Source organism: Rhodococcus sp. RS1C4 (assembly GCF_002258225.1).
GTDB lineage: Bacteria > Actinomycetota > Actinomycetes > Mycobacteriales > Mycobacteriaceae > Rhodococcoides > Rhodococcoides fascians_E.
On the sequence record NZ_NOXZ01000039.1, the window covers coordinates 114,568 to 171,298 of the forward strand.

General features: G+C 65.5%; 57 protein-coding genes (2 of these 57 running past the window's edge). 38 read left to right on the forward strand and 19 right to left on the reverse strand.

What is annotated here, in order from left to right; translation table 11 throughout:
- The 4 genes from ileS to CH289_RS21025 form a co-directional block, all read left to right on the forward strand.
- A protein-coding gene (ileS, locus tag CH289_RS21010; protein WP_037180752.1) for an isoleucine--tRNA ligase crosses the window boundary here: on the forward strand, positions 1-360 show its final stretch. 2,826 nt of this gene lie to the left of the window's left edge; the window shows 360 of its 3,186 coding nt (coding positions 2,827-3,186); its start codon lies off the left edge, out of view; the stop codon is at positions 358-360.
- A complete protein-coding gene (locus tag CH289_RS21015) occupies positions 357-1,019 on the forward strand; it encodes a peptide deformylase (protein ID WP_094713695.1) in 663 nt (220 codons plus the stop codon). Before ileS ends, CH289_RS21015 begins: the two co-directional genes overlap by 4 nt.
- Before the next feature lie 118 nt (positions 1,020-1,137).
- Entirely contained in the window at positions 1,138-2,433 is a 1,296-nt protein-coding gene (locus CH289_RS21020) for a DNA polymerase IV (RefSeq protein WP_441347090.1), read from the forward strand.
- 154 nt (positions 2,434-2,587) lie between these two features.
- Entirely contained in the window at positions 2,588-3,103 is a 516-nt protein-coding gene (locus tag CH289_RS21025; protein WP_019665908.1) for a WKL family lipoprotein, read from the forward strand.
- Between the two features lie 86 nt (positions 3,104-3,189).
- Here CH289_RS21025 and CH289_RS21030 read toward each other — a convergent pair whose 3' ends face one another.
- Positions 3,190-3,972 carry a hypothetical protein gene (locus CH289_RS21030; protein WP_255183010.1) on the reverse strand — a complete coding sequence of 261 codons (783 nt, stop codon included), beginning with the start codon at positions 3,970-3,972 and terminating at the stop codon, positions 3,190-3,192.
- Positions 3,969-4,853, reverse strand: coding sequence for a hypothetical protein (locus CH289_RS21035; protein ID WP_094728482.1), 885 nt, complete (start codon positions 4,851-4,853; stop codon positions 3,969-3,971). Before CH289_RS21035 ends, CH289_RS21030 begins: the two co-directional genes overlap by 4 nt.
- Positions 4,854-5,175: 322 nt before the next feature.
- Here CH289_RS21035 and lspA point away from each other — a divergent pair, with 322 nt between their 5' ends.
- The 4 genes from lspA to dnaE all read left to right on the forward strand — a co-directional run bounded on the left by lspA (position 5,176) and on the right by dnaE (position 11,040).
- Positions 5,176-5,694: a signal peptidase II gene (gene lspA / locus CH289_RS21040; RefSeq protein ID WP_230594098.1), complete on the forward strand. Its 519-nt coding sequence runs from the start codon at positions 5,176-5,178 to the stop codon at positions 5,692-5,694.
- Complete coding sequence (locus CH289_RS21045; RefSeq protein WP_020111985.1) at positions 5,691-6,617, forward strand: RluA family pseudouridine synthase; 927 nt, start codon at positions 5,691-5,693, stop codon at positions 6,615-6,617. The genes lspA and CH289_RS21045 overlap by 4 nt, the downstream gene beginning before the upstream one ends.
- The gene (locus CH289_RS21050; protein ID WP_094728484.1) at positions 6,614-7,300 is read left to right on the forward strand and encodes a hypothetical protein; all 687 of its coding nucleotides are present in this window, start codon (positions 6,614-6,616) and stop codon (positions 7,298-7,300) included. Before CH289_RS21045 ends, CH289_RS21050 begins: the two co-directional genes overlap by 4 nt.
- Positions 7,301-7,503: 203 nt before the next feature.
- A complete protein-coding gene (gene dnaE, locus CH289_RS21055) occupies positions 7,504-11,040 on the forward strand; it encodes a DNA polymerase III subunit alpha (protein WP_019665901.1) in 3,537 nt (1,178 codons plus the stop codon).
- Between the two features lie 10 nt (positions 11,041-11,050).
- Here the strand turns inward: dnaE and CH289_RS21060 are convergent, their stop codons facing one another.
- Positions 11,051-11,293 (reverse strand): hypothetical protein, encoded by a 243-nt coding sequence (locus CH289_RS21060; RefSeq protein ID WP_019665900.1) that lies wholly within the window; start codon positions 11,291-11,293, stop codon positions 11,051-11,053.
- A 139-nt stretch (positions 11,294-11,432) separates the two neighbouring features.
- On the opposite strand from CH289_RS21060, the gene CH289_RS21065 reads away from it, so the two are divergent.
- From CH289_RS21065 to ilvA, 3 genes are read left to right on the forward strand one after another with little or no spacing between them, the layout of a single operon-like run.
- Positions 11,433-11,867: a nitroreductase family deazaflavin-dependent oxidoreductase gene (locus tag CH289_RS21065; RefSeq protein ID WP_019665899.1), complete on the forward strand. Its 435-nt coding sequence runs from the start codon at positions 11,433-11,435 to the stop codon at positions 11,865-11,867.
- Positions 11,868-11,883: 16 nt separating this feature from the next.
- Positions 11,884-13,659, forward strand: coding sequence for a pyruvate dehydrogenase (locus CH289_RS21070; protein ID WP_020111987.1), 1,776 nt, complete (start codon positions 11,884-11,886; stop codon positions 13,657-13,659).
- A 43-nt stretch (positions 13,660-13,702) separates the two neighbouring features.
- Positions 13,703-15,064, forward strand: coding sequence for a threonine ammonia-lyase IlvA (gene ilvA, locus CH289_RS21075; protein WP_020111988.1), 1,362 nt, complete (start codon positions 13,703-13,705; stop codon positions 15,062-15,064).
- On the opposite strand, the gene CH289_RS21080 is transcribed toward ilvA, so the two are convergent.
- On the reverse strand, positions 15,052-15,588 hold the full coding sequence (locus tag CH289_RS21080; RefSeq protein ID WP_019665896.1) for a TetR/AcrR family transcriptional regulator: 537 nt from the start codon (positions 15,586-15,588) through the stop codon (positions 15,052-15,054). The two genes, ilvA and CH289_RS21080, sit on opposite strands and share 13 nt — an antisense overlap.
- Before the next feature lie 112 nt (positions 15,589-15,700).
- Here CH289_RS21080 and CH289_RS21085 point away from each other — a divergent pair, with 112 nt between their 5' ends.
- Entirely contained in the window at positions 15,701-17,224 is a 1,524-nt protein-coding gene (locus CH289_RS21085; protein WP_094728486.1) for an MFS transporter, read from the forward strand.
- A 104-nt stretch (positions 17,225-17,328) separates the two neighbouring features.
- Here CH289_RS21085 and treZ read toward each other — a convergent pair whose 3' ends face one another.
- The 5 genes from treZ to CH289_RS21110 all read right to left on the reverse strand — a co-directional run bounded on the left by treZ (position 17,329) and on the right by CH289_RS21110 (position 26,451).
- Entirely contained in the window at positions 17,329-19,062 is a 1,734-nt protein-coding gene (gene treZ, locus CH289_RS21090; RefSeq protein ID WP_027498855.1) for a malto-oligosyltrehalose trehalohydrolase, read from the reverse strand.
- The gene (treY, locus tag CH289_RS21095) at positions 19,059-21,497 is read right to left on the reverse strand and encodes a malto-oligosyltrehalose synthase (RefSeq protein ID WP_019665893.1); all 2,439 of its coding nucleotides are present in this window, start codon (positions 21,495-21,497) and stop codon (positions 19,059-19,061) included. The genes treZ and treY overlap by 4 nt, the downstream gene beginning before the upstream one ends.
- Positions 21,498-21,502: 5 nt before the next feature.
- Positions 21,503-23,761 (reverse strand): glycogen debranching protein GlgX, encoded by a 2,259-nt coding sequence (gene glgX, locus CH289_RS21100; protein WP_019665892.1) that lies wholly within the window; start codon positions 23,759-23,761, stop codon positions 21,503-21,505.
- 34 nt (positions 23,762-23,795) lie between these two features.
- The gene (locus tag CH289_RS21105; RefSeq protein ID WP_033188575.1) at positions 23,796-25,907 is read right to left on the reverse strand and encodes an acyltransferase family protein; all 2,112 of its coding nucleotides are present in this window, start codon (positions 25,905-25,907) and stop codon (positions 23,796-23,798) included.
- A 91-nt stretch (positions 25,908-25,998) separates the two neighbouring features.
- Complete coding sequence (locus CH289_RS21110) at positions 25,999-26,451, reverse strand: MarR family winged helix-turn-helix transcriptional regulator (protein WP_019665890.1); 453 nt, start codon at positions 26,449-26,451, stop codon at positions 25,999-26,001.
- A 144-nt stretch (positions 26,452-26,595) separates the two neighbouring features.
- Between CH289_RS21110 and CH289_RS21115 the strand changes: the two genes are divergently transcribed.
- Positions 26,596-27,759, forward strand: a complete 1,164-nt coding sequence (locus tag CH289_RS21115; RefSeq protein WP_033188576.1) for an MFS transporter — start codon at positions 26,596-26,598, stop codon at positions 27,757-27,759.
- A 170-nt stretch (positions 27,760-27,929) separates the two neighbouring features.
- Here the strand turns inward: CH289_RS21115 and msrA are convergent, their stop codons facing one another.
- Positions 27,930-28,448, reverse strand: a complete 519-nt coding sequence (gene msrA, locus CH289_RS21120) for a peptide-methionine (S)-S-oxide reductase MsrA (RefSeq protein ID WP_033188577.1) — start codon at positions 28,446-28,448, stop codon at positions 27,930-27,932.
- Positions 28,445-28,969: a peptide-methionine (R)-S-oxide reductase MsrB gene (gene msrB, locus CH289_RS21125; RefSeq protein WP_033188578.1), complete on the reverse strand. Its 525-nt coding sequence runs from the start codon at positions 28,967-28,969 to the stop codon at positions 28,445-28,447. The genes msrA and msrB overlap by 4 nt, the downstream gene beginning before the upstream one ends.
- Positions 28,970-29,132: 163 nt before the next feature.
- On the opposite strand from msrB, the gene secA2 reads away from it, so the two are divergent.
- Entirely contained in the window at positions 29,133-31,439 is a 2,307-nt protein-coding gene (gene secA2 / locus CH289_RS21130; RefSeq protein WP_033188579.1) for an accessory Sec system translocase SecA2, read from the forward strand.
- Here the strand turns inward: secA2 and CH289_RS21135 are convergent.
- A complete protein-coding gene (locus CH289_RS21135; protein WP_019665885.1) occupies positions 31,436-32,026 on the reverse strand; it encodes a TetR/AcrR family transcriptional regulator C-terminal domain-containing protein in 591 nt (196 codons plus the stop codon). The two genes, secA2 and CH289_RS21135, sit on opposite strands and share 4 nt — an antisense overlap.
- Positions 32,027-32,154: 128 nt before the next feature.
- On the opposite strand from CH289_RS21135, the gene bioB reads away from it, so the two are divergent.
- The 3 genes from bioB to CH289_RS21150 are packed head-to-tail and all read left to right on the forward strand — an operon-like array spanning position 32,155 to position 34,041.
- On the forward strand, positions 32,155-33,201 hold the full coding sequence (gene bioB / locus CH289_RS21140; RefSeq protein WP_094728488.1) for a biotin synthase BioB: 1,047 nt from the start codon (positions 32,155-32,157) through the stop codon (positions 33,199-33,201).
- 10 nt (positions 33,202-33,211) lie between these two features.
- Positions 33,212-33,427 (forward strand): biotin synthase auxiliary protein BsaP, encoded by a 216-nt coding sequence (gene bsaP, locus CH289_RS28810; protein WP_230620893.1) that lies wholly within the window; start codon positions 33,212-33,214, stop codon positions 33,425-33,427.
- On the forward strand, positions 33,367-34,041 hold the full coding sequence (locus CH289_RS21150) for a DUF2567 domain-containing protein (protein ID WP_033188580.1): 675 nt from the start codon (positions 33,367-33,369) through the stop codon (positions 34,039-34,041). Before bsaP ends, CH289_RS21150 begins: the two co-directional genes overlap by 61 nt.
- Before the next feature lie 2 nt (positions 34,042-34,043).
- Here the strand turns inward: CH289_RS21150 and CH289_RS21155 are convergent, their stop codons facing one another.
- Positions 34,044-34,739, reverse strand: coding sequence for an NUDIX hydrolase (locus tag CH289_RS21155; protein WP_020111999.1), 696 nt, complete (start codon positions 34,737-34,739; stop codon positions 34,044-34,046).
- 183 nt (positions 34,740-34,922) lie between these two features.
- On the opposite strand from CH289_RS21155, the gene nadA reads away from it, so the two are divergent.
- The 4 genes from nadA to CH289_RS21175 are packed head-to-tail and all read left to right on the forward strand — an operon-like array spanning position 34,923 to position 38,918.
- Positions 34,923-35,966, forward strand: a complete 1,044-nt coding sequence (nadA, locus tag CH289_RS21160; RefSeq protein ID WP_027498857.1) for a quinolinate synthase NadA — start codon at positions 34,923-34,925, stop codon at positions 35,964-35,966.
- A gap of 38 nt (positions 35,967-36,004) precedes the next feature.
- Complete coding sequence (locus tag CH289_RS21165; protein WP_256977416.1) at positions 36,005-37,612, forward strand: L-aspartate oxidase; 1,608 nt, start codon at positions 36,005-36,007, stop codon at positions 37,610-37,612.
- 2 nt (positions 37,613-37,614) lie between these two features.
- Complete coding sequence (nadC, locus tag CH289_RS21170; RefSeq protein ID WP_020112002.1) at positions 37,615-38,481, forward strand: carboxylating nicotinate-nucleotide diphosphorylase; 867 nt, start codon at positions 37,615-37,617, stop codon at positions 38,479-38,481.
- A gap of 29 nt (positions 38,482-38,510) precedes the next feature.
- Positions 38,511-38,918 (forward strand): RNA-binding S4 domain-containing protein, encoded by a 408-nt coding sequence (locus CH289_RS21175; protein ID WP_020112003.1) that lies wholly within the window; start codon positions 38,511-38,513, stop codon positions 38,916-38,918.
- A 5-nt stretch (positions 38,919-38,923) separates the two neighbouring features.
- Here CH289_RS21175 and CH289_RS21180 read toward each other — a convergent pair whose 3' ends face one another.
- Positions 38,924-39,922 (reverse strand): LysR family transcriptional regulator, encoded by a 999-nt coding sequence (locus tag CH289_RS21180; protein ID WP_094728492.1) that lies wholly within the window; start codon positions 39,920-39,922, stop codon positions 38,924-38,926.
- 78 nt (positions 39,923-40,000) lie between these two features.
- On the opposite strand from CH289_RS21180, the gene CH289_RS21185 reads away from it, so the two are divergent.
- Positions 40,001-40,411, forward strand: coding sequence for a DUF5997 family protein (locus tag CH289_RS21185; RefSeq protein WP_019665876.1), 411 nt, complete (start codon positions 40,001-40,003; stop codon positions 40,409-40,411).
- A gap of 53 nt (positions 40,412-40,464) precedes the next feature.
- On the opposite strand, the gene CH289_RS21190 is transcribed toward CH289_RS21185, so the two are convergent.
- Genes CH289_RS21190 through CH289_RS21195 form a run of 3 tightly spaced genes read right to left on the reverse strand, consistent with a single transcriptional unit; the run spans position 40,465 to position 41,653 of the window.
- Positions 40,465-40,848, reverse strand: coding sequence for a YchJ family protein (locus CH289_RS21190; protein ID WP_033188582.1), 384 nt, complete (start codon positions 40,846-40,848; stop codon positions 40,465-40,467).
- The gene (locus tag CH289_RS28375) at positions 40,845-41,006 is read right to left on the reverse strand and encodes a hypothetical protein (protein WP_020112006.1); all 162 of its coding nucleotides are present in this window, start codon (positions 41,004-41,006) and stop codon (positions 40,845-40,847) included. Before CH289_RS28375 ends, CH289_RS21190 begins: the two co-directional genes overlap by 4 nt.
- 17 nt (positions 41,007-41,023) lie before the next feature.
- A complete protein-coding gene (locus CH289_RS21195; protein ID WP_019665873.1) occupies positions 41,024-41,653 on the reverse strand; it encodes a LysE family transporter in 630 nt (209 codons plus the stop codon).
- A 52-nt stretch (positions 41,654-41,705) separates the two neighbouring features.
- Here CH289_RS21195 and CH289_RS21200 point away from each other — a divergent pair, with 52 nt between their 5' ends.
- The 11 genes from CH289_RS21200 (at position 41,706) to hisI (ending at position 50,245) form a co-directional block, all read left to right on the forward strand.
- On the forward strand, positions 41,706-42,173 hold the full coding sequence (locus CH289_RS21200; RefSeq protein WP_033188583.1) for an SRPBCC family protein: 468 nt from the start codon (positions 41,706-41,708) through the stop codon (positions 42,171-42,173).
- Positions 42,174-42,283: 110 nt separating this feature from the next.
- The gene (hisD, locus tag CH289_RS21205; protein ID WP_033188584.1) at positions 42,284-43,624 is read left to right on the forward strand and encodes a histidinol dehydrogenase; all 1,341 of its coding nucleotides are present in this window, start codon (positions 42,284-42,286) and stop codon (positions 43,622-43,624) included.
- 26 nt (positions 43,625-43,650) lie between these two features.
- Positions 43,651-44,766 (forward strand): histidinol-phosphate transaminase, encoded by a 1,116-nt coding sequence (locus tag CH289_RS21210; protein ID WP_371828574.1) that lies wholly within the window; start codon positions 43,651-43,653, stop codon positions 44,764-44,766.
- Positions 44,763-45,392 carry an imidazoleglycerol-phosphate dehydratase HisB gene (gene hisB / locus CH289_RS21215; RefSeq protein ID WP_019665869.1) on the forward strand — a complete coding sequence of 210 codons (630 nt, stop codon included), beginning with the start codon at positions 44,763-44,765 and terminating at the stop codon, positions 45,390-45,392. The genes CH289_RS21210 and hisB overlap by 4 nt, the downstream gene beginning before the upstream one ends.
- Before the next feature lie 49 nt (positions 45,393-45,441).
- Positions 45,442-46,554, forward strand: coding sequence for an MFS transporter (locus CH289_RS21220; protein ID WP_033188586.1), 1,113 nt, complete (start codon positions 45,442-45,444; stop codon positions 46,552-46,554).
- Between the two features lie 9 nt (positions 46,555-46,563).
- Positions 46,564-47,193: an imidazole glycerol phosphate synthase subunit HisH gene (gene hisH, locus CH289_RS21225; RefSeq protein WP_019665867.1), complete on the forward strand. Its 630-nt coding sequence runs from the start codon at positions 46,564-46,566 to the stop codon at positions 47,191-47,193.
- An 11-nt stretch (positions 47,194-47,204) separates the two neighbouring features.
- Positions 47,205-47,453, forward strand: coding sequence for a hypothetical protein (locus CH289_RS21230; protein ID WP_019665866.1), 249 nt, complete (start codon positions 47,205-47,207; stop codon positions 47,451-47,453).
- 32 nt (positions 47,454-47,485) lie between these two features.
- Entirely contained in the window at positions 47,486-48,220 is a 735-nt protein-coding gene (priA, locus tag CH289_RS21235; RefSeq protein ID WP_026347902.1) for a bifunctional 1-(5-phosphoribosyl)-5-((5-phosphoribosylamino)methylideneamino)imidazole-4-carboxamide isomerase/phosphoribosylanthranilate isomerase PriA, read from the forward strand.
- A 27-nt stretch (positions 48,221-48,247) separates the two neighbouring features.
- Positions 48,248-49,078 carry an inositol monophosphatase family protein gene (locus CH289_RS21240; protein ID WP_033188587.1) on the forward strand — a complete coding sequence of 277 codons (831 nt, stop codon included), beginning with the start codon at positions 48,248-48,250 and terminating at the stop codon, positions 49,076-49,078.
- Positions 49,075-49,848, forward strand: coding sequence for an imidazole glycerol phosphate synthase subunit HisF (hisF, locus tag CH289_RS21245; RefSeq protein ID WP_020112012.1), 774 nt, complete (start codon positions 49,075-49,077; stop codon positions 49,846-49,848). Before CH289_RS21240 ends, hisF begins: the two co-directional genes overlap by 4 nt.
- Before the next feature lie 58 nt (positions 49,849-49,906).
- Positions 49,907-50,245, forward strand: a complete 339-nt coding sequence (gene hisI / locus CH289_RS21250; protein WP_019665862.1) for a phosphoribosyl-AMP cyclohydrolase — start codon at positions 49,907-49,909, stop codon at positions 50,243-50,245.
- Positions 50,246-50,250: 5 nt separating this feature from the next.
- Here the strand turns inward: hisI and CH289_RS21255 are convergent, their stop codons facing one another.
- Both CH289_RS21255 and CH289_RS21260 read right to left on the reverse strand, forming a co-directional pair.
- Positions 50,251-50,748 carry a MarR family winged helix-turn-helix transcriptional regulator gene (locus CH289_RS21255; protein WP_033188588.1) on the reverse strand — a complete coding sequence of 166 codons (498 nt, stop codon included), beginning with the start codon at positions 50,746-50,748 and terminating at the stop codon, positions 50,251-50,253.
- A 93-nt stretch (positions 50,749-50,841) separates the two neighbouring features.
- A complete protein-coding gene (locus tag CH289_RS21260; protein WP_033188589.1) occupies positions 50,842-51,306 on the reverse strand; it encodes a peroxiredoxin in 465 nt (154 codons plus the stop codon).
- 79 nt (positions 51,307-51,385) lie between these two features.
- On the opposite strand from CH289_RS21260, the gene CH289_RS21265 reads away from it, so the two are divergent.
- The 5 genes from CH289_RS21265 to trpA form a co-directional block, all read left to right on the forward strand.
- Positions 51,386-52,972, forward strand: a complete 1,587-nt coding sequence (locus tag CH289_RS21265; RefSeq protein WP_033188590.1) for an anthranilate synthase component I — start codon at positions 51,386-51,388, stop codon at positions 52,970-52,972.
- Positions 52,969-53,667, forward strand: coding sequence for a TIGR02234 family membrane protein (locus CH289_RS21270; protein ID WP_019665858.1), 699 nt, complete (start codon positions 52,969-52,971; stop codon positions 53,665-53,667). The genes CH289_RS21265 and CH289_RS21270 overlap by 4 nt, the downstream gene beginning before the upstream one ends.
- A 78-nt stretch (positions 53,668-53,745) precedes the next feature.
- A complete protein-coding gene (trpC, locus tag CH289_RS21275) occupies positions 53,746-54,555 on the forward strand; it encodes an indole-3-glycerol phosphate synthase TrpC (RefSeq protein ID WP_020112015.1) in 810 nt (269 codons plus the stop codon).
- Between the two features lie 72 nt (positions 54,556-54,627).
- The gene (gene trpB, locus CH289_RS21280) at positions 54,628-55,941 is read left to right on the forward strand and encodes a tryptophan synthase subunit beta (RefSeq protein ID WP_019665856.1); all 1,314 of its coding nucleotides are present in this window, start codon (positions 54,628-54,630) and stop codon (positions 55,939-55,941) included.
- Positions 55,938-56,731 carry the 5' portion of a tryptophan synthase subunit alpha gene (gene trpA, locus CH289_RS21285; protein ID WP_020112017.1) on the forward strand. 10 nt of this gene lie beyond the right edge of the window, so only the first 794 of its 804 coding nucleotides appear in the window; it begins with the start codon at positions 55,938-55,940; the stop codon falls past the right edge of the window. The genes trpB and trpA overlap by 4 nt, the downstream gene beginning before the upstream one ends.

The following is a 56,731-nucleotide window of genomic DNA, read 5'->3' on the forward strand; positions in this document are numbered from 1 at the left end:
CTCCCGACGGAGTACACCCGCAAGCTGGTTGCGGCCGAACCGGACTCCACTGCCGCTCTGCCGGGCAACGCCGGTCTGGTCGTGCTCGATTCCAAGGTGACCGCGGAGCTGGAGGCCGAGGGGTGGGCGAAAGACCGAATCCGTGAGCTCCAGGAGGCCCGCCGAACACTGGGCCTCGAGGTGTCCGATCGGATCGACATCGTCATCGAGGTTCCGGCCGAACGCCGCGAATGGCTCGACACGCACCGCTCGTTGATCGCCGGCGAGGTTCTGGCCCTGAGCTTGGTCGACGGTGATCCGGGCGACGACGCCGTCGAACTCGGGGAAGGTACCCGCGTATCGGTCACCCGTTCGCGATGACCCGCGACGCGGTGATGGAAGGCGCCGTCCGTGAGCTGCTGTCGCACGCGCACGACGGCGTCCTTCCGATCGTCACGGTCGGTGATCCGGTGCTGCGCACAGCGGCAGCCGCGTTGACCGATCAGCTCGAGCCGCGCACGCTCGAACACCTCGTCGAGGTCATGCGGGCCACGATGCACGACGCGCCCGGTGTCGGTCTCGCTGCGCCGCAGATCGGCGTCCCGCTGCGAATCGCGGTGATCGAGGACATGTACCCGGTGTCCGAGGAGGTCGCGACGCAGCGGGAGCGCACGCCGTTTCCGTTCCGAGTGATCGTCAACCCGCGCTACGACGACGTCGGGTCGGCTCGGCGAAGCTTCTACGAGGGATGCCTGAGCATGCCCGGCTACCAGGCGGTCGTCCCTCGGGCGGCGTCGGTGCGGCTTCGGTGCACCGACCTGCACGGCGCCGTGGTCGACGAGGAGTTCGGTGGATGGCCCGCGCGGATCGTGGCGCACGAGACCGATCACCTCGACGGGACGGTGTACATCGACAGAGCGGTGACGCGGTCGCTGTCCGCGAACGACGTGTACGCCGACCTGTGGGCCGATCCGACTCCCGAGCACGCGGCTGCAGCGCTCGGCTTCGACCTCGGTACCGGCCGAGGCGACGCGTCGTGACATGGCCTTCGACCGTCGTGTCGGCATCCCATGAGGCACGGACTGTGATGTCTGCGTTCCGGAGTATCTTTCGGTCGTGACCGACGCTCGCAGTAGGCGATGGGTGCTGCATCTCGACATGGACGCGTTCTTCGCGTCGGTCGAGCAGCTCACCCGGCCCACCTTGCGCGGACGCCCCGTTCTGGTCGGCGGAGCAGGCGGTCGCGGTGTCGTCGCCGGCTGCAGCTACGAGGCGCGTGTCTTCGGCGCGCGCTCCGCCATGCCGATGCATCAGGCTCGCAGATTGGTGGGCGGCGGCGCGATCGTGCTGCCGCCGCGCGGCGCGCTGTACCAGAGCGTCAGTCGGACGGTGTTCGACGGTCTGCGCACGAGGATGCCTGTTCTCGAGCAGCTGTCGATGGACGAGGCGTTCGGCGAGCCAGTCGAACTCGTCGGCGCCACCGCGGCCGAGGTGGCGGAGTTCTGCGAGATGCTGCGGGCACTCGTCATGGAACGGACGGGCCTCGTGGCGTCGTTGGGCGCCGGTTCCGGTAAACAGATCGCGAAGATCGCGTCCGGTCTGGCGAAGCCGGACGGCGTGACTGTGGTCGCGCCGGCCGAACAAAGTGCTCTCATGGCTGCGTTGCCGGTGCGGAAGTTGTGGGGAATCGGGCCGGTCGCCGACGAGAAACTTCGAAAGCTCGGCATCGACACGATCGGTAAGTTCGTCGCGACGCCGGAGTCGGAAGTGGCGTCGATCCTCGGTGCGACGGTGGGTCCGGGGCTGCACAGGCTGGCGCGTGGGATCGACGATCGAGCCGTCGCCGAGCGCGCCGAAGCGAAGCAGGTCAGCGCCGAGACGACGTTCGCACACGATCTGGTGACCTTGGCGCAGTTGAGGTCTGCGGTGGAACGGAGCGCGGAAGCCGCGCACCGACGCCTGGTGAAGGACGGGCGCGGCGCACGCACGGTGGTGCTGAAGCTGCGGAAATCGGACATGAGCATCGTGACTCGGTCGGCGACGTTGCCGTACGCGACCGTGGACAAGCAGACCATCGTCGCGACGGCACAGCGTCAGGTGCTGGACCCGGTGGAACTCGGTCCGATCCGGCTGGTCGGTGTCGGCCTCGCCGGGCTGTCCACCGTGCAGCAAGGGTCGCTGTTTCCCGAACTCGATCACGAACCGGAGGACACGTCCACGTCGCCCACGACCACGGGCGAAATTGTGCCTTCGGTAAGAGAACCGCAGCAGAGGTGGCATCCGGGCATGGACGTGAGGCATCCTGAACACGGACACGGATGGGTGCAAGGGGCAGGCCACTCCGTGGTGACGGTTCGGTTCGAGACACGGTCCACCGGACCGGGTCGAGCCCGTACTTTCGCAGAGGGGGACGAGCAGCTCGTTGTGGCGGATCCACTGGACAGTTTGAAATGACAGTGACTCGTCCTGAAATGACGCTCTCGGCTACCGGCGAGTAGCGACGCTTCTTTCCGCCCGAGGCCTCCAATGGCATAGTGGAACAGCCGAGACCGGCCTCTATGTCCGGTTCACGTGAACGACTGAGCAGTACAACCGAAGGGATAAGCACTTGAAGCTCCGTAACACCCGAAAGGCCGTAGTCGCCGGCGTGGCGATCGCTGCTGCGCTGACGATGACCGCATGTAGCTCGGACGACGGTGGCGACACGACGACGACGACGTCGGCAGCTTCCACGACGTCCTCGGCGTCGGCGGCACCGGAGGCATCGGGCGATTACCCACCTGTGCCCACGGCTGAAGAGCTCAACGCCGAACTCGCTCGCGGTCTCGACCCGGCTGTCCCGGTCGAGGAGAAGGCGGCCCTCATCCAGGGCGCCGAGGAAGATCCGGGCCTCATCGAGCAGGTCGCGGCCGCTGCTGTGCAGAACGGCGCCACCGTCGAGATCACCAGTGTCGACGACCTCGGCGACGGCACCCTGAACACGGGCGCGACCTTGACCATCAACGGTCAGGCGAACCCGGGCAACTTCATCTTCGTTGCCGAGGACGGCGCATGGAAGCTGTCCAAGGAGAACGCATGTGGTCTCGTCCAGCTGGCGCAGCTGACCTCGCCTGCGTGCGCGTAGTCACCTAGCTTTTCGCGGTACCTCGAAGCCGGTGCCGTACTCCTCGTTCGGAGTGCGGCACCGGCTTTCGTGTGCCTTCGTCTCGGTCAGGACCCGAGGTCACCACGTATACGCTCGGCTGCTGCATCGGCGAGTGCGGTGAACGATGCCGCGTCGACGCCTTCCTGACTGGTGACGGACAGCTGGAACACGGTGTGGTCGACTACTGCGATCACTACGTCGGACACCAGCGTGAACCCTTCGCTGGTGGTCGCGAGCCGAAACGACGTCGACGCGTCACCTACCGGGGACTGGTCCCGAGCCGACAGCGAGAAGTCGACGTCGATCCCGTCGGCGTCCGTGCCCGTGTACTCGGCGCAGCCGACGAGCGTGTCCTGCACGGTGCGGAACGCCTCTCCAGCGCCTCCGGCACCGTCCTCGCCGCCTGCGTAACTGGCGGCGTCTTCGTCGATGGACGAGAAATTCGGTCCCGAGTACCTGACGTCCGCCACCGCCGATGCGCCCGCCGACTGCGTCCCCACAGCCGCGAGAACGTCGGCGCACTCCTGCGGCTCGGTGCCGGACCGATCAGGCGAGTCGTACTCCGGAGCCGGGTCCAGCCCGAGATCACGCACCGGGTCCGGCACCACCGCATACCCGTCGGGAAGGTCGCTGGGCGTCAGCATGCGGGATTGCAGATCTACGGAGTCGGTGACGACGGACCCGGAGAGAACGTCAGGGGCGTCGACGACCGTGACCGGAGCAGCCGGGGAAGTGTCGGTGTCGGCACCGGCGGCACCCGCGTCGTCCGTCCCACCGCAGGCGCCGAGGATCAGAAGAGCCCCCGCGCACACTGCGGCAGTACGTACCGATCCAGCTGCGGACCTCACTCCGACGCCCATTCCAGGGTGTCACTGATGTCCTGACGCAGAACCGTCGTGCCGTCGGTGTCGCTGTATTGCTGACTGCCATCGACGGTCACCTCTCCCGATACCGGAAGCGGTTTCGTCAGGTCGATGCGCAGAGTTCCGGTGCCGGACATCGTGTAGTTGTCGATCGCGAGTTGGCCGGCGTCGTCGGGCAGTTCCAGGGTCGTGGATTCCGGCGTCTGATCGATTCGCAGGTCGATCGTCAGCACGTCACCCTCCCGCGCGCGCAGAGTTGCGGTGGTCGTCTGATTGAGCGTCAGACCGCTGATGACTTGCTGTTGAGCCGTCCAGACCGCGCCGATTCCCAGATCTTCCTCGGGAAAGGAAATCGACCGGTACACCGCTTGGTTCAACGCTTGTTCTATTGCCGCACGTGCTGCGTCCTGTGCCGCGTCCGCAGGCGTGATGGACAGCGCGGTGACGGCCCCGCCGTCGGTCACGGTCAACCCGGCGCCGGAACCGTCGGCCGCGGCGAGCTGGTCCGTCAGACGCTGATCCGCCGACGTCGCGACCCCGATCGTGAGATCGACCTCGTCACCGCTGGCCCCCGACGCACGTGCCGTCAGCGGGACCGTCAGATTCGGCGTCGAGAAGTCCTGTACTGCCTGGTCGTCGATCTGCTGGGTGACGGTCGACCGCGTCGTCAGCCGTACCGACTGTTCGCCGGAGATGTTTCGCGTCACCGCGGTCCTGGGCTCGGCGCCCGGGTCGACGAGGGTGGTCGTCACCGGAGTCACCGGCAGCGACACACTCGACGTCGTGGCGGAGGTGTCCGTCTCCGACGATGCCTCGTCGTCGGACGACCCGCACCCCGCCAGCAGTGTGGTGGCGGCGACGGCCACAGCGAGAACTCGGATACGTCGAATCGGGTTTCGGGAAGGCGAGATCACGGGACCAGGCTACGGACACGCTCCGGCCACTTCACCGGACACCGTCGGCGAAGCCGTGCGCGTGCGGCCCGCCCGCTGACCCCTCGGTGTCGATCCGGGATTCGGCTGTGCCGGGGCGATGCGACATGATAGGGGGGTGAGTGACGACCGCCCGACCGATTCGACGAGCTCCGACCCGCACCGCGATCAGAAGGCCGAACCCGACGACACCGTGGTGTCCGGCACCGACGCAGACCCTGCCACCGGTGTGGCACCGAAGCCGCTGCGTACCAGGATGCTGGTCCTGATCGCCGTTGTCGTCCTCGCGTTCGACCTGATCACCAAAATCGCGGCCGTGCACTGGATCAAGCCGGGCAACCCGGTGGAGATCATCGGCGACGTCGTCACACTTCGGATGGTGCGTAATCCCGGCGCAGCGTTCTCGATGGCCACCGGCATGACCTGGCTTCTGACGATCGTCGCGGTATGCGTCGTCATCGGGGTGATCCGGATCGGCCGTACCCTTCGCTCTCCGTGGTGGGCTCTCGGCCTCGGACTCGTGCTCGGCGGGGCTCTCGGGAATCTCATCGACCGGTTCTTCCGATCGCCCGGACCGCTGCAGGGACACGTGGTCGATTTCGTGTCCATCGGATGGTGGCCGGTGTTCAACGTCGCGGACTCGTCGATCGTCTGTGGGGCGATACTCCTCGTCGCGCTGAGCCTGTTCGGATTCGAACCGAACGGTGAGCGGGCCACCACGTCGAAGAAGAATGCCGCAGCGAGCACCGACTCGGGAACGGCGGGACAGAAATGAGGGAATCGCGTTCCATGCCGATTCCCGACGGCTTGGACGGCATGCGGGTCGATGCGGGCGTCTCGCGGCTGCTGGGTCTGTCCAGGACGGTCGCGGCGACTCTCGCCGAGGAAGGGTCCGTCTCCGTCGACGGGTCGGCACTGGGGAAGTCGGATCGGTTGTCGGCGGGTGCGTACTTGGAGGTGCTGCTTCCTGAACCTGCTCGCGCGCTGACCATCGAAGCGGAGCCGGTCGAGGGCATGGAGATTCTCTATGCGGACGACGACATCGTCGCGGTCGACAAGCCGGTCGGGGTCGCGGCGCACGCGAGCGTCGGGTGGACGGGACCGACGGTGATCGGTGGGCTTGCTGCAGCGGGGTTCCGGATTTCCACGTCCGGTGCCCATGAGCGGCAGGGCATCGTGCATCGCCTCGACGTCGGGACGTCGGGCGTGATGGTCGTCGCCACGAGCGAGCGCGCGTACACGGTGTTGAAGCGGGCGTTCAAGCAGCGCACGATCGAGAAGCGTTATCACGCGCTCGTGCAGGGCCATCCGGATCCGAGCAGTGGCACCATCGACGCACCGATCGGTAGGCACGGCAGCAACGACTGGAAGTTCGCGGTGCGGGCCGACGGTAAAGCGAGCATCACGCACTACGACACCATCGAGGCGTTCCAGGCGGCCAGCCTGCTCGACGTGCACCTCGAAACCGGTCGGACTCATCAGATTCGCGTTCACTTCTCCGCATTGCGGCACCCGTGTTGCGGAGACCTCACCTACGGCGCCGACCCGAAGCTCGCCGACCGTCTCGGCCTGGAACGTCAATGGCTGCACGCCAAGACACTCGGATTCGCGCATCCGTCGGACGGTCGGTGGGTCGAGATCGAGAGCAAGTATCCAGCTGACCTCGAGCACGCACTCGAGGTGCTGCGCGCGGCATGACTCGGATGTCGGGTGCGGCAACGGCCGCGGCGACGGTCCTGGCCGCGGTGGTTCTGCTGTTCGCCCTCGGAACCGCGAATCCGGTGCCCCGGCCAGGGGTGAACACCGACACCCTCGGTCCGGACACCGGAGAAGCAGTGTCCGAGTACCTGGCGCGGGCGGAGGAGACGCTCGCGGAGGACTTCGCCGACCCGGACTCGGCGGGGAGCAATTCCGAGATGCAGTGGGCGTTGGTGTCGTTCGACGCCGAGGTTGCACCCGCGCGCGCGTACGACGCGGTGCAGGACGTACGGATCGCGCAGGTTCTGCTCCGAGTTCCCTTAGAGCGCGTCCAGACCCAGGTCATCTCCATCGGAGTGCCGGGAACCGAGGCGTCGGTGCTGGGCTCGGCGGCCGTGGCGGGGTCGAGACTTCATGGTTCGACCGGGCAGTGGGATCGCCAATCGCAGATCGATGCAGTGTCTTCCGCACGCTTGCTCGAGGGGTGCGAATGTGTCGTCGGGCTGATCGTCCGCGGCTCTTCGGAGCAACTCGGAACCGTCGACGCCGGGGATGGGGTTCGGGCGGTCGAGGCCTTGCCCGCGGACGCGATCGCAGGCCGATTCGCCGTGCGCGCCCTTCTTCCCGACTATGCGGACGTCGTCGGCCCGCTGCCGGACGACGGGCCCGTTCCTACTCCGTGACGTACGCCCGTTCGGCGGCGGTTACAGGCGCGGCGAGACCGTCGGCGCGCCGGGCCAGGGCCGACACGCGCGGGGGCCGGACACACCGAGAGCCAGGAATGCTCTGTCGGTTCGAGCGCTTAGAATCAGGTGCACTTCGCGCGCGGACATCTCGGCCCGTACGACCCGGCTCGATCTAGCTCGACCCAGTAGGAGACATCTTCGTGACTGACTCGTTCGTACATCTGCACAACCACACCGAGTATTCGATGCTCGACGGAGCGGCCAAGATTGCGCCGTTGTTCGCAGAGGCGAGTCGGTTGGAGATGACGGCGGTCGGTATGACCGACCACGGCAACATGTACGGCGCGAGTGAGTTCTACAACGAGGCGAAGAAAGCCGGCATCAAGCCGATCATCGGTATCGAGGCGTACATCGCGCCGGAGTCTCGGTTCAACAAGAAGCGTGTGCTGTGGGGTGACCGCAGCCAGAAGTCCGACGATGTGTCCGGTAGCGGCGCGTACACGCACATGACGATGGTCGCGGAGAACGCGACGGGTGTGCGCAACCTGTTCAAGCTGTCCTCTCTCGCGTCCATCGAAGGGCAGTTGGGCAAGTGGGCCCGGATGGACGAGGAGATCATCGCCGCGCATGCGGAGGGGATCATCGCGACGACGGGGTGCCCGTCGGGTGAGGTGCAGACGCGTCTGCGTCTCGGTCAGGACCGTGAGGCGCTCGAAGCGGCAGCGAAGTGGCGTGAGATCTGGGGTCCGGAGAACTTCTTCCTCGAGCTCATGGATCACGGTCTGTCGATCGAGCGTCGGGTCCGTGAGGGTTTGCTCGAGATCGGCAAGAAGCTGCAGATTCCGCCGCTCGCCACCAACGACTGCCATTACGTGACCAAGGACGCCGCGGAGAACCACGAGGCGTTGCTGTGCATCCAGACCGGTAAGACGCTCAGCGATCCCACCCGTTTCAAGTTCGACGGCGACGGTTACTACCTCAAATCCGCCGCCGAGATGCGGGCCCTCTGGGACGATCAGGTGCCGGGTGCGTGCGACAGTACGTTGCTCATCGCCGAGCGCGTCCAGCCGTACGACGATGTGTGGGCCCACCGTGACAGGATGCCGATCTTCCCTGTGCCGGAAGGCGAGACGCAGGGTACGTGGTTGGCCAAAGAGGTCGACAAGGGTCTGGAATGGCGGTTCCCCGGCGGTGTGCCCCAGGAATACCGCGATCGTGCCAAGTACGAGATCAGCGTGATTCTGGAGATGGGCTTCCCGGCGTACTTCCTCGTCGTCGGTGACCTCATCGCACACGCCCGCGACGTGGGTATTCGCGTCGGTCCCGGCCGAGGCTCGGCCGCGGGTTCTCTCGTCGCGTACGCGATGGGTATCACCAACATCGATCCGCTGCCGCACGGTCTGCTGTTCGAGCGGTTCCTCAATCCCGAACGTGTGTCGATGCCGGATATCGATATCGACTTCGACGATCGTCGCCGCGGTGAGATGGTTCGGTACGCGACGGAGAAGTGGGGAAGCGACCGCGTCGCTCAGGTCATCACGTTCGGCACCATCAAGACCAAGGCCGCCATCAAGGACTCGGCTCGTGTTCAGTTCGGGCAGCCCGGATTCGCGATCGCCGATCAGATCACCAAGGCGTTGCCGCCGCCGATCATGGCCAAGGACATCTCGGTCGCTGGCATCACCGATCCGGCGCATGAGCGGTACAAGGAAGCGACCGAGGTTCGTGCGCTCATCGATTCCAATCCCGATGTCGCGACGATCTACAAGACCGCGCGTGGCCTGGAAGGGCTGATCCGTAATGCCGGCGTCCATGCCTGCGCGGTCATCATGTCCTCGGAGCCGCTGACCGACGCGATCCCGGTGTGGAAGCGCGCGCAGGACGGCGCGATCATCACCGGTTGGGACTATCCCTCGTGCGAGGCCATCGGCCTGCTCAAGATGGACTTCCTCGGCCTACGCAACCTCACCGTCATCGGTGACGCCATCGACAACATCAAGAGCAACCGCGGGATCGAACTCGACCTCGACACGCTGGGGCTCGATGACCCCGCGACGTACGAATTGCTTGCTCGCGGAGACACTCTCGGCGTGTTCCAGCTCGACGGCAGCGCGATGCGTGATCTTCTGCGACGAATGCAGCCCACCGGCTTCGAGGACATCGTCGCCGTTCTGGCCCTGTATCGGCCGGGACCGATGGGCATGAACGCCCACAACGACTACGCCGACCGCAAGAACGGTCGTCAAGAGGTCAAGCCCATCCACCCGGAGTTGGAAGAGCCTCTCGCGGAGATCCTGAAGGACACGTACGGCCTCATCGTGTACCAGGAGCAGATCATGCAGATCGCGCAGAAGGTCGCCGGGTATTCGCTCGGACAGGCCGACATTCTGCGTCGCGCCATGGGTAAGAAGAAACTGTCGGTGCTGGAAGAGGCGTACGCAGGATTCCGTGAGGGAATGCTGGCCAACGACTTCTCCGAGCCCGCGATCAAGGCCCTGTGGGACACCATTCTTCCGTTCGCCGGATACGCGTTCAACAAGTCGCACGCAGCCGGATACGGTCTGGTGTCCTACTGGACCGGCTATCTCAAGGCCAACTACCCCGGCGAATACATGGCCGGTCTGCTCACCAGCGTGTCCGACGACAAGGACAAGTCCGCCATCTACCTGGCGGACTGCCGCAAGCTCGGGATCACCGTCCTGCCCCCGGACGTCAACGAATCCGAACTCAACTTCGCGTCCGTGGGCAAGGACATTCGGTTCGGTCTCGGCGCGGTCCGCAACGTCGGCACCAACGTGGTGGCGTCGATCATCAGGGCACGCGAGGAGAAGAGCAAGTACACCGACTTCTCGGACTACCTGAACAAGATCGATGCGACGGCCTGCAGCAAGAAGGTCACCGAGTCGCTCATCAAGTCGGGTGCGTTCGATTCGCTGAATCATCCGCGCAAGGGCTTGATGCTCATTCACGCCGACGCCATCGATTCGGTCATGGGCACGAAGAAGGCCGAGGCAATCGGACAGTTCGATCTGTTCGGCGGAGAGGACGCCGACGAGTCGATTTCCGCGGTGTTCAATGTTCGTGTCCCCGAGGACGAGTGGGAATCGAAGCACCGATTGGCGCTCGAGCGCGAGATGCTCGGCCTGTACGTGTCCGGCCACCCGCTGCTCGGCGTCGAGCACATGCTCGCGGCCCAGTCGGACACCAACATTCCTGCCATTCTCGAAGGCGATGTCAAGGACGGTACGCAGGTCACCATCGGCGGCATCCTCGCGTCGGTGAACCGCCGGATCAACAAGAACGGTCTCACGTGGGCGTCGGCTCAACTCGAGGACCTCGTCGGCGGAATCGAGGTTCTGTTCTTCCCGCAGTCCTACTCGGTGTTCGGCGCCGACGTGACCGAGGATTCGGTGGTTCTCGTCAAGGGGCGCGTGTCGGTACGTGACGATCGAATCTCCCTGATCGCCAACGACCTTGCTGTGCCGGACCTCTCGGCGGTCGGTGTCGCGAAGCCTCTCGCCGTCAGCCTCCCGACCCGTCAGTGCACGGCCGACAAGGTCGGAGCACTGAAGCGGATTCTGAAGAGTCACCCGGGCACGTCCGACGTGCATCTCCGGCTGGTCAGTGGGGACAAGGTGACGGCGATGAAGCTGGACGACAGTCTGCGGGTCACGCCCACGTCGGCCTTGATGGGTGACTTGAAGGCGCTGCTCGGACCAGGCTGCTTGGCAGGCTGATGCGTGGACGCTATCGGCGGACGGTCGCGCGGCGTTCGGCGAACAGCAGCGTCCACCACGTAACGACGGTGGCCGCAGCACCGGTCAGTACTGCCACCTGCAGCGACGTGGTGAATGCCAGAGCGCCGAGAAACACGAGGGCTCCGAGCACGAGCGCCTCGACCTTGTAGACCGGCCAGGCGGTCCCAGCGATGTCGACGGTACCGACATGAGTGCGCCGACGCGGGGTGGTGCTGGGAAGTGCGTAGGTCATGACGCTGACTCCTTCGGCAGTGCTGTTCTCCTACGTCAGGGTATACGCACAGAAGGATTCGGTCCACCGAACTTCTCTGTTCGATGTGCGTGTGCACGGTCGGTGGCGCGCCGGGCGGTACAGGTGTTGACTCGAGTGCATGCCATTGACAGGAGAGTACGAACCCAGCACATCCGATTGGGCACGCGAGCAGGCCGAACTGCTCGAAGGGTCCGGCGGTACCGAGGGCACCACGATGAACGGAATGCCAGTCATCTTGCTGACGACGCGCGGCAACAAGTCCGGCAAGCTGAGAAAGACGCCGCTGATGCGCGTCGAGCACAACGGGGAGTACGCGGCCGTCGCCTCGCTGGGCGGCGCGCCGAAGAACCCGGTCTGGTACTACAACGTGAAGGCCGAGCCGCTCGTGGAGTTGCAGGACGGAACCGATCGTGCCGACTACATCGCCCGTGAAGTGACGGGGGAGGAGAAGGCCGTGTGGTGGGAACGCGCCGTCCAGGCGTACCCCGATTACGCGGATTACCAGACGAAGACCGACCGCGAGATTCCCGTGTTCGTACTGTCGAGAGCATAGAAGGAGCCCGAAGAAATTGAGTACCGAGACTGTCGCCGATCAGATCGTCGGCCAACTGATCGAGGCCGGTGTCCAACGCATCTACGGAATTGTCGGCGACAGTCTCAACCCGATCGTCGACTCGGTTCGACGCAGTGGCGGTTCGAAGGCGGGTGGCATCGACTGGATTCACGTTCGCCACGAGGAAGCCGCCGCCTTCGCCGCTGCCGCCGAGGCGCAGTTGACCGGCAAGCTCGCAGTCTGTGCCGGTTCGTGCGGGCCGGGCAACCTGCACCTCATCAACGGCTTGTACGACGCGAACCGATCGGGCGCGCCGGTGCTGGCCATCGCGTCGCACATTCCCAGCGTGCAGATCGGTTCCGGATTCTTCCAGGAGACGCATCCGGACCGGTTGTTCGTGGAGTGTTCGGTGTACGCGGAGTTGGTCAGTACGCCCGAACAGGCTCCGCGAGTGGTCCACTCGGCGCTGCAGCATGCCGTCGGCAGGTCGGGCGTCGCGGTGGTGACGTTGCCCGGGGACATCGCGGACGAACCTGCGGCGCGCTCGGCGCCCGCGTACGTCCGCACCGGCAGGCCAGCGCTGGTGCCTGCGGACGAGGATGTTCGAGCGCTGGCCAGCGCCATCGACGAAGCCGACACGGTCGCGATCTTCGCCGGAGCGGGTGTCCGGGACGCGCGGCCCGAGTTGCTCGAACTCGCCGAGAAGGTGGGTGCTCCGATGGGGCACTCGTTGCGCGGTAAGGAGTTCGTTCAGTACGACAACCCCTTCGACATCGGGATGACCGGACTTCTGGGGTACGGGGCCGCTCACGACGGTATTCACGACGCGGATCTGCTGATCCTGATCGGCACCGACTTCCCGTACGACCAGTTCCTGCCGGACGAGGTACGCACCGCCCAGATCGACAGCGCCGCCGAGAACCTCGGACGCCGAACCAGCGTGGATCTGGCCGTGCACGGCGACGCGAAGAGCACGTTGGCCGCGTTGCTTCCGCTGGTGCAGCGCAAGGACGACCGTGGGTTCCTGGACCGTACGCTCGAGCGTCACCGCAAGCTGATGACGAAGGTCGTGGGCGCGTACACCAAGCCGGTGGGGCAACGCACTCCCATACACCCGGAATACGCGGCGTCCATCCTCGACGACCTCGCGGCGGCCGACGCGATCTTCACCGCCGACACCGGCATGTGCAACGTCTGGACCGCCCGCTACCTGAACCCGAACGGTCAGCGGCGCTTCATCTCTTCGGCGTTGCACGGATCGATGGCCAACGCTCTACCGCACGCGATCGGTGCGCAGGTGGCGTTCCCGACGCGCCAGGTCGTGTCGGTGTCGGGCGACGGCGGATTGTCGATGTTGCTGGGCGAACTGGTGACGGTGGCGATGTACAAGTTGCCGGTCAAGATCGTCGTGTTCGACAACTCGACGCTCGGCATGGTGAAGCTCGAGATGCTCGTCGACGGTATCCCGGACTTCGGCGTCGACGTGCCTGCGGTCGACTACGCAGCGGTCGCGGCAGCGCTGGGGATCTTCTCCAAGAGGATCGTCGAGCCGGGTGATCTGGAAGCAGGCCTTCGCGCTGCGCTCGAACACGACGGCCCCGCCCTGGTGGACATCGTCACCGACCCGAACGCGTTGTCTCTGCCCCCGACCATCACCGGCCAACAGGTCAAGGGGTTCGCTCTCGCGATGTCGAGGATGGTGATGAACGGAGGCGTCGGGGAAGCCGTGCAGATGGCGAAGTCGAATCTCCGGAACGTGCCGTTGCCGTCTCAGTTCTCGCCGCGAGGCTAGTCCCGATTGGTCGAGCACCCGCCGCTGGTGGCAGCATAGGTGGGTGTCCAACTCGCCTGACGTCTTCGCGCCCAGCACCGGTTCGTTCGCAGTGACTGCGGATGACATCGACATCGCTGCGCAGCGTATTGCGAAGGTCGTGGCCACGACGCCGTTGCAGTACTGCGAGCGGCTGTCCCGGGAGACCGGTGCCGTCGTCTACCTCAAGCGCGAGGATCAGCAGATCGTCCGGTCCTACAAGATCCGCGGTGCCTACAACCTGATGGCCCAGCTCACACCCGAGGAGCTCGCAGTCGGTGTCGTGACGGCGAGTGCAGGCAACCACGCGCAGGGTGTCGCGTTCGCGTGCCGGGCGATGCAGGTGCGCGGCCGAATCTACGTGCCCGCCAACACGCCCAAGCAGAAGCGGGACCGCATTCGAGTGCACGGCGGGGATTTCGTCGAGTTGATCGTCACCGGTGACACGTTCGACGCCGCCGCGGCAGCGGCCGCCGCGGATGTCGTGCGCACCGGAGCGACCATGGTTCCTCCCTTCGACGACGAGCGGACAGTGGCCGGGCAGGGCACGATCGCCGCGGAAATCGTCGAGCAACTGGGTTCTGCACCGGACACCGTCGTCATGCCGGTCGGCGGCGGGGGATGCATTGCCGGAATCTCGACCTATCTGCGTGAACGCGCACCGGGTACGGCGCTCGTCGGCGTCGAGCCGTCGGGTGCGGCGTCGATGACGGCGGCGTTGGTGGCCGGGGGTCCGGTGACGTTGTCCGACATCGACCCGTTCGTCGACGGCGCTGCCGTGCGCCGGATCGGTGACGTCCCGTTCGAAGCGCTGCGTTCGCTCGGCGCCGAGGTCGTGTCGCACGCGTCGTTGCCGCTGGTGGCGATGCCGACGTTCCCGTCGCGCGATGAGGGCGCGGGCCCATTTCTGATGACACAGATCGACGAGGGTGCAATCTGCACGGCGATGCTCGAGCTCTATCAGAACGAGGGCGTGATCGCCGAGCCGGCGGGGGCGCTCAGTGTGGCGGCGTTGACACAGATCGCGGTGGAGCCGGGGAGCACCGTCGTCTGCCTGATATCGGGCGGCAACAACGACGTCTCGCGGTACGGCGAGATCCTCGAACGGTCACTCGTTCACCTCGGTCTGAAGCATTACTTCCTCGTCGACTTTCCTCAGGAGCCCGGTGCCTTGCGCCGTTTTCTCGACGAAGTCCTGGGGCCCGACGACGACATCACTCTGTTCGAGTACGTGAAGCGGAACAACAGGGAGACGGGTGCTGCGTTGGTCGGCATCGAGCTGGGCGTGGCCAGCGGCCTGAGTGCGCTTCTCGAACGGATGCGGGCCTCCGGGTTGACCGTGGAGCAGCTCGAGCCGGGTTCGCCCGCGTATCGCTACTTGACCTGATCCGACCCGAGCAGGCGCTCGACCACTTTCCGGTGGAGGTCGGCGTCGACGGGCGGAAGTTCGAGCAGGGCGCCGAGGTAGATTCCGTCGCCGACCAGGCGCACGATCTCGGCGTGCACCTCGTCGGGTATCTCGGTGCGCAGGCTCTCGTCCCACAGTCGCATCATGTCGATGACCGCCTGATGGATCTCGCCGGGGTTGCCGTCGACGCTGCGGAGGGCGGCGAGGGTCGATCTGTACAGCGCCACCTCGTGCTCGGCGATGCCCTCGGGCGGTTGCAGGTACCACCGCGCGACGGTGGTACCGCCTCGCTCGGCCTCCGCACGTTGTAGATCGGCCTGCTCGCCGAGGCGTCGAACCATGGCCGCGATCATCGTGTCCTTGGTCTTGAAATGGTAGAGAAGGCCGCCTTTGGAGACGTCTGCCTTGGCTGCGACGCTTTCCAGGGTGACCTTCGTGACTCCTTGATCGAGGAGCATCTCTTCGAGGGCGTCGAGAATGCGATCGCGTGTGTCGGATGCCATGTGCGTCACCCTACCCAATTTCGCTTTACCGGCTGGACGGTTCACTGCTACTCTCGGTCGCTGTACCGGCTGGACGGTTCAGTCGAGGGTGAGAGCATCGAGGAGTGACGAAGTGAAAGACATCAGCGTCGGACCCGCCGCGCAGGCGCAGACCCAGCGGGCGACGCCGAAAGACTGGCTCGGTCTCGTCGTACTGGCGTTCGCGGTTCTCTTGATCGCGGTCGACGGTACGGTCCTGGACCTGGCGCTACCGTTCATCAGCTCGGATCTGTCACCGTCGAGCAACCAACTTCTGTGGATCATCGACGTCTACTCGTTCGTACTGGCCGGGCTGCTCATCACGATGGGCACTCTCGGGGACCGGATCGGACGACGGAAACTCCTGCTCATCGGTGCTGCCGGATTCGGAATCGCGTCCGTCGTCGCGGCATTTGCCACCAGCCCGGAAATGTTGATTGCCGCTCGCGTGCTGCAAGGTGTCTCGGGCGCGACCTTGATGCCGGCCACTCTCGGTCTGATCAGGACGATCTTCACCGATCCCCGCCAACGTGTCATGGCGATCGGTGTGTGGGGCGCAATGGCAGGCGGCGGCGCAGCGGCCGGACCACTGGTCGGCGGATGGTTGCTCGAGCACTTCTGGTGGGGCTCGGTGTTCCTGATCAACATCCCGGTGATGCTCGCGTTGATCGCATTCGGTCCTCTCGTGATACCGGAATCGAAGGATCCGAACCCCGGCACGTTCGACCTGATCAGCTCGGGATTGTCGATGGCCGCTCTGGTTCCGTTGGTCTACGCGGTCAAAGAGACCGCGGCCCACGGCATATCCGCCGTCAACGTCGGCGCGGCACTGGTCGGTGTCGGTGCAGGCGTTCTGTTCGTCCGGCGGCAGAGGCGGCTCGACGACCCGATGATCGACCTACGGCTGTTCTCCAACCCCGCCTTCTCGACGGCGGTGTTCACGAACTTCCTGTCGGTGTTCGCGCTGGCAGGCGTGCTCTTCTTCGGCGCCCAGTATCTTCAGCTCGTGCTGGGCAACAGCCCACTGGAAGCGGGCTTGCTACTGCTGCCAGGCACGGCGTCGAGCATCGTGACGTCTCTGGTGGCCGCGTACCTCGTCCGTATCTGGTCTCCGGCAACGGTGCTCGGCGCAGGACTTGCCGCTGCTGCTGTCGGTGCTGCCGTGCTGTTCGGGCTACGCGTCGACGGCGGCCCGGCACTGTTCATCATCGGCTTCGTTCTCGTCGGCGCGGGCGCGGGCACGGCACTGACGTTGACGTCGGACCTCGTCGTCAGTTCCGTCCGTCCCGAACGCGCCGGTGCGGCGTCCGCCGTGTCGGAAACGGCATACGAGTTGGGGATCGCGCTGGGCGTGGCCGTTCTCGGCACCGTGGTCATGTCCTACTTCCGCCGAGGGCTCGACGTCTCCGGCCTCGATTCCGAGCGCGCGGCGTCCGCCCAAGAGACACTCGGCGGCGCGGCTGCAGTCGCGCGTGACCTCCCGGCGGAGCTGGGAACGGCCCTGACCGAGTCGGCGCATGCAGCGTTCGTTCAGGGCATGCACACGGCGTCGGTGGCGACGGCCGCCGTCATGGCAGCGACCGCCGTCTACGTCGTCCTTCGGCTCCGCCGGAAGTAGAAACAAGCTCGGCTCCGCCGGAAGTAGAAACAAGCTCGGCTCCGCCGGAAGTAGAAACAAGCTCGGCTCCGCCGGACGTGACAACCGAGCCTCGGCCGCGTTGCTCAGGACGTTTCGAGCACCGCGAACGAGTGACCTGGAACGCGTGTGGCGGAGCCGGTGTCGTTCGACGTCGGCTCCTCCCACGACAGCATGGTGCGACCCCCGACCGGAACGGTCACCGTGGAATCGGACAGGTTGCACACGACGGCGAGCGATCCACGGTGCAGCACGATCCACTGCTGGTCCTCGTCGTAGTCGACCTTCAGATTCGGAAGCCACGGATCGGTGAGTTCGGGCCGCGCACGCCGCAGCGACAACAGATCCCGGTAGACGGTCAACAGCCGGGCATGATCTCCGGTGCCCAGTTCTGTCCACTCCAACTTGGACCGGAGGAACGTGTCCGGGTCCTGCGGATCCGGGATGTCTTCTTTGTCCCAGCCGTGCTCGGCGAACTCGGATTTGCGGCCCTCGGCCGTCGCTTCGCCCAGCTCGGGTTCCGGATGCGAGGTGAAGAACTGGAACGGGGTCGACGCGCCCCATTCCTCGCCCATGAACAACATGGGTGTGTACGGAGAGGTGAGAACCAGTGCGGCTTTCACGGCCAGCTGACCCGGGCTGAGGTAGAAACCGGGCCGGTCACCGACGGCTCGGTTACCCACCTGGTCGTGCGTGGTGGTGTACGTGACGAACGAGCTCGCCGGGACTCGGCGCGTGTCGAGCGGCCTGCCGTGGGTTCGACCCCGAAACGTCGAGTACGTGCCGGCGTGGAAGAAGCCCTGGCGCAACGTGTTCGCGAGCCCCTTCAGCGATCCGAAGTCGCCGTAGTACCCCTGACGTTCACCGGAGACAGCAGCGTGGATTGCGTGGTGGATGTCGTCGTCCCACTGCGCGTCGAGCCCGTACCCGCCGCCGGAACGCGCGGTCACCAGCGTGGGATCGTTCAGGTCGCTCTCCGCGATCAGCGTCAGCGGTCGGCCGAGGTGCGCCGAGAGCCGACGGGTGTCGACGGCCAACTCCTCGAGGAGATGGACGGCGGTGTGATCGACGATGGCGTGCACCGCGTCGAGCCGTAATCCATCGATGTGGAACTCGGAGAACCAGCGCAGAGCATTGTCGATTGCGTACCGACGCACCACACCGGACTGAGCTTCCGCGTAGTTGATGGATTGACCCCAGGTGTTGGCGCCCTGCGTCATGTACGGGCCGAACCGTTCCAGGTAGTTGCCGGACGGACCGAGGTGGTTGTACACCACGTCCAGCACCACCGCGAGGCCGCGAGCATGGCACGCGTCGACGAAGCGCTGCAGACCGTCGGGGCCGCCGTATCCCTCGTGAACGGTGTACCAGAGCACACCGTCGTACCCCCAGTTGTGGGTACCGTTGAATCCGTTCACCGGCATGACCTCGACGAACGTCACGCCGAGGTCCACGAGGTGGTCGAGGCGTTCGATCGCCGCGTCGAACGTACCCTCGGACGTGAACGTTCCGATGTGCAGTTCGTAGATCACCCCACCCGGCAGTTGACGACCGGTCCACGACGAGTCCGTCCAGCCCGACGGATCGAGCGTGTGCAGCTGAGACGGCGCGTGCACGCCGTCCGGCTGCCGCGGCGACCGAGGATCGGGAATCACCGCCGGATCGTCGTCGAGGACGAAACCGTACCGGGCATCGGGGGAGGCGTCGACGTCGGCGTGCCACCAGCCGCCGTCACCTCTGGTCATCGCATGGACGGTGCCGTTCACGTCCACGCGCACCGTGGTGGGGGTCGGAGCCCAAACTTCGAAACGATGGGTCATGCGTCACGTTCTCCTGACGTATCGCTCACGGTGATCTCACGCACGAGCACAGCAACGGGCAAGGACGACAGCAGTGTGTCGGCCTTGACTACGCCGTGGTACTCGTTGTCGGTCAAACGATCTCGCCACCGGCCCGCCGGCAGTGCAATCGTCGTCGACCCCCAGCTGCCCGAATCGAGCCCGAGGGAATGTCGGGTGGCGACGGCGATCACGTCCGCGGCTGCAGCAACGGGGCCACGGGCGAATCCCACGATGTGCGCTGCTGACGAACCTTGCGCGTACACCGGCGCGTACGTTCCGCCGACGAAGCTGTCCGGGCGTTCACGCCTCAGGTGCAGGGACTCGCGGACGACCGCGAACTTGGCCGATCCGGACGAGTCCACCACCGTCGACGACGGAGCGGACAGATGCCGACGTCGAACGTCGTAGTCGATCAACCGACGGTTGTCCGGGTCGACGAGCGAGTCCTCCCAGAGCTCGGTGCCCTGGTACACGTCGGGCACTCCCGGTCCGAGCAGATGGAGCAGTTTCTGGCCGAGTGCGTCACTTCGTCCGTGTGGGTCGAGCCGTGCGACCAGCATGGTCACCGAGTCGGCGACCGAACCGCTCATCACGGAGTCGAGCCACGAATGCACCGATGCCTCGAACGCCTCGTCGACGTCGGTCCATCCCGTACGGGTGCCGGCTTCACGCATGGCCTTCTCCGCGTACGCGTGGATTCGCTCGCGTAGTTCGGCGGAGACGACGCCGTCGGCGGGCCACACTCCGAACAGGTTCTGCCACAGGAACAGTCCGGTCGCACCGTCCGGACTCGGGGCGACCTCCTCCCAATCCGAGATGCACCGCGACCACAGTTCCGGTGTCTGCGACAGCACCCCGATTCGGGCCCGCACGTCCTCGCCGCGTTTGGTGTCGTGAGTGGACAGTGTCGTCATCGCCGCGGGCCACCGAGCCGCTCGCTCCGCATTCGCAAGATGGAACTGAGCGGGGGAGATCCCGAACTCCGCCGGGTCACCGCCGACCTCCTGCAGCGAGATCAACCGAGCGGCGCGGTAGAACAAGCAGTCCTCGACACCCTTCGCCGTGACCGCACCGCACACCTGCTCGAACCGCACCGCCGATTCGCCGTCGGCGATCAGCGCAGCGGTCACCGCATCCAGTGCGTCGACCAGGGCGGGTTCGGCGGCCCCGACGTCGCCGACGACTCGGCCGACCGTCCCGGCCAGCGGCCCGTAGTCCGACCGGTAGTACGGCATCCGGGCCACCACGGCCACGATCGCCGCGGTGATCGACTCGAACGGTGCGTCCGAACCGGACTCGCGCACGACAGCGCGCGCCAGCCGCCTGACCTCCGGAGCCAGATCGCCCTCGGCGACAGCAGTTTTCAAGTCGCGCTCCGCGGCATGCAACCACTGCGCGTCCCCCGGCGCTCCGCCCCGCGAACGAGACAGCTCGGTGAGAGCCTCGGCACCCGACGGATCGACGAAGACACCGCCGAGATCGGCCAGAGCGTCGTATCCGGTGGTTCCATGCACCGGCAACGCGGGATCCAGTGGCTCGCCGCGCGCCAATATCTTCTCGATCACCAGCCAACGATCGGGGCCGATGAGTTCGCGGAGCTCGGTGAGGTAGCCGGCGGGATCGGCCAATCCGTCGGGGTGGTCCACGCGGAGACCGTCGACCAGCTCGTCGGTGATCCAACTGGCAACCTGGACGTGCGACGCGGTGAACACGTCGAAGTCCTCCTGCCGAAGACCGGCGAGGCCGTTGACGGAGAAGAAACGCCGGTACCCGACGAGACCGGACTTCCAGTCGACGAGGCGATACGCCTGCGCGGCATGGACTGCCTCGGCGTCCTCGGTGCCGACTCCGTCAGGGATGGTGCCGGGTCCGTCGGAGAGGGTTCCGGCGGCGATGGGGAATCGGTGCTCGTAGTACGCGAGCAACGGCGTGTCTCCGGACCGGTCGATCGTCAGGGCCGCGGTGTCGTCGGCCGATCCGAGGACGGGCAACGCAATCTTTCCGTCGGCTCCGTTCTCCGACGCCCAGTCGATGTCGAAGTACGAGGCGTACTCGGAGGCCTTCCCCTTGGACAGCACGTCCCACCACCACGCGTTCTGCCGCGGATCGTCGACGCCCACGTGATTGGGCACGATGTCGACGATCACGCCCATGCCACGCGAATGCAGTTCAGCGACCAGCGCTTCGAAGCCTTCGCGCCCACCGAGCGGTGCGGACACCGAGGTGGGGTCGATGACGTCGTACCCGTGGGTCGAGCCGTCGGTGGCTTCGAGGATCGGCGACAGGTATGCATGGCTCACGCCGAGATCGTCGAGGTAGTCGACGATCCGGCGGGCGTCGGCGAAGGTGAACCCGTCCCCTCGCAGTTGAAGTCGATACGTACTCGAGGGAATCGGCCGCGGGGGATGGGACACTGGTGTCAGTCCGTCTTTCGTAGAACGAGGAGTGACCGGGCGGCCACCTCGACCGGTGTACCCGCTTCTATGACATTTTCACTCACCCCGGTGAGGATTGCCGTGTTCAGTGCGACCGTCCACTCCTTGGCGTACTCGCCGTCGGGGGTCAGGAACTCGATGGTTTCGTGATGGGCGTTGAAGCACAACAGGAACGAGTCGTCGACGACGCGCTCGCCTCGCTGATTCGGCTCGGGAATGCCTTCGCCGTTCAGGAAGACGGTCAGGCTCTTGCCGAATCCGCTGTCCCAGTCCTCGGGTGTCATCTCCTCACCGGCCGGGGTCAACCAGGCGATGTCGCGGGCCTGCTCGCCGGTGCGAATCGGCCGGCCCTCGAAGAACCTGCGGCGACGGAACACCGGATGGTCGTTGCGCAGCGCGATCGCGTTCTTGGTGAACTCGATCAAGTCCGCGTTGGTCTCGGCGAGCGACCAATCCATCCATGCCAGTTCCGAATCCTGGCAGTAGACGTTGTTGTTTCCCTGCTGGGTTCGACCTAGTTCGTCACCGTGCGCGATCATCGGCGTGCCCTGACTCAGCAGCAGAGTCGCCATGATGTTGCGGATCTGACGGGCGCGCAGGTCGAGTATCTCGGGGTCGTCGGTCGGGCCTTCGACACCGCAGTTCCACGAACGATTGTGGCTTTCGCCGTCGTTGTTGTCCTCGCCGTTGGCGTCGTTGTGTTTCTCGTTGTAGGACACCAGGTCGTGCAACGTGAACCCGTCGTGCGCGATGACGAAGTTGATACTCGCACCGGGGCGACGACCGGTGGCCTCGTACAGGTCGGAGGATCCGGTGAGTCGTGATGCGAACTCGCCGAGTGTGGCGGGCTCGCCGCGCCAGTAGTCACGGACGGTGTCGCGGTACTTGCCGTTCCACTCCGTCCACAGACCGGGGAAGTTACCGACCTGGTAGCCGCCCTCGCCGACGTCCCACGGCTCGGCGATCAGCTTGACCTGGCTGACGACCGGATCCTGTTGGACCAGATCGAAGAAGGCGCTCAGCCGGTCCACGTCGTGCAGTTCACGAGCCAGCGTCGACGCCAGGTCGAAGCGGAAGCCGTCGACGTGCATCTCGGTGACCCAGTAGCGCAGCGAGTCCATGATGAGTTGCAACGTGTGCGGATGGCGGGCGTTGAGACTGTTACCCGTGCCGGTGTAGTCCATGTAGTGGGCCGAATCGCCGTCGACGAGGCGGTAGTACGCAGCGTTGTCGATTCCCCGGAAGCTGATGGTCGGGCCCATGTGATTGCCCTCGGCGGTGTGGTTGTAGACCACATCGAGAATCACTTCGATACCGGCCGCGTGGAACGCACGGACCATCGCCTTGAACTCGGTCACGGCCGCGCCCGCCGTCGGGTTCGACGAGTAGTCGGCATGGGGCGCGAGGAAGCCGAACGTGTTGTATCCCCAGTAGTTCCGCAGTCCCTTGTCCAGCAGTGTCTGATCCTGCATGAACTGGTGCACGGGCATCAGTTCGATCGCGGTGATGCCCAGATTCAGCAGGTGGTCGATGATCGCCGGGTGGGCGAGCCCTGCGTAGGTTCCGCGCAACGATTCCGGAACGTCGGGGTGCGTGATCGTCATGCCTTTGACGTGCGCCTCGTAGATCACCGTCTCGTGATACGGCCGACGCGGTGCGCGGTCGTTCTGCCAGTCGAAGAACGGATTGATGACCACCGTGGTCATCGTGTGGCCGAGGGAATCGTGCTGCGGAAAATCGTCGCGTGGTGCCTCGTCGTGCGCGATGGGATCCGGCTCGACGACCTCGAGGTCCGGATCCGCCAGATCCGCGTCGTCCTCGTACGGCTTCTCGTCCGGAGCCGCGGCCTCCTCGGGCTCGGGAACGTCGAGGCTGTAGGAGAACAGCGAACGGTCACCGTCGAAGTCACCCTCGAACGCTTTGCCGTACGGGTCCAGAAGCAGCTTGCTCGGATCACAACGATGACCCGACGCCGGATCCCACGGACCGTGTACTCGGTAACCGTACTTCTGGCCGGGGATCACCGACGGAAGGTACGCGTGCCAGACGTAGCCGTCCGACTCCTCGAAACGGATACGAGTCTCGGTGCCGTCGTCGGCGATGAGGCACAGATCCACGGCTTCGGCAACCTCGGAGAACAGCGCGAAATTGGTACCGACACCGTCGTAGGTGGCTCCCAGCGGATACGCGGACCCGGGCCAGACTTCGATCGCGGGTGATTCGTTGGGTGCTTCGACAGACATGAAGGAAACCCTACTGTGGCCGGATCGAACCGGCTCACCACCAACCCGTCGCCGACGCCATCTGCCGCCCCAACTCGCTGGTCAGAGTGCGTACGTAGGTAGCGGTGAGGTGATGTTCGTCGCGGTAGATCAGTACGTTGCCCTCGATGACACGGCAGACCGGACCGTCGCACAGAGCGTTCGAGAGATCCAGGGGGTACACCGTCGGAAGCCGGAAGGATGCCGCGAGAGCTGGGTTGATCGGCCCGAGTGCGTTGCCTCGCTCCATGCCACACGATGTCGCGTTGCCGCCGTCGGCCAGGCAATCGATGGCCCGGTACGCGATGCCGTCACGTTCGAGCCACGGATTGTCGCGGATACCGAGGACGGGGATGCCGTAGGCCGACAGCTCGTTCCATACCTGCACGTACCAGTCGGGGGTGACGTCGCCCGGGCCGTCGTCCCTCGGCCGCGTCGCGGTGGTGAACACGTAATCGGGTCGTATCTGCGCGAGATCGGACAGTACCGTCTCGGTCCAGTCCAGGCAGTCGGGGTATTCGCTGTCGCCGAGCATGGGCATCGTGCCGAGGGTGAGTGGGCAGCCCATCTTGAGATAGGTCACGACGCGGAACCCGTGTTCGCGGCCGAGTAGATCCAGTGCGGTGATCCAGTGCTCCGCGTGGGAGCTACCGGCAAGTGCGATGGTCCGGTTCGCGGTCGTGTCGCCGTACTCGCAGCTGATCGCATCACGCGTCTCGAAGTCCGCGATGCAGCCTTCGACGGTGGTGATCGGCAGATCTTCCGGTGCCGAGAACAGCGCGGGACTGACCGGTGCGTCCTCGGCGACGATGCCGTCGGTGAGTTCGAGAGCGCCCGGATGAGTGATCGGGTCGACGGTGTCGTTGGCCTGCAGGTCCGCGACCGATCTCTGGATGTAGTAGTTCCATCCGGCGGAACCGGCCACGAGTGCGAGGGCAAGGACCGCAGCGGTGCCCGTCACCGCGAGGCGTGGAATGGATCGGGCGGGCGCCTGCACCGGCTTCTCGACGAGGCGAACGGTCAGCATCGCCAGAAGCACGGACGCTCCGATGATGCACGCGCCGGTGAGCAGGTCCGCGGTCTGTTCGCCCGTGTACGCGAGGGTGAAGATCAGAATCGGCCAGTGCCAGAGATACAGAGGAAAGGCTATCGAGCCGAGCCACAGCCCGAATCGCGTGCTGAGCAGCGCTGCGACAGGCGTGTCGGGTCCCGCGAGCACCAACGCGAGTGTCGCGAGTACGGGAAACAGTGCCCAGGGGCCCGGGAACTCCTGCACACCGTCGAAGATGAATCCGCACGCGACGATCGCGGTCAACCCGGCCGCCGCCAGTGCCGTGCGGGCTGTCTTCGACGGCCACGATGCATCGGCCCCGTCGTGGACGGGTGGTTTCGCGGCGTACATCGCTGCGACGGCCGCCCCCAGCAGGATCTCCCACAGTCGAGCGCCCGTGTCGTAGTAATTCCAGGATTGGAGCCGCGACGTACCGTCTGCGGCGTAGACGAAGGACAGCAGTGCCGCGCCGACGAACAGCACCAGGTAGACACGAGGATCGGGGCTGGGTCGCGATGCTCCGCGTGACTTGCGAAGAATCCAGGAGAGCCCGAAGACGACGGCGATGGCGATCAGATAGAACTGGAATTGGACCGCAACGGACCACAGGTGTTGGACCGGGCTGACCGTCGGGTCCGCCGCCAAGTAGTCCTGTGAGGTCCACGCCAACTCCCAGTTGGCGAAGAAGAAGACGCCCGAGACCAGCTGATTTCCGATGTCGACCCATCGCGTGCGCGGGAGCAGAACGATCGTTGCGACGGCCACACCGGTCAGGACGAGCACGAGCGGGGGGCCGAGCCTGCGCAGGATGCGGGCGACTCGACGGAACGGATCGATCGATCCACCCGCGCGGGCGGTGCGAATCAGCGAGGCCGTGAAGAAGAAGCCCGTCAAGGTCAGGAAGACGTCGACACCGCCGGAGACGCGTCCCATCCAGATGTGGAAGACGACGACCAGAGCGATCGCGACGCCGCGTAGACCGTTGAGATCCTGCCGCACTGCCGGTCGTGGGTCGGCCGCCCGAACCGGGGGAGCAGCGGGCACGGAAGTGCCGGCAGGTTGGTACTGGGCGTGCATAAGAGGGTGAAAGCTCCGACGGTCGACGAATACGGGGACGCAGTGCAGTTCTCGAGGCAAACGATACTGTGCCTGAACCCCGGGTGAACAATCAGCCAGCGGCTGCGGGCAATCGGTGGATCGCGTCGACGAGTGGTGCCAACTCGGGAATCTGCTCGGCCGACGACAGTGAGCTTTCCAGAACCTCGTCGTGCGTGGGGCGTGCTCGTTCCAACAGCGCTCGGCCGTCGGTGGTCAGTTCCGTGTAGATGCCTCGACGGTCGTCCTTGCACAGCACTCGTGTGAGGATGCCTCGATCTTCGAGTCGATTGACCAATCGAGTGGTGGCGCTGCTGCTCAAAGCCGTTGCACGTGCCAGTTGCTGCATCCGCATATGCCACCCGTCTTGCCGACCGAGCGCGTCGAGGACTGCGTACTCGACCACCGAGAGTGTGTGCTCGGCCTGCAGTGCGCGTTCGAGTTCGGCCTCGATGTGCGCGTGGAGCGCTGCGAGTGTTCGCCATCCCTGGGCGCGGATGAGGGATGAATCGTCGGCGATTCCCACTGTGTCCTCCTCGAAGCCTGTCGAAAGTTCAGTCGGAGTTTAGCAGCTTGCGCAGTTATAAGGCGTGTGCAACTATTTATGACGCGTCTGCAACTAAGTGCACGCGCTAGCTATCGGCGAACGCATCGATCTAGGAGAAACTGCATGCCGCTCGGACTGCTCGCACTCGCCATCGGAGGGTTCGGTATCGGACTCACCGAGTTCGTGATCATGGGGCTACTGCCGGAAGTCGCCGCGGACTTCGGAGTCACCGAGGCCGTGGCGGGCTGGCTCATCACCGGCTACGCGCTCAGCGTCGTCGTGGGGGCCCTCGTGGTGACGGCACTCGTCACCCGGTTTCCGCGCAAGAACGTTCTGGTCGCATTGATGGGACTGTTCATCGCGGGCAACCTTCTGTCCGCGATCGCCGGATCGTACGAGGCCATGATGCTCGGCCGTGTCGTGGCAGCACTGTGTCACGGTGCATTCTTCGGAATCGGAGCCGTGGTCGCAGCAAGTCTCGTCGAGCCCGCGAAGAAGGCAGGCGCTATCGCGATGATGTTCGCCGGTCTGACCGCAGCCAACGTTCTGGGAGTACCGTTCGGAACCCTGCTGGGTCAGACCTACGGCTGGCGTTCGACATTCTGGGCCATCACCGTCATCGGGGTTGTGGCGTTCGTCGGCACCATCACTCTCGTCCCGGCGAAGACGGACTCCGAGACTCCAGGGCATCTGCGGTCCGAGCTGCGTGCGTTCGGACGCCTACAGGTGTGGCTCTCGATCGCGATCACGATCCTCGGTTACGGCGGTATGTTCGGGGCATTCACGTACATCGCCTTCACACTCACCGAGGTCAGCGGGTTCACCTCCGGCTCGGTGCCGTGGTTGCTGATTCTGTTCGGCGTCGGACTGTTCATCGGCAACTACCTCGGTGGCAGGGCCGCGGATCGTAACCTCACCGCGACGTTGCTGACGTTGCTCGCAGCGCTGACCGCTGTGCTGGTGTTCTTCGCGTTCTCCGCGGAAAGCCAGATCGCAACCGTGGTGTCCCTGTTCCTGATGGGCGTGTTCGGCTTCGCCACGGTCCCCGGCCTACAGATGCGCGTGATGGCCTTCGCCGACGACGCACCGACCATGGCGTCGGGAGCCAACATCGCGGCCTTCAATCTCGGGAATGCTCTCGGTGCATGGATCGGCGGAGTGACGATCACTGCAGGGCTGGGATACACCTCGCCGATCTGGGCGGGCGCGGTCATCACCGTGGCCGCTGTGGTCGTGCTCGTGGTGGCCACCCGACTGCAGCATCAGCGCTCGATGGTTCGGATCTGATCCGACGCCCCACCCTGACGGCAATGGTCCCGAGCATAACGCTCGGGAACATTGCCGTTCAGGAACATTGCCGTTCAGGAACATTGCCGTTCAGGAACATTGCCGTTCAGGAACATTGACGTTCAAGAACACTGCCGTTCGGGACCACGGTCAGTTCGTTCGGCCTTCGTTCAGCTGATGGCGTCCGCTCGATGCGGCAGTTTCCAGCCCGGGCGAACGAAGTGGCAGGTGTAGCCCGTCGGGTAGTTCTGCAGGTAGTCCTGGTGCTCGGGTTCTGCTTCCCAGAACGGGCCTGCCGGCTCGACCTCGGTGACGACCTTGCCCGGCCACAAGCCGGAAGCGTCGACGTCCGCAATGGTGTCCAACGCGACTCGCTTCTGCTCGTCGGACGTGTAATAGATCGCCGAGCGGTAGCTCAGTCCGACGTCGTTGCCCTGGCGGTTCTTCGTCGACGGATCGTGTATCTGGAAGAAGAACTCCAGCAGGTCGCGGTACGAGATCAGACTCGGATCGAACACGATCTCGACGGCTTCGGCGTGCGTGCCGTGATTACGGTACGTCGCGTTGTCCACGTCGCCGCCGGAGTAACCGACCCGAGTCGACAGAACGCCCGGTCGGTGCCTGATAAGTTCCTGGGCTCCCCAGAAGCAGCCTCCGGCGAGAATGGCGGTCTCGGTGGTTGTACTCACTGCTGCGCTCCTTCGTCTGGCGTCGATACTGTGTCCGACTGTGCGTCGTCCGACTGTGTGTTGTCCGACTGTGTCGTCGTGTCGAACTGTGCGCGGTATTCACCGTAGCCCTCGGCTTCGAGGCGATCCACCGGCACGAACCGGAGGGCAGCGGAGTTCATGCAGTAGCGAAGGCCGCCCTGGTCCTTCGGGCCGTCCTTGAACAGGTGGCCAAGGTGCGAGTCGCCACCGGAGGAACGAACTTCCGTGCGGACCATCAGATGGCTGAAGTCGCGCTTCTGCACTACCGATGTCGCGTCGACGGGTTTGGTGAAACTCGGCCATCCCGAGTGGCTCTCGAACTTGTCGAGTGAGGAGAACAACGGTTGCCCGGTCACGACGTCGACGTAGAGGCCCGGCTCGTGGTTGTCCCAGTACTCGTTGTCGAAAGCTCGCTCGGTGCCTTCCTGCTGTGTCACTCGGTATTGCTCGGCCGTCAGATTCTTCAACTGCTCGGAATCCTTGGCGTAAGAACGTGTCATCGGTGTCCTTCCTGCTGTCACCGTCGGCCGTCACGGCCACACCATGAGTCAACAACGCTCACCTGTCGATATTCCGGTGCCCGTATCCACGTCGGGTGTTCAGTAGGCTGGCCGCGGCAAGGGCTCACGCCCACCGGCATCCGGCAGTAGGGACGAAACGAAGATGGCATCGGGTACTGATCGGTTCTGGAAGGTTCTGGGGCGCTCCGCGCAGAAGGGCCAGGCCCGGTCACGGTCCAGCGTCGACAACGCAGCCGGACACGCCGAGTGGGCGAAGGGCCTGTCGGACGAAGATCTGAAGGCCGCGGCTGCCGACGCAACTGTGTCGGACGCAGCCAAGCTCGACGTTCCGCGCTACCTCGCACTGGTCCGTGGGGCATCGTCGCGCGCGCTGGAGCTGCAACCGTTCGACGTTCAACTCCTGGCTGCGGTGCGCATGCTCGCAGGCGATGTGGTGGAGATGTCGACGGGCGAAGGCAAGACCTTGTCCGGGGCCCTCGCTGCGATCGGCTACGTGATGGCCGGGCGCCGCGTCCACGTCGTGACCATCAACGATTTTCTGGCTCGACGCGACGCCGAGTGGATGGGGCCGCTGTACGAATTACTGGGCTTCACCGTCGGTTGGATCTCCGAGGGCTCGTCCGCGGCCGAGCGACGAGCTGCATACGCGTGCGACGTCACGTACGCGTCGGTCAACGAGATCGGCTTCGACGTTCTTCGCGATCATCTCGTGGACGACGCCGCCGATCTGGTCACGCCCGCACCCGACGTCGCGCTGATCGACGAGGCGGATTCGGTGTTGGTCGACGAGGCGCTGGTTCCACTCGTGCTCGCCGGTTCGGTGAAGGGCGACGTTCCGTCGGATCGTGTTTTCGACGCCGTGAAGCTTCTGCAGAGTCGAACCGACTTCGACACCGATGCCGACGGTCGCAACGTCTTCCTCACCGATGCCGGTGCGGAGAAACTGGAGAAGGAACTCGGCGACATCGACCTGTACGCGGAGAACCACGTCGGATCCACCCTCGTCGCGGTCAACGTTGCTCTTCATGCCCAGGTTCTCGTCAAGCGCGACGTGCACTACATCGTGCGCGACGGACGGGTGCAGCTGATCAACGCATCTCGCGGACGTGTCGCGGAGTTGCAGCGGTGGCCCGACGGTCTGCAGGCGGCCGTGGAGATCAAGGAAGGCCTGACACCGACCGAGACCGGCGAGATTCTGGACACCATCACCGTCCAGGCCCTGATCGGTCGATACGCCACGGTGTGCGGAATGACCGGCACCGCGCTTGCTGCGGGCGAGCAGCTCAAGAAGTTCTATTCGCTCGGCGTGTCCGTCGTTCCGCCGAATGAACCCAACATTCGTGTCGACGAAGCCGATCGTGTGTACGACACGTCCGAGAACCGCAATGCCGCCGTCGTCGCGTTCGTCGAACAAGCCCACGAGACAGGCCAACCGATTCTGATCGGTACGCACGACGTCGCCGAGTCCGAGGTCTTCTCCGATCTGCTGGACAGGGCGGGTGTACCCCACGTCGTGCTCAACGCCAAGAACGACGCCGAGGAGGCGGCCGTCGTCGCGCGGGCCGGTGAGCGGTCGGCAGTGACGGTGTCCACTCAGATCGCCGGGCGCGGAACCGATATCAAGCTCGGTGGTCCCTCCGGCGGGGGGAAGGAAAAGGACGAGGTCGCCGAACTCGGTGGTCTGCTGGTGGTCGGCACCGGCCGACACACGACCGAACGGCTCGACAACCAGTTGCGGGGCCGAGCCGGGCGGCAAGGCGATCCCGGCCGCTCGGTGTTCTTCTCCAGTTGGGAGGACGAGGTCGTGACGGCGAACCTCGGTCCGAAGGATCAGCCGAAGAAGACCGACGACACCGGACTCGTCACGGCGAACGGTGTGGCGGCGAAGATCGACCATGCGCAACGCATCGCCGAGGGGGCCATGGTCGAAGTGCACTCTCGGACATGGCGTTACAACCAGTTGACGGCGCAGCACCGCGACATTCTGGATCGTCGGCGAGCGTCGTTGCTGACCACCGGCGAGGCGCTCGAACTTCTCGAATCCGCAGCGCCGGATCGAGCGGCCGAACTACGCGAGACGGTGTCGGAGGACGTGTTGACGGTTGCAGCACGCCGCATCGTGCTCTTCCATCTCGATCGGTCGTGGTCCGAGTACCTTGCTCATCTCGCCGACGTGCGCGAAAGTATCCATTTGCGCGCGCTCGGGCGCGAGAATCCGCTCGACGAGTATCACCGGATCGCAGTGGATGCGTTCAGGGAGGTGTCCGACAAGGCGATCGAGCATGCTCGTGCGACGTTCGAGTCGGCCGAGATCACCGAGAACGGCATCGATCTCGGCAAGAGTGGACTTGCCCGACCGTCCTCGACGTGGACCTACATGGTTCACGACAACCCGTTCGCCGGCAACACTGCGAACAGCGCGGGACTCGGCCCGATCTTCGGCGGTTAGGACAGTCGCGCTCGGTCTCCCAGGCGTGCTCGGACGCCGTCGACGAACAGGGTCAGTCCGAAATCGAAACGGCTTGTCGGGTCCGGGCTTTCGAACAGAGGCGATGCGGATTCGGTGAGCGCTCCGGCCGAGTCCATCTGCATGCGTGCCTGTTCGTCGACGGTCTGGCCGAGCACGTAGTAGAGCACTGTGTCCGCGGCCAGTTCGGATTCAGCCCGACGCAATCCGGCCCGTATGCACACCGCTGCAATACGTTCCCGGATGCGGTTGGTGACCAACCGTGACGCGTACGTCGCGGCGACCAACTCCGCACCGTCGCGGTGCGAGAGCAGCGCATTGCGTAGGCGATGGGCCAGTTCTCGCAGTTGGTCGTCCCAGTCGCCGGCGTCCGTCGCGGCGTCGACGTCGGCGAGCAGGGTGTCGGCGATGGCGCCGAGCAGAGTCTGCTTGTCCTTGAAGTGCCAGTACAGCGCGCCCGGCTGCACGTGAAGTGATGTCGCGAGGCGGCGCATCGTGAGATCGCCCAGGCCGTATTCGTCGAGGATCGCAATGGCACCGTCGAGGACGTCGGCTCTGCGCAGTTGCACTCTTCACTCCTTGTCGGTCCGCTCGACTTTGACAGTAATCGACGCCGAGTATAGCTTGAACGCCGTTCAACTTGAACAGTGTTCAAGGCTAAATTCGAGCCGCAGTCGGCGAACCTCAGGAGTTGCTCATGACGCACGGATCGGTAGGCACGGGGTCGAGCCTGCAGGAGCCGTCCGGTAGGACGGACGTTCTGGAGACCGCACGGGTGCAGGTGCTGGCGGACGGTATCGGGTTGGGGCAAGCTCAGGTGCTCGAGGTCCTGCGGCTGCCGGAATCGCGGTTGGAGGACCTTCTCGCTCTTGCGCACGACGTCCGCATGAAGTGGTGCGGGCCGGAGGTCGAGGTCGAGGGGATCATCAGCCTGAAGACGGGTGGTTGCCCCGAGGACTGTCACTTCTGTTCGCAGAGCGGGTTGTTCGAGTCTCCGGTTCGCGCGGCACGGCTGGACATCCCGAGCCTGGTCGAGGCGGCGAAGCAGACCGCGAAGACGGGCGCGACCGAGTTCTGCATCGTCGCAGCGGTCCTCGGGCCGGACGACAGGCTGCTTGCCCAGGTTGCCGCGGGGATCGAGGCCATCAGGAACGAGGTCGACATCGACATCGCGTGTTCGCTCGGCATGCTCACTCAGGAGCAGGTCGATCGATTGGCAGGCATGGGTGTTCACCGCTACAACCACAATCTCGAGACGTCGCGGTCGTATTTCCCCAACGTGGTGACGACGCACACGTGGGAGGAGCGCTGGGAGACACTGCGAATGGTGCGCGACGCGGGGATGGAGGTCTGCTGCGGCGGGATTCTCGGGATGGGGGAGTCGCTGGAACAGCGGGCGGAGTTCACTGCGGATCTCGCGGCGTTGGAGCCCGACGAGGTGCCGTTGAATTTCCTCAATCCGCGTCCGGGCACCCCGTTCGGGCATCTCGATGTGCTTCCTGCGTCCGAGGCGCTGCGTGCCGTTGCCGCGTTCCGTCTGGCGCTGCCGAGGACGATTCTGCGGTTCGCCGGCGGTCGCGAGATCACTCTGGGCGACCTGGGGGCACAGCAGGGAATTCTCGGCGGTATCAATGCGGTCATCGTGGGCAATTACCTGACCACTCTCGGTCGACCGGCCGAACAGGACCTCGACCTGCTCGGTTCGCTGCAGATGCCGATCAAGGCACTGAACTCGACCATCTAAGGTGGACGGGGTGATCAGTGCCGCGCTATTCGACGCTTACACCGGTCGGCCTGTGGTGCCAGGTGTCGCACAGGTGCTCTCGCCTGCGGTTGCCCTGGGCCTCGAGCCTCCTCGATTCTGTGTGGAGTGCGGCCGCCGAATGGTGGTCCAGGTGGTGCCCGACGGATGGACCGCGGAATGCTCCCGGCATGGAGTCACCGATTCGACGTTGCTGGGCAGGCGTTGATCGTGACGGGGCAGTTCGACGTGCCGACGACCGCGAGGTGGCGGGTGCTCGGTGTTCCGATCGCGGTGTCGGTCCTCGTCGGTGTTCTCGCCGGGATCGTCTGGGCGTTGCTCGCTCCGGCCGAGAGGTTCGTCGTGGTTGCCCCCGGGCGTGGAGCCGCTCTGACCGGTGAGAGCCTGCATCGATTCGATGCGCTGGCGATGGCGGCCTGTGCGGCGATTGTTGCGGGAATTGTTCTGCCCGTTGCGGTCTGGGCGTGGACGGCAGTTCGGGGTCCGCTGCAATTCGCGGGTATCCTCATCGGTTCGATACTCGGATCCGGGGCGATGCTGGGCGTCGGTATCGCTGCCGCACGGTGGGTTCATCCCAGGCCCGACGATCCGGCGACGGGCTCCGTCGTTGCAGTCGCACCGGGATTCGAATCGCCGTTGCTGCTGGTGGTGCAGCCCCTCGTGGCGTCGCTGGTGGTGCTCCTGTTGGTTGCGATGAACCCGCACGACAATCTGCGGTTCACTCCGCTGGATCACGACGGCGACCCCGACGGCGGCGAGGGCGGCGGCGACCCCGCCGGCGCGCCGGAGGGCGAGTTCTTTCTCGAGCGCGACCGAGCCTGAGGTCAGGTCGGAGGCCGCAGGGCCGCGAATTCGTCCGTGACTCTGATCGACGATTCCGCAAAGCGGAAGAGTGCGGGAGGTCGACCTCCGGTCCGGCCCGACGGCGAGGTTCGACCGGTCGGTTCGATCACTTTGCGCCGGCCGAGCACGCGTTGGAGGTTGGTCGCGTCCACGCTGTATCCGAGTGCTGCGGTGTAGATTTCCCGCAGCGTGGACATCGCGAATTCGACGGGTGCCAGCGCGAAGCCGATGTTCGTGTAGGACAACTTGGCGACAAGACGGTTGCGCGCGTGTCGCACTACGGTTCCGTGGTCGAACGACGTCTCCGGTAGGCGGGCCACGGGGTGCCACGCTGTGTCGGGTGGCAGTCGGGGGTCGGACACTATCGGGACAAGTCCGAGGAAGTTGGATGCGATTCGTCTGTCGCCCGGTACGCGCTCGGGGTCGCTGAACACCGACAACTGTTCGAGGTGCGCCACCGTGCGCACGTCGACCTTCTCGGCGAGTTGTCGCCGCGCCGAGGTGGGGAGGTCTTCGTCGTCGCTCAGTACACCGCCTGGAAGCGACCACGAACCCTTCTGGGGATCGAGCGCACGTTGCCACAGCAGCACGGCCAGTTCCGGCGCCTGGCCTGCGGCGAAGCTGCGAACCTGGAATACCGCGATGAGAACTTCGTGGACGGTGCTACGATGTTGCATGTTTTCGATTGTAAGTCGAAAACCTGAAGGAAGTAAATCCGGACGAAGTACGCCGGACCGACACGTTCGCTGGAAACGCCGGCGGCACTACCTCGGCCGGACGATCGATGAAGGAGTACCGCCATGGCGAGCAGGACGAACGGGCTCGGGGCCAGTGGTTCGGCAGTGATCAATTCTGCCGTGATGGATTCCGCCGCGACTGCGGCTCTGTGGGCGGGCGCGGCCGGCATAGTCGACGGCCCCGGCGGCTACAGCGGGGTGGAACCGACCGAGGAGTGGGCGGCCGAGGTGAAGCGTCTGGCGCGCCGTCGCGGTGCGACGATCCTTGCGCACAACTACCAGCTTCCCGCCATCCAGGATGTCGCGGACCACGTCGGTGACTCCCTGGCGCTGTCGCGGATGGCCGCCGAGGTTCCCGAAGAGGAGATCATCTTCTGCGGTGTCCACTTCATGGCCGAGACCGCGAAGATTCTCAGCCCGTCGAAGACGGTCCTCATTCCCGATCAGCGTGCCGGATGCTCGCTGGCCGACTCGATCACCGCGGACCAACTCCGCGAGTGGAAAGCCGATTACCCGCACGCCGTCGTCGTGTCCTACGTCAACACCACGGCCGAGATCAAGGCCCTCACCGACATCTGCTGCACGTCATCGAACGCTGTCGAGGTGGTCGAGTCCATCGATCCGAGTCGCGAGATTCTGTTCCTTCCCGATCAGTTCCTCGGAGCCCACGTCAAGCGGGTCACCAAGCGCGAGAACCTGCACATCTGGGCAGGCGAGTGCCACGTGCACGCGGGCATCAACGGTGACGAACTGGCGGAGAAGTCGAGGGCTCACCCCGACGCCGAGTTGTACGTTCACCCCGAGTGCGGTTGTGCCACGTCGGCTCTGTACCTCGCGGGTGAGGGCTTCGTCACGGAGGACAAGGTCAAGATCCTGTCCACGGGAGGGATGCTGGATGCCGCCCGTGCGACGGGAGCCAAGCAGGTTCTGGTGGCCACCGAGATCGGCATGCTGCATCAGCTGCGCCGTGCCGCACCGGAAGTCGACTTCCAGGCGGTCAACGACCGGGCATCGTGCGGTTACATGAAGATGATCACTCCTGCCGCGTTGCTGCGCTGCCTCGTCGAAGGAAAGGACGAGGTGCACGTCGACCTCGACACGGCGCACGTGGCGAGCAAGTCCGTCCAGCGGATGATCGAGATCGGCACGCCGGGCGGCGGCGAGTGACGACACCCTCGGGGGCTGCACGGGAGGCCTCGGCCGACATCGGGTCCCGGGAGGCCTCGGCCGACATCGGGTCCTGGGAGGTGTCGGCGGACCTCGTCGTCGTGGGAGGCGGCGTCGCGGGTCTGAGTGCGGCACTGTCGGCGAGCAGACGCGGGCTTCGCGTGCTCACGATCGCCAAGGACGGACCGCCCGGGACCGCGACTCAGTACGCGCAGGGCGGCATCGCTGTTCCCGGATCGGGCGGGCAGGCCGCGATCGACTCGCACGTGCGAGACACGTGCGGGGCCGGCGGCGGACTGTGTGACGTCGAGGCCGTCAGGTCGATCGTCGCGAGCGGTCGTGATGCCCTCGCGACGCTGCAGGAGTGGGGTGCCGTGTTCGACCTCGGTGCCGACGGTCTGCCTGCGCGTACGCGCGAGGGTGGGCACTCGGTTCGGCGGATCGTGCACGCCGGGGGGGATGCGACGGGAGCCGAGGTCCAGCGAGCGTTGACGGTGTCGAGTCGCCAGGCCGACGGGCACGTCGTGATGGCCGGACGAGTGGTCGAGGTTCTGACGGTGTCGCGGCACGTCGTCGGGGCGCTCGTGCTGTCCGGTCGAGGTTACGGAGTCGTCCATGCGCCTGCGGTTCTGCTCGCGACGGGCGGTCTGGGGCAGCTGTTCTCGTGCAGCACCAATCCGGCAGGGGCGACGGCCGACGGAATAGCGCTCGGTCTCGATGCAGGCGCGGACACGGCGGATCTCGAGTTCGTTCAGTTCCATCCGACGGTGCTGTTCGCCGCGGGCAGTACCGGGCGCAGGCCGCTCGTCAGCGAAGCCGTGCGAGGCGAGGGTGCTGTTCTGGTGGATCAGGACGGTGTGCGCTTCATGGCCGGAAGTCACCCGATGGCCGATCTCGCGCCGCGTGACGTCGTGTCGCGTGCGATCGCCGAGCGGCTGCGCGCAACCGGTACCGACCATGTTCTGTTGGACGCCAGGATGATTCGGGACTTCCGTACTCGTTTTCCGACGGTCACCGCCTCGTGCCTCGCTGCGGGAATCGACCCGGCCCACGACCTCGTTCCGGTCGCACCGGCAGCTCATTACTCGTGCGGAGGGCTTGTCACCGATGTGTGGGGGCGCACGTCGGTGACCGGTTTGTACGCGGCCGGGGAGGTGGCGCGGACGGGGCTGCACGGAGCCAATCGGCTCGCGTCGAACAGCCTGCTCGAAGGTCTCGTCGTCGGTGAGCGCGTCGGGCAAGCAGCGGTCGAACGACTCGGATCGCCGACCCCCGAGGTCGACGTGTCCGTGCCCACCGCCGCCGCGGTTCCGCGAGAACGATTGCAGAAGACGATGACTGAGTGCGCCGGTGTGGTGCGTGACGAGGGTGGTCTTCGCGTCGCCGCGGAGGTTCTCCGAGAATCCACCACCCGCGACGTGGTCGACGGGACGGCGCTCGAGGATTCGGCGCTGACAGCGGCGGCGTCGGCTCTCGTTCTCGCGGCGAGCCAGCGCGCCGAGAGTCGGGGATGCCACACCCGGGCTGACCATCCCGAAGTCCGGGACGATCTGCTGGGCAGTTTCAGAATTTCCAGGAACGAGGAGGGTGTGCTCGAATCGACGTTCGAGGCCTGCCTTTCGCACGTGACGACAGGGGTGAGCTGACAGTGAACGCGCTGATCGAACAGGGACTCGATCCCGACGAGATCCGGTCGATCGTCCGCACCGCGTTGGCGGAGGACCTGAGGTACGGGCCCGATGTGACCACGACTGCAACGGTTCCTGCGGAGGCGCGCGCAACGGCGACAGTGGTGTCTCGGCAAGCGGGCACCGTCGCGGGAATCGACGTGGGTCTTCTCGTTCTCGACGAGGTGTTGGGCGTGGACGGGTACACGGTCGAGGATCGAGTCGTCGACGGCACCGAAGTTGTTCCCGGACAGTCGGTTCTGACCGTCACAGCGCCGACGAGAGGTTTGCTGACCGCCGAGCGCACGATGTTGAACCTGGTGTGCCACCTGTCCGGAATCGCGACCGCGACTGCGGCCTGGGTCGACCAGGTCGCCGACACCGACGCGAAGATCAGAGACAGCCGAAAGACGTTGCCCGGCTTACGGACGCTGCAGAAGTACGCGGTGCGCGCAGGCGGTGGAGTGAATCACCGAATGGGGTTGGGTGACGCGGCGTTGATCAAGGACAACCACGTCGCAGCAGCGGGATCGGTCGTCGCGGCGTTGCAGGCCGTCCGCGACGCGGCACCCGACATCGAATGCGAGGTGGAGGTGGACAGCCTGGAGCAACTGGACCAGGTACTGGCCGAGAACGTCGAGTTGGTCCTGCTGGACAACTTCGCTCTGTGGCAGACGCAGATGGCCGTCCAGCGCCGAGCCGCACTTTCTCCGCAGACCAAGTTGGAGTCCTCCGGTGGTCTGACGATCGACGTCGCCCGCGACTACGCGAAGACCGGAGTGGATTTCCTCGCGGTCGGGGGGTTGACGCACTCGGTGACGGTGCTGGATCTCGGGCTCGACATGTAGACGGTGGCCGTCTTGTAGATTCGAATCCGATGTCAGAGATACAGAGCGTCCGCCTCGACAGCTGGATCTGGGCGGTCCGGCTGTTCAAGACCCGCTCGGCAGCGGCCGCCGCGTGCCGTGCGGGTCATGTTCGGGTGAACGGCACCCCGGCGAAACCCGGTCTGCGTATCGGCGTCGACGACGAAGTCAGACTGCGCGTGGAGGGACTGGAGAAGATCGTGGTGGTGACCCGCCTGATCGCCAAACGCGTCGGAGCGCCGGTAGCCGCGGAATGCATGATCGACCGCAGTCCGCCCCCGCCGGCGAAGGAAATTCTGGCCTCACAGCCTCGACGTGACCGGGGCGCCGGAAGGCCGACCAAGCGGGACCGTCGCGACCTCGACAAGCTGCGCGACCTCGATCGCATGCGGGACCTCGAGCGCCACCACGGAGCCTGACCGAGTCAGCGCTTGGGACGCTTACGCGGCCCCGCCTTGCGTGGTGCTTTCCCGCTCTGCGTCTTCCCTTTCGGCGCTGCGGGCTTCTTGACCTGATTCGGCTTTCGGGTCTGGTCCGCTGTCTTGCCTCGAGAGCTGCGCGCCGATCTGCCGCGGACGATACCGAAGAATTCCTCGACGTTCTCGGTGTTCTTGTCGCTCGGCCAGGCGAGCGCGACCGTGGATCCGGCCACCCCGTCCACCGGCCGATACACGAGATCCTTCCGAGCGTGCAGCCGCGCGATGGACTGAGGGACGATGGCGAGCCCCAGACCGGCAGCGACGTATTCGACAAGTTCCGAATTGGACCCGATGTCCGGGATCGGGAGGGCCGTACCGTCGGCGATCTCGGTGGCGACTGCCGCCCACTCCGGTATCTCCTCGGGTGACTGCAGGAGGTGCTCGTCGGCGAGATCGGTCACCGCGACCCGGTCGAACGCGGCTACCGCGTGATCCTTCGGCACGACGACCACAGGGACTTCTTCGTACAGCGCAACGACACTCAGCCCGTTCCGATCGACCGGCAGCCGAACGAAGCCGGCGTCCACGGCATCGCTTCTGAGCAAGTCGAGCTGGGTGTCGACTGTGGTGGGGACCAGCTCGAGGGTGATGTCCTCGAATCGCTCGGCCCAGATCCGGCTCCACTTCGTCGGGGTCACGCCCTCGGTGAACCCGACAGTGAGGGTGGCGACTTCGGCGGCCTTGCGCGCGGCCTCGGCGCGGAGTCTTGTGTCGTCCTCGGCGACGCGAGCCCGGGCGGTCACGAGAAACTCCCGGCCTTCGGCGGACAACTGGGTCGGGCTCACGCCGGGACGAAACAGTGGGTACCCGAGTTCTGCTTCCATGTCGATGACAGCCGCGCTGAGTTTCGTCCTGGCGATGTTCAGCTTCTTCGCCGCGCGTGCGAAGTGCAGTTCCTCGGCCACGGCGATGTACCAGCGGAGCACCTGCACGTCGAAATTCACGTGGTCAACACTATGCGAGAACCGGCGAGAGCCCGGACGGTGGCATCGAGCACTGCGTGGGGAAGATAGGCTGTGCGGGTGAGCCCGGAGAAGAATCAGCAGAACATGAAGCCCCTGACCGCGGCGAACAAGCTCGGCATCTACCTTCCTGCGGCCCCGCAGGAGTTTCAGTCGACTCCCGTGAGCCGCTCCGAACTCGACGCACTGAGGCAGAATCCGCCGCAGTGGTTGGCGGACCTGCAGCAGCACGGCCCGTTCCCGAAGGACGTCATCGCGCGCAAGCTCGGGATTTCCATCGCGGGACTCGGCAGGTCGGGCGTGACCGAAGCGCTGACGTCGGAACAGATCGAGACGTTGCTCGCCGACAAGCCGGACTGGCTCGTGAAGGAACAGCGGCTGCAGAAGGAAGTGCGAGCCGAAGCCGAACGCGTCAAGGCGAAGGAAGAAGCGCGCCGTGCGGCCTCCAATCGGCCGCAGAAGCTCCGCTGACCAGAGGCACAGAAGCTCCGCTGACCAGAGGTATGGAAGCTCCGCTGACCTGATTACGGGCTGAGGACGCCGTCGAGATAGAGCCAGTGTCCGTGTTCGCGAACAAATCGGCTGCGCTCGTGTAGAACTCCGTTTCCGTCGGGGTGCCGGTAGAAGGCACTGAACGCGACGACGCCGTCGGAGTCGAGCAGCCCACCGGAGCTGGTGTCGTCGATGTCCAGCCGGTACCAGCGCTGCTCGTCGTCCAGGGTGAGCTCGTCGGGCCTGGTCGTCGGGTGCCACGTTCGGAGCAGGTACTCGGGGTCGCGGACTGCGAATGCGGTGTACCGCGACCGCATCAGTCGTTCTGCGGTGGGTGCGTGCGTGGTTCCTGCGAGAAACGGTCCGCAGCAGGCGTCGAACAGGTCGCCGCTGAGGCAGGTGCAGGTGGGGCTCACTCGCCGACCACGGCGACGTCGTAGGTGCCGAGTTCGTGTTCGTCGCGGTGACCTTCGTCTCGAATCCAGGTGTTGGCTTCGAGAAGGGTGTCGAAGGTCCCGAGCGCCGTGACGGTGTCGCCGTCGGGCGATTTCATGAGCACTTGATACTTCCTCATGGTGTTGACTCCTGCCTTCAGATCGGGTTTGCCCTGCGGATGGTGGCCAGGAACGTGGCTGCGACGAAGAACAGGCCCGCGAACGTCCTGTTCATAGCGACCTGCTGACGGTGCGAGCGCATCAGCTTCAGCACTCGCGAGGCGAGTGAGGTGTAGCCGGTCATCACGAGCATGTCCACGGCAACCATCGTGGCAGCGATGATCATGTACTGCGGCAGAAGTGGATGTGCCGGGTCGAGGAATTGTGGGAGAACGGCCAGCATGAACACCACTGCCTTGGGGTTCGAGGCGTTGACGAGGAAGCCTCGTCCGAGCATGGCGACGCCCCGGTCGGCGACGCCGGGGGCGTTGTCGATGTCGGTCGGACCCGCCCGCCATTGCCTGATTCCGAGGTAGACGAGATAGGCGACGCCGAACCACTTGATCGCCGAGAACGCCACCGCCGACCCCGCGAGGACGGCGCCGAGGCCGACCGCGACGATTCCGATCTGCAGCAGCAACCCGATCTGCAGACCGACGATGTTCCAGTAACCGCGTCCCAGTCCGTAGCGGAGGCCGGTGGACATCGAGGCGATGGCGCCCGCGCCGGGCGAGAGGCTGATCACTACTGCCGCGCCGAGGAACGCCAACCAGACGTGCATGCTCATGGGACTATTGAACATCAGGAGTGGTTGCGGCGATCGTGGGTACTGAACCGGTATGGCTTCCATCGAAACGATCGATCAAGGTGACCGCGTCGTGGCTCGTCGCACCGTCGTGAATGCGCCTTCGTCCGAGTTGTTCGCTCTCGTCGCGGATCCGCATCGGCACGGCGAATTGGACGGGTCCGGCACCGTGAAGGACACGGTCCGCGGGCCGAGCCGTCTGACGCCCGGAGCGAAGTTCTCCGTCGGCATGAAGCAGTTCGGAGTTCCGTATCGGATCACCAGCACGGTCACGGATTTTCGCGATGACGCGGATGTCAAGGTCATCGAGTGGCAGCATCCGATGGGGCACACGTGGCGTTGGCAGTTCGAGGAGACCGAGCCGGGTCGTTCCGCTGTGACCGAGTCCTTCGACTACAGCACGGCGAAGGCTCCGAAGCTGCTCGAGGTGTTCAAGATGCCGCAGAAGAATGCGAAAGGCATCAGTTCGACGCTCGCACAGCTTGCCCGCAAGTACGCCTGACTTGAGCACCTCGTCACCGTCTGCAGGACGTGCGGGGATAACCGATTGGCACCGGCACTATCCTTGAGGATCGACAACCGTCACTTCTCGTCGTTTCGCAAGGAGTCCTTATGCCTGCCCGCATCGAGCTCGCCCGCGTGGATCTACGCGGCCGAACTCCATCCACCGCCGAACTACGCGGCGCGCTTCCACGAGGTGGAGTGGATGTCGATGCGGTGTTGCATCAGGTTCGTCCCGTCGTCGAGGCGGTGCGGGAGCGCGGCGTCGAGGCGGCGCTCGAGTACTCCGAACAGTTCGACGGTGTTCGTCCGGAGCGTGTGCGCGTTCCCGCCGCGGCTCTGGAGAAGGCACTGGCCGAACTCGACCCTGCGGTTCGTGCGGCGCTGGAAGTGGCCATCGAGCGCACTCGAATCGTGCACGCGGACCAGCGTCGCACCGACACGGCCACCGAGGTCGTTCCGGGCGGAACGGTCACCGAACGGTGGGTTCCGGTCGAGCGCGTCGGTCTGTACGTGCCCGGCGGAAACGCGGTGTACCCCTCGTCGGTGGTGATGAACGTCGTTCCGGCTCAGACCGCAGGTGTCGGTTCGCTGGTGGTCGCGTCCCCACCGCAGAAAGAGTTCGGTGGGTTGCCACACCCCACGATCCTCGCTGCCGCGCAACTGCTCGGTGTCGAAGAGGTGTGGGCCGTGGGCGGCGGCCAGGGAATCGCCTTGCTCACGTACGGCGGCACGGACGTGGACGGCACCGAACTGGAACCGGTCGACCTGATCACCGGTCCCGGCAACATCTACGTCACGGCAGCCAAGCGCCTGTGCCGTTCTCTGATCGGCATCGATTCCGAGGCAGGTCCCACGGAGATCGCCGTGCTGGCCGATTCCACTGCCGATCCGGTGCACGTCGCGGCGGACATGATCAGCCAGGCCGAGCACGACGTGATGGCGGCCAGCGTGCTGGTGACTACCAGCACCGAACTCGCGGATGCGGTGGATCGTGCGCTCGACGCCCAGCTGGAGTTCACCACGCACGCAGAGCGCGTCGCGACGGCGCTGTCCGGTAAGCAATCCGGCATCGTGCTCGTCGACGACATCGATCAGGGATTGGCCGTGGTGAACACGTACGCAGCCGAGCACCTCGAGATCCAAACAGAGGACAGCCGGGCCGTGGCTGCTCGTGTGCGCAGCGCAGGCGCAGTGTTCGTCGGCGCCTGGTCGCCGGTCAGTCTCGGTGACTACTGCGCCGGGTCCAATCACGTTCTGCCCACCGCGGGTTGCGCGCGTCACTCGTCGGGTTTGAGCGTGCAGACGTTCCTGCGCGGAATTCACGTCGTGGACTACTCGGAGGCGGCGTTGAAGGATGTTGCAGGCCACGTGATCGCCCTCGCGAACGCCGAGGATCTTCCGGCACACGGCGAGGCGGTCCGGTTGCGATTCGAAGGGTTGTCGAAGTGAGCGGCGTCATCGGATCGAGCGTCTCGATGGACGAGTTGCCGTTGCGGGAGAGCCTGCGAGGCAAGACGGCATACGGAGCGCCGCAACTGTCGGTTCCGGTGCAGCTCAACACGAACGAGAATCCGCATCCTCCGACGCAGGCGCTCGTCGACGACGTCGCGGAGTCCGTCCGGGTGGCCGCGGCCGAACTGCATCGGTATCCCGATCGCGATGCCGTCGAACTCCGCGCGGCACTGGCCACCTACCTGACCGGTCAGACCGGCTTCGAGGTCGACGTCAGCAACGTCTGGGCCGCCAACGGCTCCAACGAGATTCTGCAGCAGCTTCTTCAGGCGTTCGGTGGACCCGGCCGGACATCGCTGGGGTTCGTGCCGTCGTACTCCATGCATCCGATCATCTCGTCCGGGACCCAGACGGAATGGCTCGAGATGAACAGGAGCGAGGACTTCTCGCTCGACATCGATCGTGCCGTCGACGCCATCGCCCAGCGTGATCCGGACGTCGTGTTCGTGACCAGCCCCAACAACCCGACCGGGCACAGTATCGCGTCCGCGGACCTGCGTCGGATTCTCGACGCGGCACGCGGAATCGTGATTCTCGACGAGGCGTACGCGGAATTTTCCGCACAGCCCAGCGGAATCGGTCTGATCGACGAGTATCCGTCCAAGCTCGTCGTGAGCCGAACGATGAGCAAGGCCTTCGCATTCGCCGGTGGGCGGCTCGGTTACCTCGTCGCCGCACCCGCCATCGTCGACGCGATGTTCCTGGTGCGCTTGCCGTACCACTTGTCGGTCGTCACGCAGGCCGCCGCGCTGGCGGCGCTGCGGCATGCACCGGAAACCCTTGCGAGTGTGGCGCAGTTGTCCGCCGAGCGGGATCGGGTGATGGCACGGCTGACCGAGCTCGGGTTCGACGTCGTTCCCAGCGACGCGAACTTCGTTCTGTTCGGCCGGTTCTCCGACGCGGGCGCGACGTGGAAGCGGTATCTCGACGACGGAGTGTTGATTCGCGACGTCGGCATCGCCGGGTACCTACGCACCACGATCGGCCTCGACGCCGAGAACGATCGATTCCTCGACGTCAGCGCGGCACTCGCGCACGAACAACTGGACAACACCGACCGAGCAGAGGCACACCGATGACCGCAGCAGAGCGAGCACCGAGGATCGCGCGCATCGAGCGCACGACGAAGGAATCGGACATCACCGTCGAGATCGACCTCGACGGCACGGGCATCGTGGACATCTCCACCGGTGTGCCGTTCTACGACCACATGTTGACCGCACTCGGCACGCACGGCCGATTCGATCTGACGGTGCACGCCAAGGGTGACGTGGAGATCGATGCTCATCACACCGTCGAGGACACCGCGATCGTGTTGGGTCAAGCTCTCGGTCAGGCACTGGGGGACAAGTCCGGCATCACTCGCTTCGGTGACGCCTTCATCCCGATGGACGAGACTCAGGTCCACGCGTCGGTCGACGTGTCCGGCCGGCCTTACTGCGTGCACACCGGCGAGCCGGACTACATGGTGCATTCGGTCATCGGTGGCTATCCGGGCGTGCCGTATCACGCGGTCATCAACCGCCACGTGTTCGAGTCTCTGGCGATGAACGCGAGAATCGCTCTGCACGTGCGGGTTCTGTACGGACGCGATCAGCATCACATCACCGAGGCCGAGTTCAAGGCCGTTGCCCGGGCACTTCGGCAGGCGGTCGAGTACGACCCGCGGGTCACCGGAATTCCGTCCACCAAGGGCAGTCTGTGACGTCGGCTTGACTTCTCGGCTCCTGAAGATCGAGGGGCTGCCCGCGGCGATGGTCATGGGGGCGGCTGCGTTCGGTGGGTGGGGACTGCTCCTGCCCGTCGTTCCGTTGGCAGTGTCGGTCGGAGGCGGATCCGCGGCCGTGGCCGGGGCAACCACGGCCTTGTTCATGACAACGACGGTTCTCACCCAGCTCTTCGTTCCCCGGCTACTAGTTCGCTTCGGTCACCGGCCGGTGCTCGCGGCGGGATGCACCCTCCTCGGAGTGCCTGCGCTCGTCCTGGTGGCGTCGGCCGCTGTGGTGCCCGCGCTGGCTGTATCCGCTGTACGCGGAGTGGGTTTCGGGCTGTTGACCGTCGCCGGTGCGGCATTGGTGGCGGAGTTGGCCCCGCCCGTTCTGCTGGGGCGGGCCACTGGAGCACAGGGCATCGCGGTGGCGCTGTCGCAGATGGTGACGTTGCCGCTCGGCCTCGTGCTGTTCTCCGTGTCCCCGACGGCAGTGTTCGTCGTCGGGGCGCTGGTCTCGGTGAGCGGGCTGTTCGCGATCGTTTTTCTGCCGCCGGTACGGCCGATGGCTCCGCCGCGTCGGGACAAGTCCGACGGACGATCGTCGGCACGCGCGCTGGTGATTCCGTGTCTCGCCGTCGCGGCGGCATCTGCGTCGTTCGGTGGGTTGTCCAGTCTGCTGCCGATCGCCGAGCCCGGCCGGGAGTCGATGATCGGTGTCTCCCTCGCCGTGATCAGCGGTTCGATGCTGATCGGACGCTACGGCGCGGGCGCAGTGGCGGATCGTCTCGGCATCGGGCGCTCTCTCGCACCAGCGCTGCTGCTGGTGTTCAGTGGGGGAACGTTGTTCGCTGTCGCCGTCGCACAACGCAACCCCGCGGCTGTGTTCATCGCCGCGGCCGTACTGTTCGGCCTCGGGTACGGAGCGACCCAGAACGACAGCCTGGTGATGACGTTCCGTGCAGCCGGCCCGGACAGATTCAGCCAGGCCAGTGCCGCCTGGAACATCGGGTTCGACGCGGGGACCGGGGCAGGCGCCATGGCCCTCGGGGTGATCGTCGGGACGGTCGGCTACGCCACAGGATTCGCGACGGCGGCGTCGGTGGCGCTCGTGATGGCCGCGGTGGTCGCGGTCTACTCGTGGCGGAGGCCTGGATAGACTGGCGGCATGAAGTCTGTCGCGCTGCTCGATTACGGCTCGGGCAATCTGCATTCCGCGAAAAGGGCCCTCGACCGGGTGGGCGCAGACGTCACTGTCACCGCCGATCCCAAGATCGCGCTCGCGGCCGACGGGTTGGTGGTGCCCGGTGTCGGCGCGTTCGCTGCGTGCATGGAGGGCCTCCTGGGAGTCAAGGGAGACCGGATCATCGGGCAACGTCTTGCCGGTGGTCGACCCGTCCTCGGCATCTGCGTCGGAATGCAGATCATGTTCGACCGTGGCGTGGAATTCGGAACGTCGGCAGCTGGTTGCGGTGAGTGGCCGGGGACCGTCGAACGACTGCAGGCGGACGTGCTGCCGCACATGGGCTGGAACACCGTCCGAGCACCGGAGAAGAGCGTTCTGTTCGACGGTATCGACGCCGATACGCGGTTCTACTTCGTGCACTCGTACGCAACCCAGAAGTGGGAGATGGACGTCGGCGACACCATTGCCGCACCTCTGCTGACGTGGGCCGATCACGGCGGTGATTTCCTCGCCGCCGTCGAGAACGGTCCGTTGTCCGCTACGCAGTTCCATCCGGAGAAGTCCGGTGACGCGGGGGCCGCGCTGCTGAAGAACTGGATCGACTCGCTGTGAGCACGGCCTAGGTGAGCGACCGGGAGTTCTCGTTCGGGCGTCTGGCCGTCGCCTCCCTCGGGAGCGCGACGCTGGTTCTCGTCGTCACCACCGCGATCGTCGCCGTCGTGCGACCGGGGCCAGGAGTCGGGCTCTTGATCGTTGCCATCGGAATCGCTGCGGCGATCACCGCGATGGGTGTGGTGTCCACACGCATGACTCGCCGCGGTCTGGGCGCAGAGGGTTCGGTCGAGGACGGCAGCGGAGACCCTGAGCGCTGACGGCGTCGTCGATGGCAGTAGCATAATCGCACGTGAGCCTGGTCTTATTGCCTGCTGTCGATGTCGCAGGCGGCGAAGCTGTCCGTCTCGTTCAGGGAGAGGCGGGGAGCGAAACCAAGTACGGATCGCCTCGTGACGCCGCCCTCGCATGGCAGAACGACGGTGCCGAATGGGTCCATCTCGTGGACCTCGACGCCGCGTTCGGTCGTGGATCCAACCGTGAGTTGCTGGCCGAGGTCGTCGGCGAACTCGACGTGAAGGTGGAACTGTCCGGCGGAATTCGCGACGACGAGTCGCTTCGTGCGGCGCTCGCGACGGGTTGTGCGCGTGTCAATCTCGGAACCGCTGCGTTGGAGGACCCGGAGTGGTGCTCGCGGGCGATCGGCGAGTTCGGCGACAGGGTCGCCGTCGGGCTGGACGTGCTGATCGTCGAGGGGCAGAACCGTCTGCGTGGCCGCGGGTGGGTCAGCGACGGCGGTGATCTGTGGGAAGTTCTCGAGCGGCTCGAGCGCGACGGTTGCTCCCGGTACGTCGTCACCGACGTGACGAAGGACGGCACACTCACCGGACCGAATCTCGACCTGCTTCGCCAGATGTGCGAGAAGACCGACAAGCCGGTCATCGCGTCCGGAGGCGTCTCCACGATCGAGGACCTCCGCGCGATCGCGTCGCTGGTACCCGAGGGAGTCGAAGGCTCGATCGTCGGTAAAGCGCTGTACGCGGGCCGATTCACATTGCCCGACGCCCTCGCGGCCGTGTCCCGCTAGTACCGGAAGACGAGAGACATTTCATCGATGAGCCTGCCCGAGGACCCGCAACGGTTGCTGGAGATCGCCGGTCGTTTGCTCGACGGCACCCACGACCGCTTCGTCGCGGGCGTCGGTGCTCCGAGCGCGGTGCAGAAGGGGCCGGACGACTTCGCGACCGCGGTCGATCTCGAACTGGAGAAGCGGTTGTCCGCAGAACTGTTCGAGCACACCGGGATTGCGGTTCACGGTGAGGAGTTCGGCGGGCCGGATCTGAGTACGGGCACGGTGTGGGTCCTCGACCCCATCGACGGGACGTTCAACTACTCGGCCGGATTGCCCTCGGCCGGAACGTTGTTGGCGTTGCTGCACGACGGCGTGCCGGTGCTCGGGTTGACCTGGCTCCCGCTCGTCGGGCACCGGTTCACGGCGGCAGCCGGTGGGCAGGTGCACCTGAACGGTGAGGAATTGCCGAGACTGGGCAGTCGCGCACTGTCGGATTCGATGATCGGGTTCGGTGCGTTCAACATCGCCAGCCGAGGCCGCACGCCAGGCCTGTACCGGGTGCGAATCCTCGAAGAGCTGTCGAAGGTGTCCTCCCGCTTGCGTATGCACGGTGCCACCGGCGTCGACCTCGCCTACACGGCGAGCGGAGTGCTCGGCGGATGCGTCGTGTTCGGTCACCGTGCGTGGGACAACGCGGCGGGCGCGCTGCTGGTGCAGGCAGCAGGCGGCGTGGTCACCGACCTGGCGGGTGAGCCGTGGACCGTCGATTCGACGTCGGTGCTCGCTGCCTCTCCCGGAGCACACGACGAACTGCTGAAGGTCATCACCGACCTCGGTGATCCCGCCGATTTCCTGGAAGGACGAGTGCGATGAGCGTCGCCGTACGTGTCATCCCGTGCCTCGATGTCGACGCAGGCCGCGTCGTGAAAGGCGTGAACTTCGAGAACCTGCGGGACGCAGGCGATCCCGTGGAACTCGCGGCGGCCTACGACGCCCAAGGTGCCGACGAATTGACGTTCCTGGACGTCACCGCGTCCACTTCGGACCGCGCAACGATGCTCGACGTCGTCAGCCGAACTGCTGAGCAGGTGTTCATTCCGCTGACCGTCGGCGGGGGAGTGCGCACCGTCGCGGACGTCGACAGGCTGCTGCGTGCAGGCGCGGACAAGGTGAGCGTGAACACCGCCGCCATCGCGCGCCCGGAGCTTCTCCGCGAACTGAGCGAACGGTTCGGATCACAGTGCATCGTGCTGTCGGTGGACGCGAGGACCGTGCCGACCGGCGGGCAGGACACACCGTCGAGTTGGGAAGTGACGACGCACGGTGGAAAGCGCGGCACGGGCATCGATGCTGTCGAGTGGGCGGTTCGTGGTGCCGAACTGGGTGTCGGCGAAATTCTGCTGAACTCGATGGACGCGGACGGAACCAAGGCGGGTTTCGATCTGCCGATGATCGCAGAGGTTCGTCGAGCCGTGCACGTGCCGGTGATCGCCAGCGGCGGAGCAGGACTGGTCGAGCATTTCCCGCCGGCGGTGAGGGCAGGCGCGGACGCAGTCCTCGCGGCCAGCGTCTTCCACTTCGGGGATCTCACGATCTCCCAGGTCAAGGACGCAATGCGCAGCGACGGCATCGTCGTCAGGTGATGCGCCCCTCGGTCGTACCGAGGGTGTCGCTGTCGATTCGAGAGGTATAACGGTTGTCATGAGTCTCGACCCCGCTATCGCGGCACGCCTCAAACGCAACGAGGCGGGTCTCGTCAGCGCCGTAGCTCAGGAGAAGTCGTCCGGTGACGTTCTGATGGTCGCCTGGATGGACGACGAAGCCCTGGCTCGGACGCTGGAAACGCGCAAGGGAACCTACTATTCGCGTTCGCGGCAGGAGTACTGGGTGAAGGGCGAGACGTCCGGCCACACCCAGTACGTCCACGAGGTTCGACTCGACTGCGACGGAGACACCGTTCTCCTCGTCGTCGATCAAGAAGGCGGCGCCTGTCACACCGGTGACCACACCTGCTTCGATGCCGACGTGCTGTTGAGCTAGTGCAGTCAGGCTTTGCCTGTGCCTTCGGCAATGCCCTTGTCGAGTTGGGTGAGGATGGTGGAGCTGAGTCGGGCGAGTGCGGTGACCTGGTCGTCGTCGAGTCCTTCGAACAGCAGGGCTTGGACGGTGGCGACGTGGCCTGGTGCCGATTGGACGACTTTGTCCATTCCTGCGTCCGTGAGGACGGCGTAGCTGCCACGTGAGCCTTCGATGCTCTCGCGGCGTACCCAGCCGATCTTCTCGAGCTTGGTCACCACGTGGGACAACCTCGACAACGATGCGTTGGCGAATTTGGCGAGGTCGCGCAGCTGGATTCGCCGGTTCGGGTCCTCGGACAGCACGGACAACACGAAGTAGTCGAAGTGTGTCAGCGAGGAGTCGCGCTGGAGCTGCGTGTCCAGAGCCGCGGGGAGTCGGGTGATGATCGCGACTACGGAGCGCCAGGCCTCTTGTTGGCTGTCGGTGAGCCAGCGTGGTTCGGAGTGGTCTACCGACTCGGCCATCGCGGGGCAACCCTTCTTTCGAGCGAACAGTTGGTTGTAGTCAACACAGTGTTTCACTCGATTGAAGGTTCACGTTATCGCCCCGTGCGGTGGCTATGCCTTCGAGCGGTTCCGAACGAACTCCAGCGCGTGGTCGGCGTGCGCCTCGAACCTGAATTCGCTGGTGAAGACGTCGAGAACGGTCCGGTCCGTGTCGATGACGAACGTTGCCCGCTTGACCGGGGACAGCTTGCCGAGCAGGCCGCGTCGCACTCCGAACTGTGTGGCGACGGCGCCGGACTCGTCCGACAGCAGCGGATAGTCGAAGGACTTCACGTCGGCGAACTCGGCCTGCTTGGAAACTGCATCGGTGCTGATTCCCACGCGAGTGGCACCGGCCTCGGCGAACTCGGCGGCGAGGTCGCGGAAGTGGCAGGCTTCGACGGTGCAGCCCGGTGTGAGTGCGCCGGGGTAGAAGAACAGCACCACGGGCCCGTTCTGCAGCAGCGTGTCGAGCGATTGCGGGGTTCCGCTCTGGTCCGGCAACGTGAAGTTCTCTACACGATCTCCTGGTTTCATTCCTGCGACGCTACCGCTCGGTAAGTTCGAAGACCACCGCGCACCACACCTTCTGTCGGGCACCTGGGAGGATGGACGCATGCATGGCGAGACCACCACCCTGCCCGGCGTCCACTCCGATCCGGATGCGGAATCGACAACCAGTCGCGAGGTCTTTCGGGCGCTCGCAGCCGAGCACCGAGTGGTGCCGGTGGTGCGCAAGGTTCTCGCGGACTCGGAGACCCCACTGTCCGCCTACCGCAAGCTCGGTGGCGACCGGCCGGGCACGTTTCTGTTCGAGTCCGCCGAGAACGGCCGGTCCTGGTCACGGTGGTCGTTCATCGGTGCAGGAACACCTGCAGCGTTGACGACGGCCGACGGTGAGGCGGTGTGGCGCGGCAACGTCCCCGCGGGCGTCCCGACCGGCGGCAACCCGCTGGACGTTCTGGGAAGGACGCTCGAACTACTGCGCTCGGAACGGCTTCCCGATCTGCCGCCGTTGACGGGCGGCATGGTCGGCTACATGGGGTACGACGCTGTTCGGCGTATCGAGAAGCTGCCGGAGCACGCTCAGGACGACCTGCAGGTGCCGGAGATGGTGATGCTGCTGGCGACCGATCTCGCGGCCGTCGATCACCACGAAGGCGCGATCACTCTCATCGCCAACGCGGTGAACTGGGACGGCACGGACGATCGTGTCGACGAGGCGTACGACGACGCAGTTCGCAGACTGGACCGAATGTGCGCGGATCTCGCGGCGCCCGCACCCTCGACCGTGTCGACGGTGAGCCGACCCAAGCCGGACTACCGCCGTCAGCGCACGTCCGAAGGATTCGGACGGGACGTCGACAGGCTCGTGAAGGAAATCGAGGCGGGCGAAGCTTTCCAGGTGGTGCTGTCGCAGCGATTCGAAATGGACACCGACGCCACGCCGCTCGACGTGTATCGCATGCTTCGAGCGTCGAATCCCAGCCCGTACATGTACCTGCTGCACGTGCCGGGCGAGGACGGCGAGACCGCGTTCTCGATCGTCGGATCCAGCCCCGAAGCTCTCGTGACCGTCGTCGACGGTGTCGCCACGACTCACCCGATCGCCGGTACGAGGTGGCGAGGCGAGTCCGAGGAGGAGGACATCCTCCTCGAGAAGGACCTCCTGGCGGACGAGAAGGAGAACGCCGAGCACCTGATGCTGGTCGATCTCGGTCGCAACGACTTGGGGCGCGTGTGCACGCCGGGCACCGTGCGGGTGCACGACTATCGCCACATCGAGCGATACAGCCACGTCATGCATTTGGTGTCCGTCGTCTCGGGACATCTGGCCGAAGACAAGCAGGCACTCGATGCAGTCAAGGCGTGCTTCCCGGCAGGAACGCTGTCCGGTGCGCCGAAGGTGCGCGCGATGGAGTTGATCGACGAACTCGAACCGACGCGGCGTGGTGTGTACGGCGGGATCGTCGGATACCTGGACTTTTCCGGTGACGCCGACACTGCGATCGCGATTCGCACGGCTCTGATGAAAGACGGCACGGCCTATGTACAGGCCGGAGCGGGTGTGGTCGCCGACTCGGTCGCGGAGTACGAGGACACCGAGGCACGGAACAAGGCGATGGCGGTTCTGGGCGCCGTTGCCGCGGCCGAATCCCTCCGAGCCGTCGGCAACGATGCGGCGGGAGGGAAAGAGAAGTGACCGCAGCTCCGGCGTCGGGCACCGGGCGACCGGCGAGATCGAGAGCTGCGGCGATCCCCGTCGTCGCGATGCTCGTCGGGGCGCTCTGTCTGTGGGGGAGTTCGCGGATGACGTGGGTTCACGTGATCTCGTCCGACGGGCTCGGCGAGGACCGCGCGACGGATCTCCTCGGAAGCACGTGGGCAGCGGCATCGACTCCGTTGGCGCTGGCGTTGGTGGCGGCGGTTGCCGCGTCGTTCGCGGTGCGGGGGTGGGCTTCTCGCGTTCTCGCGGTTCTCGTGGGGCTCGTGGCGGTCGGGGCAGGGATTCCTGCAGTGCAGGCTCTGGTCTCGGACGTGTCGGAGGCGAGGGCTGCGGATCTGGCCGAGCTTCCCGGGCGCGCGGACGTGGTCGGCGCGGAGGCGTTCACGTTGCCCGCGGTCGTCGCACTGGTGGGCGCACTGTGCGCGGCGCTCGCCGCCGTCATGCTGCTTAGGAAACCGACCGCACGGAAGGTACTGTCTTCGAAGTACGACGCACCCGCTGCGCGTCGTGAGGAAGTGGCACGGCGAGCATCAGCGGCAGCATCGTCGGCCACGGACCGGGCCGCTTCGAACGACGAGGGGGAAGACTTGACGGAACGAATGCTGTGGGACGCACTCGACGCCGGTGAGGACCCCACCGACCCGTCGGGCACCCGGAGAAAAGAAGACTGAAGCTGCCGACTACGCTAGGACAGGCCTGAAATGAGTTTTCTCACATCAGGTCATCGATGGGAAAGGACTCGGGTCACCATGACTGTTCTCGATTCGATTCTGGACGGTGTGCGAGCCGATGTCGCTGCCCGGGAGTCGGTTGTCGACTTCGCGACCGTGAAGGCGGCAGCGGCAAAAGCACCCGCACCGCTGAACGCGACGGCAGCGCTGCACGAGGACGGAATCGGTGTCATCGCCGAGGTCAAGCGGGCAAGTCCGTCGAAGGGCGCGCTCGCCGAGATCGGTGATCCCGCCACACTCGCCCAGGCGTACGAGCAGGGCGGTGCACGCATCATCAGTGTGCTCACGGAGGAACGCCGGTTCCACGGCTCGCTCGCAGACTTGGACGCCGTACGCAAGGCCGTGAGTATTCCGGTGTTGCGCAAGGACTTCATCGTCGGTCCGTACCAGATTCACGAGGCGCGGGCGCACGGCGCCGACGTGATTCTGCTGATCGTCGCGGCGCTGGAGCAGGACGCGCTCGTGTCGTTGCTCGATCGCACGGAGTCGCTCGGAATGACCGCGCTCGTCGAGGTTCACACCGAAGCCGAGGCCGACAGGGCGCTCGAAGCGGGTGCCCGGGTGATCGGAATCAACGCCCGCAACCTGAAGACGCTGGAAATCGATCGTGACAGCTTCGGTCGCATCGCCCCCGGGCTGCCCAGCGAGGTCATCCGCATTGCCGAGTCCGGTGTACGCGGAACCGCAGATCTCCTGGCCTACGCAGGTGCAGGAGCGGACGCCGTACTGGTCGGAGAAGGTTTGGTCACCAGCGGTGATCCACGCACGGCCGTGTCGGATCTCGTCACTGCGGGCACACACCCGTCCTGCCCTCGCCCCGCTCGCTGACAGGCAAGTCCACCGTCCGATCGATCCTGCCCCGATGGTCGCCGCCGGCGGCCGCTGGGGCAGACTGTTCGGGTGAGCAGCGCGCAGACGAACCCCGGTTTCAAGGGCGGCGATCTTCCTCAGAGCAGTCTGGGGTTGACCGACCGTAGCCAACACGATCCCGACGTAGGTGGGCACTTCGGCGTCTACGGTGGCCGGTTCGTGCCCGAGGCGCTCATGGGCGTCATCGAAGAGGTCACCGCCGAGTACGACAAGGTTCGCTCGGACAACGAGTTCCTCGGCGAGCTCGATCGACTCCAGCGTGATTACACCGGACGGCCGTCCCCTGTGTTCGAGGCGACCCGTCTGTCCGAGCACGCAGGCGGTGCGCGCATTCTCCTCAAGCGAGAAGACCTCAACCACACCGGATCTCACAAGATCAACAATGTGCTCGGTCAGGTTCTTCTGGCCAAGCGTATGGGTAAGACGCGGGTCATCGCGGAAACCGGTGCGGGACAACACGGTGTCGCCACAGCAACCGCGTGCGCTCTGCTCGGTCTCGACTGCGTCGTGTACATGGGTGAGGTCGACACCGAGCGTCAGGCTCTGAACGTCGCCCGCATGCGGTTGCTCGGATCCTCGGTTGTCGCGGTGAAATCCGGTTCGCGAACCCTGAAGGATGCGATCAACGAGGCGCTGCGGGATTGGGTTGCCCACGCGGACAACACGTACTACTGCTTCGGCACCGTCGCCGGGCCGCATCCCTTCCCGGCTATGGTGCGCGATTTCCAGCGCATCATCGGACTCGAAGCGCGGCAGCAGGTTCAAGCGTCCACCGGGCGGTTGCCCGACGCCATCGCCGCCTGCGTCGGTGGCGGATCGAACGCCATCGGAATCTTCCATGCCTTCATCGACGATCCGTCGGTGCGTCTGATCGGATTCGAAGCAGCGGGCGATGGCGTGGAGACAGGCAGGCACGCCGCGACGATCAGTGGTGGTTCGCCCGGTACGTTGCACGGCACCTACTCGTACCTGCTGCAGGACGAGGACGGGCAGACCATCGAATCGCACTCCATCTCGGCCGGGCTGGACTATCCGGGTGTCGGTCCGGAGCACTCGTACCTCAACGACATCGGCCGTGCCGAGTACCGCGGCATCACCGACACCGAGGCGATGAACGCGTTCCGGCTGCTGAGTCGTACCGAAGGAATCATCCCTGCCATCGAGTCCGCACACGCGGTGGCCGGAGCGTTGAAGCTGGGCAAGGAACTCGGTGAGGGTGCCATCGTCCTGGTCAACCTATCCGGTCGCGGCGACAAGGACGTCGACACCGCGGCGGAGTGGTTCGGCCTGGTCGACGGTGACGGTGATGCAGAAGTAGACGGCGAGAAGGGCGAGAAAGCATGACCGAACGACGTTCGAGGCTCGCGGACACGTTCGCACAGTGCCGCTCGGAGAATCGCGCTGCTCTCGTCGGGTATCTGCCTGCAGGATTCCCGACGGTGCCCGAGTCGATCGAGGTGTTCCAGACCATGGTCTCGGCCGGTTGCGACATCGTCGAGGTCGGGATTCCGTATTCGGATCCGGTCATGGACGGACCGACGATCCAGGCCGCGGCCGACACCGCCCTGCGAGCGGGTGCACGGGTTCGCGACGTGTTCACCGTCGTGGAAAAGGTTTCCGCGGCGGGTGGCAAGGCCGTGGTGATGACGTACTGGAACTTGGTCATGCGCTACGGGATCGACGCGTTCGCTCGTGATCTCGCGGCCGCAGGAGGGCTCGGCATCATCACGCCCGATCTCATCCCCGACGAGGCAGGGGAGTGGATCGAAGCGTCGGACAGACATGACCTCGACCGCATCTTCCTCGTCGCGCCGTCGTCGACGGAGGAGCGTATCGCCAGCACGGTCGCGGCGAGCCGCGGGTTCGTCTACGCCGCGTCGACGATGGGTGTCACCGGCGCCCGCGATGCCGTGTCCTCGGCGGCGCCCGAACTGACGGCCCGTATTCGTCGCCACTCGGACATTCCGGTGGGCGTCGGCCTCGGTGTCCGGTCGGGTGCGCAAGCTGCCGAGATCGCGCAGTTCGCCGACGCGGTCATCGTCGGATCAGCGCTCGTCAGTGCCGTGGACCGCGGCCTGGATGCGGTCGCCGAGCTCACGTCGGAACTCGCCGAAGGCGTCCGATCCGCTAACGT

What these genes read in the sequence shown, in the direction of transcription:
- CH289_RS21060 (WP_019665900.1), bottom strand. Translation starts at nt 11,293, where the DNA reads ATGACCTACGCACTTCCCAGCACCACCCCGCGTCGGCGCACTCATGTC.
- CH289_RS28375 (WP_020112006.1), bottom strand. Translation starts at nt 41,006, where the DNA reads ATGAGGAAGTATCAAGTGCTCATGAAATCGCCCGACGGCGACACCGTC.
- CH289_RS21105 (WP_033188575.1), bottom strand. Translation starts at nt 25,907, where the DNA reads ATGCACGCCCAGTACCAACCTGCCGGCACTTCCGTGCCCGCTGCTCCC.
- hisF (WP_020112012.1), top strand. Translation starts at nt 49,075, where the DNA reads ATGAGCGTCGCCGTACGTGTCATCCCGTGCCTCGATGTCGACGCAGGC.
- CH289_RS21150 (WP_033188580.1), top strand. Translation starts at nt 33,367, where the DNA reads ATGGACCGCGGAATGCTCCCGGCATGGAGTCACCGATTCGACGTTGCT.
- glgX (WP_019665892.1), bottom strand. Translation starts at nt 23,761, where the DNA reads ATGTCTGTCGAAGCACCCAACGAATCACCCGCGATCGAAGTCTGGCCC.
- CH289_RS21210 (WP_371828574.1), top strand. Translation starts at nt 43,651, where the DNA reads ATGGACGAGTTGCCGTTGCGGGAGAGCCTGCGAGGCAAGACGGCATAC.
- CH289_RS21020 (WP_441347090.1), top strand. Translation starts at nt 1,138, where the DNA reads ATGGACGCGTTCTTCGCGTCGGTCGAGCAGCTCACCCGGCCCACCTTG.
- trpC (WP_020112015.1), top strand. Translation starts at nt 53,746, where the DNA reads ATGACTGTTCTCGATTCGATTCTGGACGGTGTGCGAGCCGATGTCGCT.
- CH289_RS21080 (WP_019665896.1), bottom strand. Translation starts at nt 15,588, where the DNA reads ATGGCATCCGACACACGCGATCGCATTCTCGACGCCCTCGAAGAGATG.
- CH289_RS21220 (WP_033188586.1), top strand. Translation starts at nt 45,442, where the DNA reads ATGGTCATGGGGGCGGCTGCGTTCGGTGGGTGGGGACTGCTCCTGCCC.
- lspA (WP_230594098.1), top strand. Translation starts at nt 5,176, where the DNA reads ATGCTGGTCCTGATCGCCGTTGTCGTCCTCGCGTTCGACCTGATCACC.
- CH289_RS21065 (WP_019665899.1), top strand. Translation starts at nt 11,433, where the DNA reads ATGCCATTGACAGGAGAGTACGAACCCAGCACATCCGATTGGGCACGC.
- treZ (WP_027498855.1), bottom strand. Translation starts at nt 19,062, where the DNA reads ATGACCCATCGTTTCGAAGTTTGGGCTCCGACCCCCACCACGGTGCGC.
- hisI (WP_019665862.1), top strand. Translation starts at nt 49,907, where the DNA reads ATGAGTCTCGACCCCGCTATCGCGGCACGCCTCAAACGCAACGAGGCG.
- nadA (WP_027498857.1), top strand. Translation starts at nt 34,923, where the DNA reads ATGGATTCCGCCGCGACTGCGGCTCTGTGGGCGGGCGCGGCCGGCATA.
- msrB (WP_033188578.1), bottom strand. Translation starts at nt 28,969, where the DNA reads ATGACACGTTCTTACGCCAAGGATTCCGAGCAGTTGAAGAATCTGACG.
- hisD (WP_033188584.1), top strand. Translation starts at nt 42,284, where the DNA reads ATGCCTGCCCGCATCGAGCTCGCCCGCGTGGATCTACGCGGCCGAACT.
- CH289_RS21240 (WP_033188587.1), top strand. Translation starts at nt 48,248, where the DNA reads ATGAGCCTGCCCGAGGACCCGCAACGGTTGCTGGAGATCGCCGGTCGT.
- CH289_RS21265 (WP_033188590.1), top strand. Translation starts at nt 51,386, where the DNA reads ATGCATGGCGAGACCACCACCCTGCCCGGCGTCCACTCCGATCCGGAT.
- bioB (WP_094728488.1), top strand. Translation starts at nt 32,155, where the DNA reads ATGACGCACGGATCGGTAGGCACGGGGTCGAGCCTGCAGGAGCCGTCC.
- CH289_RS21260 (WP_033188589.1), bottom strand. Translation starts at nt 51,306, where the DNA reads ATGAAACCAGGAGATCGTGTAGAGAACTTCACGTTGCCGGACCAGAGC.
- CH289_RS21175 (WP_020112003.1), top strand. Translation starts at nt 38,511, where the DNA reads ATGTCAGAGATACAGAGCGTCCGCCTCGACAGCTGGATCTGGGCGGTC.
- CH289_RS21195 (WP_019665873.1), bottom strand. Translation starts at nt 41,653, where the DNA reads ATGAGCATGCACGTCTGGTTGGCGTTCCTCGGCGCGGCAGTAGTGATC.
- CH289_RS21200 (WP_033188583.1), top strand. Translation starts at nt 41,706, where the DNA reads ATGGCTTCCATCGAAACGATCGATCAAGGTGACCGCGTCGTGGCTCGT.
- CH289_RS21015 (WP_094713695.1), top strand. Translation starts at nt 357, where the DNA reads ATGACCCGCGACGCGGTGATGGAAGGCGCCGTCCGTGAGCTGCTGTCG.
- secA2 (WP_033188579.1), top strand. Translation starts at nt 29,133, where the DNA reads ATGGCATCGGGTACTGATCGGTTCTGGAAGGTTCTGGGGCGCTCCGCG.
- CH289_RS21255 (WP_033188588.1), bottom strand. Translation starts at nt 50,748, where the DNA reads ATGGCCGAGTCGGTAGACCACTCCGAACCACGCTGGCTCACCGACAGC.
- CH289_RS21115 (WP_033188576.1), top strand. Translation starts at nt 26,596, where the DNA reads ATGCCGCTCGGACTGCTCGCACTCGCCATCGGAGGGTTCGGTATCGGA.
- hisH (WP_019665867.1), top strand. Translation starts at nt 46,564, where the DNA reads ATGAAGTCTGTCGCGCTGCTCGATTACGGCTCGGGCAATCTGCATTCC.
- hisB (WP_019665869.1), top strand. Translation starts at nt 44,763, where the DNA reads ATGACCGCAGCAGAGCGAGCACCGAGGATCGCGCGCATCGAGCGCACG.
- CH289_RS21050 (WP_094728484.1), top strand. Translation starts at nt 6,614, where the DNA reads ATGACTCGGATGTCGGGTGCGGCAACGGCCGCGGCGACGGTCCTGGCC.
- CH289_RS21155 (WP_020111999.1), bottom strand. Translation starts at nt 34,739, where the DNA reads ATGCAACATCGTAGCACCGTCCACGAAGTTCTCATCGCGGTATTCCAG.
- CH289_RS21045 (WP_020111985.1), top strand. Translation starts at nt 5,691, where the DNA reads ATGAGGGAATCGCGTTCCATGCCGATTCCCGACGGCTTGGACGGCATG.